Source organism: Sphingomonas sp. So64.6b, assembly GCF_014171475.1.
Taxonomy (GTDB): domain Bacteria; phylum Pseudomonadota; class Alphaproteobacteria; order Sphingomonadales; family Sphingomonadaceae; genus Sphingomonas; species Sphingomonas alpina_A.
Genome location: NZ_CP048817.1, coordinates 56,608 through 114,278 on the forward strand (window position 1 = coordinate 56,608; position 57,671 = coordinate 114,278).

General features: G+C 64.4%; 51 protein-coding genes, 1 tRNA gene and 1 pseudogene (2 of these 53 only partly in view). 25 read left to right on the plus strand and 28 right to left on the minus strand.

Annotation, left to right across the window (positions count from 1 at the left end):
- The 4 genes from G4G27_RS00300 to G4G27_RS00315 form a co-directional block, all read right to left on the minus strand.
- Positions 1 to 64, minus strand: partial view of a hypothetical protein gene (locus G4G27_RS00300; protein WP_183111089.1) — the beginning only. 329 nt of this gene lie to the left of the window's left edge; the window shows 64 of its 393 coding nt (coding positions 1–64); it begins with the start codon at positions 62 to 64; its stop codon lies off the left edge, out of view.
- Between the two features lies 1 nt (position 65).
- The gene (nth, locus tag G4G27_RS00305) at positions 66 to 728 is read right to left on the minus strand and encodes an endonuclease III (protein WP_183111091.1); all 663 of its coding nucleotides are present in this window, start codon (positions 726 to 728) and stop codon (positions 66 to 68) included.
- Positions 725 to 1,453, minus strand: a complete 729-nt coding sequence (gene dapB, locus G4G27_RS00310; protein ID WP_183113526.1) for a 4-hydroxy-tetrahydrodipicolinate reductase — start codon at positions 1,451 to 1,453, stop codon at positions 725 to 727. Before dapB ends, nth begins: the two co-directional genes overlap by 4 nt.
- Positions 1,454 to 1,526: 73 nt before the next feature.
- On the minus strand, positions 1,527 to 2,582 hold the full coding sequence (locus tag G4G27_RS00315) for a potassium channel family protein (RefSeq protein ID WP_183113527.1): 1,056 nt from the start codon (positions 2,580 to 2,582) through the stop codon (positions 1,527 to 1,529).
- Between the two features lie 597 nt (positions 2,583 to 3,179).
- Here G4G27_RS00315 and G4G27_RS00320 point away from each other — a divergent pair.
- The 3 genes from G4G27_RS00320 (at position 3,180) to G4G27_RS00330 (ending at position 5,867) form a co-directional block, all read left to right on the plus strand.
- Entirely contained in the window at positions 3,180 to 4,250 is a 1,071-nt protein-coding gene (locus G4G27_RS00320) for a PHB depolymerase family esterase (RefSeq protein WP_183111093.1), read from the plus strand.
- Positions 4,213 to 5,013: a hypothetical protein gene (locus tag G4G27_RS00325; protein ID WP_183111095.1), complete on the plus strand. Its 801-nt coding sequence runs from the start codon at positions 4,213 to 4,215 to the stop codon at positions 5,011 to 5,013. The genes G4G27_RS00320 and G4G27_RS00325 overlap by 38 nt, the downstream gene beginning before the upstream one ends.
- A 116-nt stretch (positions 5,014 to 5,129) precedes the next feature.
- Entirely contained in the window at positions 5,130 to 5,867 is a 738-nt protein-coding gene (locus G4G27_RS00330; protein WP_202049640.1) for a 2OG-Fe dioxygenase family protein, read from the plus strand.
- Between the two features lie 75 nt (positions 5,868 to 5,942).
- Here the strand turns inward: G4G27_RS00330 and G4G27_RS00335 are convergent, their stop codons facing one another.
- Positions 5,943 to 6,542 carry an arylesterase gene (locus tag G4G27_RS00335; protein ID WP_244624744.1) on the minus strand — a complete coding sequence of 200 codons (600 nt, stop codon included), beginning with the start codon at positions 6,540 to 6,542 and terminating at the stop codon, positions 5,943 to 5,945.
- 68 nt (positions 6,543 to 6,610) lie between these two features.
- Here G4G27_RS00335 and G4G27_RS00340 point away from each other — a divergent pair, with 68 nt between their 5' ends.
- Both G4G27_RS00340 and G4G27_RS00345 read left to right on the plus strand, forming a co-directional pair.
- The gene (locus tag G4G27_RS00340) at positions 6,611 to 7,348 is read left to right on the plus strand and encodes an ATP-binding cassette domain-containing protein (protein ID WP_183113529.1); all 738 of its coding nucleotides are present in this window, start codon (positions 6,611 to 6,613) and stop codon (positions 7,346 to 7,348) included.
- Entirely contained in the window at positions 7,345 to 9,861 is a 2,517-nt protein-coding gene (locus tag G4G27_RS00345) for an FtsX-like permease family protein (protein ID WP_183111098.1), read from the plus strand. The genes G4G27_RS00340 and G4G27_RS00345 overlap by 4 nt, the downstream gene beginning before the upstream one ends.
- 11 nt (positions 9,862 to 9,872) lie before the next feature.
- Here G4G27_RS00345 and G4G27_RS00350 read toward each other — a convergent pair whose 3' ends face one another.
- Positions 9,873 to 12,515 carry a sensor histidine kinase KdpD gene (locus tag G4G27_RS00350; RefSeq protein ID WP_183111099.1) on the minus strand — a complete coding sequence of 881 codons (2,643 nt, stop codon included), beginning with the start codon at positions 12,513 to 12,515 and terminating at the stop codon, positions 9,873 to 9,875.
- A 312-nt stretch (positions 12,516 to 12,827) separates the two neighbouring features.
- On the opposite strand from G4G27_RS00350, the gene G4G27_RS24285 reads away from it, so the two are divergent.
- From G4G27_RS24285 to G4G27_RS00375, 5 genes are all read left to right on the plus strand, one after another.
- Entirely contained in the window at positions 12,828 to 12,953 is a 126-nt protein-coding gene (locus G4G27_RS24285; protein WP_267134681.1) for a hypothetical protein, read from the plus strand.
- Between the two features lie 107 nt (positions 12,954 to 13,060).
- Positions 13,061 to 14,764, plus strand: coding sequence for a potassium-transporting ATPase subunit KdpA (gene kdpA, locus G4G27_RS00360; RefSeq protein WP_183111103.1), 1,704 nt, complete (start codon positions 13,061 to 13,063; stop codon positions 14,762 to 14,764).
- A gap of 14 nt (positions 14,765 to 14,778) precedes the next feature.
- Positions 14,779 to 16,821 (plus strand): potassium-transporting ATPase subunit KdpB, encoded by a 2,043-nt coding sequence (gene kdpB / locus G4G27_RS00365; protein ID WP_183111105.1) that lies wholly within the window; start codon positions 14,779 to 14,781, stop codon positions 16,819 to 16,821.
- An 11-nt stretch (positions 16,822 to 16,832) separates the two neighbouring features.
- Entirely contained in the window at positions 16,833 to 17,414 is a 582-nt protein-coding gene (kdpC, locus tag G4G27_RS00370) for a potassium-transporting ATPase subunit KdpC (protein WP_183111107.1), read from the plus strand.
- A gap of 18 nt (positions 17,415 to 17,432) precedes the next feature.
- Positions 17,433 to 18,113 carry a response regulator gene (locus tag G4G27_RS00375; protein ID WP_244624490.1) on the plus strand — a complete coding sequence of 227 codons (681 nt, stop codon included), beginning with the start codon at positions 17,433 to 17,435 and terminating at the stop codon, positions 18,111 to 18,113.
- Between the two features lie 27 nt (positions 18,114 to 18,140).
- On the opposite strand, the gene G4G27_RS00380 is transcribed toward G4G27_RS00375, so the two are convergent.
- A complete protein-coding gene (locus G4G27_RS00380) occupies positions 18,141 to 18,581 on the minus strand; it encodes a hypothetical protein (protein WP_183111111.1) in 441 nt (146 codons plus the stop codon).
- Positions 18,582 to 18,622: 41 nt separating this feature from the next.
- Positions 18,623 to 18,865, minus strand: a complete 243-nt coding sequence (locus G4G27_RS00385) for a hypothetical protein (RefSeq protein ID WP_183111113.1) — start codon at positions 18,863 to 18,865, stop codon at positions 18,623 to 18,625.
- A gap of 159 nt (positions 18,866 to 19,024) precedes the next feature.
- Between G4G27_RS00385 and G4G27_RS00390 the strand changes: the two genes are divergently transcribed.
- Complete coding sequence (locus G4G27_RS00390) at positions 19,025 to 19,726, plus strand: NAD-dependent deacylase (RefSeq protein WP_183111115.1); 702 nt, start codon at positions 19,025 to 19,027, stop codon at positions 19,724 to 19,726.
- A 25-nt stretch (positions 19,727 to 19,751) separates the two neighbouring features.
- Here G4G27_RS00390 and era read toward each other — a convergent pair whose 3' ends face one another.
- From era to lepB, 4 genes are all read right to left on the minus strand, one after another.
- Positions 19,752 to 20,654, minus strand: coding sequence for a GTPase Era (gene era / locus G4G27_RS00395; RefSeq protein WP_183111118.1), 903 nt, complete (start codon positions 20,652 to 20,654; stop codon positions 19,752 to 19,754).
- A gap of 129 nt (positions 20,655 to 20,783) precedes the next feature.
- Entirely contained in the window at positions 20,784 to 21,014 is a 231-nt protein-coding gene (locus G4G27_RS24055; RefSeq protein ID WP_345940664.1) for a GIY-YIG nuclease family protein, read from the minus strand.
- A gap of 85 nt (positions 21,015 to 21,099) precedes the next feature.
- Positions 21,100 to 21,777, minus strand: coding sequence for a ribonuclease III (rnc, locus tag G4G27_RS00405; RefSeq protein WP_244624491.1), 678 nt, complete (start codon positions 21,775 to 21,777; stop codon positions 21,100 to 21,102).
- Positions 21,774 to 22,631: a signal peptidase I gene (lepB, locus tag G4G27_RS00410; protein WP_183111120.1), complete on the minus strand. Its 858-nt coding sequence runs from the start codon at positions 22,629 to 22,631 to the stop codon at positions 21,774 to 21,776. Before lepB ends, rnc begins: the two co-directional genes overlap by 4 nt.
- Before the next feature lie 159 nt (positions 22,632 to 22,790).
- On the opposite strand from lepB, the gene pgi reads away from it, so the two are divergent.
- Together pgi and gorA are read left to right on the plus strand one after the other, a co-directional pair.
- The gene (gene pgi, locus G4G27_RS00415) at positions 22,791 to 24,284 is read left to right on the plus strand and encodes a glucose-6-phosphate isomerase (RefSeq protein WP_183113531.1); all 1,494 of its coding nucleotides are present in this window, start codon (positions 22,791 to 22,793) and stop codon (positions 24,282 to 24,284) included.
- A 109-nt stretch (positions 24,285 to 24,393) separates the two neighbouring features.
- Complete coding sequence (gene gorA / locus G4G27_RS00420) at positions 24,394 to 25,746, plus strand: glutathione-disulfide reductase (protein ID WP_183111122.1); 1,353 nt, start codon at positions 24,394 to 24,396, stop codon at positions 25,744 to 25,746.
- 227 nt (positions 25,747 to 25,973) lie between these two features.
- Here gorA and G4G27_RS00425 read toward each other — a convergent pair whose 3' ends face one another.
- From G4G27_RS00425 to G4G27_RS00460, 8 genes are all read right to left on the minus strand, one after another.
- Positions 25,974 to 29,462 (minus strand): TonB-dependent receptor, encoded by a 3,489-nt coding sequence (locus G4G27_RS00425; protein WP_183111124.1) that lies wholly within the window; start codon positions 29,460 to 29,462, stop codon positions 25,974 to 25,976.
- 168 nt (positions 29,463 to 29,630) lie between these two features.
- On the minus strand, positions 29,631 to 31,697 hold the full coding sequence (gene ligA / locus G4G27_RS00430) for an NAD-dependent DNA ligase LigA (RefSeq protein ID WP_183111126.1): 2,067 nt from the start codon (positions 31,695 to 31,697) through the stop codon (positions 29,631 to 29,633).
- A gap of 183 nt (positions 31,698 to 31,880) precedes the next feature.
- The gene (locus tag G4G27_RS00435) at positions 31,881 to 32,156 is read right to left on the minus strand and encodes a hypothetical protein (RefSeq protein WP_244624492.1); all 276 of its coding nucleotides are present in this window, start codon (positions 32,154 to 32,156) and stop codon (positions 31,881 to 31,883) included.
- Positions 32,153 to 32,359: a cold-shock protein gene (locus G4G27_RS00440; protein WP_034159288.1), complete on the minus strand. Its 207-nt coding sequence runs from the start codon at positions 32,357 to 32,359 to the stop codon at positions 32,153 to 32,155. Before G4G27_RS00440 ends, G4G27_RS00435 begins: the two co-directional genes overlap by 4 nt.
- Positions 32,360 to 32,444: 85 nt before the next feature.
- Positions 32,445 to 32,615, minus strand: coding sequence for a hypothetical protein (locus tag G4G27_RS00445; protein WP_183111128.1), 171 nt, complete (start codon positions 32,613 to 32,615; stop codon positions 32,445 to 32,447).
- 250 nt (positions 32,616 to 32,865) lie between these two features.
- Positions 32,866 to 34,530 (minus strand): DNA repair protein RecN, encoded by a 1,665-nt coding sequence (recN, locus tag G4G27_RS00450; protein WP_183111130.1) that lies wholly within the window; start codon positions 34,528 to 34,530, stop codon positions 32,866 to 32,868.
- Positions 34,531 to 34,585: 55 nt separating this feature from the next.
- Positions 34,586 to 35,536 carry an alpha/beta fold hydrolase gene (locus G4G27_RS00455; protein ID WP_183111132.1) on the minus strand — a complete coding sequence of 317 codons (951 nt, stop codon included), beginning with the start codon at positions 35,534 to 35,536 and terminating at the stop codon, positions 34,586 to 34,588.
- Between the two features lie 71 nt (positions 35,537 to 35,607).
- Positions 35,608 to 36,528 (minus strand): outer membrane protein assembly factor BamD, encoded by a 921-nt coding sequence (locus tag G4G27_RS00460; RefSeq protein ID WP_183111134.1) that lies wholly within the window; start codon positions 36,526 to 36,528, stop codon positions 35,608 to 35,610.
- A gap of 127 nt (positions 36,529 to 36,655) precedes the next feature.
- Here G4G27_RS00460 and G4G27_RS00465 point away from each other — a divergent pair, with 127 nt between their 5' ends.
- Positions 36,656 to 37,480 carry a class I mannose-6-phosphate isomerase gene (locus G4G27_RS00465; protein WP_183111135.1) on the plus strand — a complete coding sequence of 275 codons (825 nt, stop codon included), beginning with the start codon at positions 36,656 to 36,658 and terminating at the stop codon, positions 37,478 to 37,480.
- 16 nt (positions 37,481 to 37,496) lie between these two features.
- Here G4G27_RS00465 and G4G27_RS00470 read toward each other — a convergent pair whose 3' ends face one another.
- A complete protein-coding gene (locus G4G27_RS00470; protein WP_183111137.1) occupies positions 37,497 to 38,171 on the minus strand; it encodes a PilZ domain-containing protein in 675 nt (224 codons plus the stop codon).
- Between the two features lie 249 nt (positions 38,172 to 38,420).
- Between G4G27_RS00470 and G4G27_RS00475 the strand changes: the two genes are divergently transcribed.
- A complete protein-coding gene (locus G4G27_RS00475) occupies positions 38,421 to 39,626 on the plus strand; it encodes a glycosyltransferase (protein ID WP_183111139.1) in 1,206 nt (401 codons plus the stop codon).
- Here the strand turns inward: G4G27_RS00475 and G4G27_RS00480 are convergent.
- The 5 genes from G4G27_RS00480 to yajC form a co-directional block, all read right to left on the minus strand.
- The gene (locus G4G27_RS00480) at positions 39,581 to 40,810 is read right to left on the minus strand and encodes a DUF3089 domain-containing protein (protein WP_183111141.1); all 1,230 of its coding nucleotides are present in this window, start codon (positions 40,808 to 40,810) and stop codon (positions 39,581 to 39,583) included. The genes G4G27_RS00475 and G4G27_RS00480 overlap by 46 nt on opposite strands.
- Positions 40,811 to 40,900: 90 nt before the next feature.
- A complete protein-coding gene (locus G4G27_RS00485) occupies positions 40,901 to 41,272 on the minus strand; it encodes an MTH938/NDUFAF3 family protein (protein WP_183111143.1) in 372 nt (123 codons plus the stop codon).
- 122 nt (positions 41,273 to 41,394) lie between these two features.
- Positions 41,395 to 42,366, minus strand: coding sequence for a protein translocase subunit SecF (gene secF / locus G4G27_RS00490; protein WP_183111144.1), 972 nt, complete (start codon positions 42,364 to 42,366; stop codon positions 41,395 to 41,397).
- Positions 42,367 to 42,379: 13 nt separating this feature from the next.
- A complete protein-coding gene (gene secD / locus G4G27_RS00495; protein ID WP_183111145.1) occupies positions 42,380 to 43,969 on the minus strand; it encodes a protein translocase subunit SecD in 1,590 nt (529 codons plus the stop codon).
- A 4-nt stretch (positions 43,970 to 43,973) separates the two neighbouring features.
- Complete coding sequence (yajC, locus tag G4G27_RS00500) at positions 43,974 to 44,312, minus strand: preprotein translocase subunit YajC (RefSeq protein WP_183111147.1); 339 nt, start codon at positions 44,310 to 44,312, stop codon at positions 43,974 to 43,976.
- A 170-nt stretch (positions 44,313 to 44,482) separates the two neighbouring features.
- On the opposite strand from yajC, the gene G4G27_RS00505 reads away from it, so the two are divergent.
- Both G4G27_RS00505 and G4G27_RS24060 read left to right on the plus strand, forming a co-directional pair.
- Positions 44,483 to 44,559: transfer RNA gene (locus G4G27_RS00505), tRNA-Pro, on the plus strand.
- Positions 44,560 to 44,922: 363 nt separating this feature from the next.
- Positions 44,923 to 45,162 (plus strand): annotated as a pseudogene (locus G4G27_RS24060) (formylglycine-generating enzyme family protein); the annotation flags it as partial.
- A gap of 19 nt (positions 45,163 to 45,181) precedes the next feature.
- Here G4G27_RS24060 and G4G27_RS00510 read toward each other — a convergent pair.
- The gene (locus tag G4G27_RS00510) at positions 45,182 to 45,697 is read right to left on the minus strand and encodes a MarR family transcriptional regulator (protein ID WP_183111149.1); all 516 of its coding nucleotides are present in this window, start codon (positions 45,695 to 45,697) and stop codon (positions 45,182 to 45,184) included.
- Positions 45,698 to 45,826: 129 nt separating this feature from the next.
- On the opposite strand from G4G27_RS00510, the gene G4G27_RS00515 reads away from it, so the two are divergent.
- The 7 genes from G4G27_RS00515 (at position 45,827) to G4G27_RS00545 (ending at position 56,453) form a co-directional block, all read left to right on the plus strand.
- Positions 45,827 to 47,029: a cytochrome P450 gene (locus G4G27_RS00515; RefSeq protein WP_183111151.1), complete on the plus strand. Its 1,203-nt coding sequence runs from the start codon at positions 45,827 to 45,829 to the stop codon at positions 47,027 to 47,029.
- Positions 47,026 to 48,357, plus strand: a complete 1,332-nt coding sequence (locus G4G27_RS00520) for an MFS transporter (protein WP_183111153.1) — start codon at positions 47,026 to 47,028, stop codon at positions 48,355 to 48,357. The genes G4G27_RS00515 and G4G27_RS00520 overlap by 4 nt, the downstream gene beginning before the upstream one ends.
- Positions 48,354 to 50,072: a dihydroxyacetone kinase subunit DhaL gene (gene dhaL / locus G4G27_RS00525; protein ID WP_183111155.1), complete on the plus strand. Its 1,719-nt coding sequence runs from the start codon at positions 48,354 to 48,356 to the stop codon at positions 50,070 to 50,072. Before G4G27_RS00520 ends, dhaL begins: the two co-directional genes overlap by 4 nt.
- Before the next feature lie 32 nt (positions 50,073 to 50,104).
- A complete protein-coding gene (locus tag G4G27_RS00530) occupies positions 50,105 to 52,579 on the plus strand; it encodes a TonB-dependent receptor (protein ID WP_183111157.1) in 2,475 nt (824 codons plus the stop codon).
- A 56-nt stretch (positions 52,580 to 52,635) separates the two neighbouring features.
- On the plus strand, positions 52,636 to 54,942 hold the full coding sequence (locus G4G27_RS00535) for an arylsulfatase (RefSeq protein WP_183111159.1): 2,307 nt from the start codon (positions 52,636 to 52,638) through the stop codon (positions 54,940 to 54,942).
- Between the two features lie 235 nt (positions 54,943 to 55,177).
- A complete protein-coding gene (locus tag G4G27_RS00540) occupies positions 55,178 to 55,855 on the plus strand; it encodes a hypothetical protein (RefSeq protein ID WP_183111160.1) in 678 nt (225 codons plus the stop codon).
- A gap of 217 nt (positions 55,856 to 56,072) precedes the next feature.
- Complete coding sequence (locus tag G4G27_RS00545) at positions 56,073 to 56,453, plus strand: response regulator (protein ID WP_183111161.1); 381 nt, start codon at positions 56,073 to 56,075, stop codon at positions 56,451 to 56,453.
- Between the two features lie 78 nt (positions 56,454 to 56,531).
- Here G4G27_RS00545 and G4G27_RS00550 read toward each other — a convergent pair whose 3' ends face one another.
- Positions 56,532 to 56,942 carry a nuclear transport factor 2 family protein gene (locus tag G4G27_RS00550; RefSeq protein WP_183111162.1) on the minus strand — a complete coding sequence of 137 codons (411 nt, stop codon included), beginning with the start codon at positions 56,940 to 56,942 and terminating at the stop codon, positions 56,532 to 56,534.
- A 392-nt stretch (positions 56,943 to 57,334) separates the two neighbouring features.
- Here G4G27_RS00550 and G4G27_RS00555 point away from each other — a divergent pair, with 392 nt between their 5' ends.
- Positions 57,335 to 57,671 carry the start of a malonyl-CoA synthase gene (locus G4G27_RS00555; RefSeq protein WP_183111163.1) on the plus strand. 1,175 nt of this gene lie beyond the right edge of the window, so 337 of the gene's 1,512 nt are visible here — the first part of the coding sequence; the start codon lies at positions 57,335 to 57,337; its stop codon lies beyond the right edge, outside the window.

Genomic DNA, 57,671 nt, shown 5'->3' on the forward strand with positions numbered 1-57,671 from the left:
TGGCCGATCCGGCGATCGCGGCGACGATCAGGGCAGGGGCGAGAACGACGAGCAGGGTGCGCATATCAGGTCTCCTGGCGCGGTGCGCCTTTAGGCGCCGGCGTCTTGGGTTTGAACGCACACAGGTCGCAAACGATGCAACGCCAGCATTCCGGTGTACGCGCCTTGCACGTGTAACGCCCGTGTAGAATCAGCCAGTGATGCGCATGGAGCCGGAACGGCTGCGGCGTCACCTTGTCGAGCACCAGCTCGACCGCCAGCGGGGTCTTGCCGCGCGCGAGACCGGTGCGGTTGCCGACGCGGAAGATGTGCGTGTCGACCGCGAAAGTCTCATGTCCGAACGCGGTGTTGAGCACGACATTGGCGGTCTTGCGCCCGACCCCGGGCAGCTTCTCCAGCGCGTCGCGATCGTCTGGCACTTGCCCGCCATGGTCGCGGATCAGCGCCTCGGACAAGGCAATGACGTTCTTCGCCTTGGTGTTGAACAGGCCGATCGTCTTGATGTGCTGCTTGAGTTCGGCCTCGCCCAGCGCAACCATCCTGGCGGGCGTGTCGACCTCCGCGAACAGCAACCGGGTCGCCTTGTTGACGCCGACATCGGTCGACTGCGCGGACAGCGCGACGGCGACAAGCAGTTGGTACGGATTGCCGTACGCGAGCTCGGTTTCGGGGTGCGGGTTGTCGGCGGCGAGGCGGGCGTAGAACTCGACGACATCGGCGCGTTTCACAGACCGAGCACTTCCGCCATGGTGTAGCGGCCCGCCGGCTGTCCCGCCAACCACAAGGCGGCGGTGACCGCGCCACGCGCGAAGATCGCGCGGTTCTCCGCGCGGTGGCCGATCTCGATCCGCTCGCCTTCACCGGCGAAGACGACGAGGTGGTCGCCGGCGACCGATCCGCCGCGCAAAGACGCAAAGCCGATCGTTCCCTCGCTGCGCGCGCCGGTCAGGCCCGACCGGTCGGCGACCTTGGCCTCGGCCAAAGCGATGCCGCGTCCCTCGGCGGCAGCTTCACCGAGCAGCAGCGCGGTACCTGATGGCGCGTCGACCTTGTGGCGGTGATGCATCTCGAGGATCTCGATATCCCAGTCGGGGCCGAGCCGCGCGGCGGCGTCGCGCACCAGCTGCGCAAGCAGGGTGACGCCGAGCGAGACATTGCCGGTCTGCAGCACGGCGATGTCGGCCGCCGCCGCGTCGATCAGCGCATGGTGCGCGGGGCCGAGGCCGGTGGTGCCGATCAGGATCGGCGTGCCCGATCTGCGCGCCGCGGCGAGCGTCGCCTCCAGCGCGGACGGAGCGGAGAAGTCGATCAGGACGTCGGCACCCTGCGCCAGCGCGGCCGGGTCGCCGCCCGCGTCGATCCCGCCGACCAAGGTCGCGCCGAGATCGGGGATCGCCGCGGCCAGCGCCTGGCCCATGCGCCCCGCGCTGCCGATGATGCCGATCCCGATGATGCCGGTGGTGGTCATGATGTCGTCCAGAGCCTGAAAGAGGAGAATAGTGGGAGAAATGGGCCTTCGGGCAAGGTCAGGCGGGGGCGGCGATGCCGGTCTGCGCTTCGCCCTTCGGCACGATCTCGATCAGCAGGTCGCCGGCCAGAAGCCGGTCGGCCTCCGGTTCCCAGCAGCCATAGCAATCATCGCCGCGATAGACGCGCAGGCCCACCCCGGTGGTGATCGCGGACAAGGGCTTGCCCACTTCGTCCGGCGTCACGCGGCGTTCGTGCAGCGCAACGCGGCCATCCGAGGCGGCGAGATCGGCAAGGTAATCGGCGATGTGCGGGCCGTGGGTCGACCCGGCGAGCAGCAGGCCGGCAAAGCTTGCCGGGTTGATCACGGTGTTGGCCCCGGCCTGACGCGCCAGCGCTTCGTTATCCTCCGACCGGATGATCACGCTGATCGGCACATCGGGGGCGAGGCGGCGCGCGGTCAGCACGATCAGGATCGAGGTGTCGTCGCGCCCGGCGGCGACGATCAGCGCGCTGGCCCGCGCCACCTGCACCGCATCGAGCGTGGCGTTGCGCGTGGCATCGGCGTCGATGATGGTGACGCCGCAGTCCTGCGCCGCCTCCAGCGCGGCGGGAGAATCGTCGATCACCACGATCGACGACGCGTCGGTGCCGCGGCGGATCAGTTCATTGACCGCCTCCGTCCCGCTGGTGCCGTAACCGACGACCACGACATGGCCGCGCAGTTTCTGCTGGATCACTTTCATCCGCCATCTCTCCCACACGCCCTTGAGCAGGAAATCATACGCCGTGCCAAGGAAGATCAGCCACACGAACAACCGGATCGGCGTGACCAGGAAGCTGTCGAACATGCGCGCCTGATCCGACACCGGCACGATATCGCCATAACCGACCGAGGTGATCGTGATGATGGTGAAATAGACCACGTCGGTGAAGCTGATCGCGCCATCGGTATTGTCGCGCAGGCCACCGCGGTCGAACCAGAAGATCGCCAGCGCGACCCCGATCAGCGCGAAGGCGAGCGCGACGCGGAACAGCAAGGACAGCCAGGGCGGCGTCGCGCCCTTGCGGCGCAGCGCCAGACGGCGGTCGAGGATCGGCGGCAGGCGGCGCATCATGGTGCTTGTAGCGCGGTTGGGGGCGGTGTCGACGGGTTTGGGGTCGACGGGTTTGGGGTCGAAGGGTTCGGCGATTGAATCGGCAGAGGACGAAAGGGCGGGCGACGCCGGCAAATCATGCGCGGCCCCTCCGCGCCCGGAGTGCGGTGTCGCAATCGACATTGCCGGCCGGCCGGGGGCGATCGTCATGCCAAATTTTCCCGTTGCTGCGGGAAGCGCTGCGGGAACATGTCTTTTTTGGCGGTTCTGCGGGAAACCACGGGAAAAACTGCGGGAAAAGTGACGCGACTTCACGGGAAAAATTGGGCTGTGTTGCGGGAAAATCGGGAAAAGCTGGATGGTCATGGTCTGGTCGATTCCGGGGCTGCTTGCTTCAAGTGATTTTCGGACGGGCATCACGATGGCGCGCACGGCGCGCGTCCAGGAGCGGACATGCCGATTCCGGAGCGCGGTTTGAATCGAGCGGGCCCTGCGGCCGACCATGGGACGGCGGCGTCACGTGGCGACGCCACTCGACCCTCTTGCCAAATTGCTGCAGTGCAGCAACAAACGGGTTGGGTAGCCGTTGAGCCGTAAACAGCAAGAGTAAAGACGATGCGACATGCACCAGGTTCCGGCGGACCGCTTCAGGCACTGACCGGCTTCGGTTCGAACCCGGGCGACCTCAAGGCGTGGACCTATGTCCCGGCGGAAATGCCGCCCGCCGCGCCGCTGGTGGTCGTGTTGCATGGCTGTACCCAGAGTGCGGCCGACTATGATCTTGGATCCGGCTGGTCGGCGCTGGCCGACCGCCATGGCTTCGCCTTGCTCTATCCCGAGCAGCAACGATCCAACAATCCGAACCTCTGCTTCAACTGGTTCGTGCCCGGCGATGTGCGCCGCGATGGCGGAGAGGCATGCTCGATCCACCAGATGGTCGATCATGTCGTGCGCGCGTTGCGGCTGGACGCCGGGCGGGTGTTTATCACCGGCCTGTCCGCCGGCGGCGCGATGACCGCCGCCATGCTCGCCACCTATCCCGAGATATTCGCCGGCGGCGCGGTGATCGCCGGGCTGCCCTTTGCGACCGCGAAGAATGTTTCCGAGGCGCTGCAGCGCATGCAGGGGCACGGCGAAGCGTCGGCGACGGAGCTTGGCCGGCGCGTCATGGCGGCCTCCCCATATGAAGGGCCATGGCCGTCACTGTCGGTGTGGCATGGCGACGCCGACCGGACGGTGTCGCCGGGCAATATGGAGGCGTTGATCGGACAATGGCGGGCGGTGCAGGACCTTCCGGCAACGCCGTCATCGACGGAGAGTGCCGGCCGGGAGACGCGGCGACGCTGGACCGACGCGAGCGGCGCGGTGAGGATCGAGGCGATCGGCATTGCCGGGATGGGGCATGGCACGCCGATTGCGACAGGGCCTGACGGATGTGGCGTGGCGCGGCCGCATATTTTGGATGTGGGGATTAGTTCGACGCGGCGGATTGCGGGGTTTTGGGGGATTGCGGCGAGTGAGGGGGTGAAGGTTGGGGTGTTGAAGCCGGCCGTGACGGCACCTGCTGGGGTGATTGCGGAGCTGCGTGCTACGCGGCCTCACGGTATAGCGCCCATTCCTGCCGCGCTGAGCGGTGTGGCGAAGGTTATTGACGACGCTTTGCGGGCGGCGGGGTTGGTTCGGTAGCGGTGTGGCGACCCCTCGATTATCGATCGGATATTTTCACGGGTTGACGGCGAGAATTGAGTGGAGTGTCATCGTTATTTGCATTCGCGTCGTCACTTTTGCTACGCGAAACCGGACGCTCGTTCACGCGTGGCCAGGCGGCTGGATCTGGGCCCAAGGCGGAATGGCGGCTTTTAATGCTCCGGATGGCGAGAGCGTACAGCGAACCAGCCTTAATCATGGCGCAATTGGCGAGGTTCATTCGCTCGTCAGCGGCGAGAGGACTCCGCCAATCCGCGATCAACCAGCGTTCCCGGGCATGAAGCCGCGCAAAGAGTTCGACCCGCTTGGATGGCGCGGCGCGAAGCTCGATGCGGACATCGGTATGGAACGCAGCCGCGTCCGCGACCCGCTGACCGGATTGCCCCGCGCGATCAGCAACACCTATGATCGTTGGGCTCAGCTCACCTTGCGGCACGACGTGCCCGCCACGCAATTCGCCTGGGGCGCGGCCCTGTCGTTCGACCATTACGGCCCGAGCTATTACCTCGATGAGGTGAACCAGCAATGGGAGGGCCCCTATGCCAGCGTCTTCGTCGAGTTCAAGGACGTGAAGGGACTGAAGGTCAACTTCCAGGTCTTCAACATCAATGACGGTCACGTGCGCTACTGGCGCAATGTCTATACCGGTCGACGCAACGCCGCACCGATGGCTTTTCTCGAACGCCAGCACCAATCCGTCGGGCCGATTTTCACGCTGACGATCAGCGGATCGTTTAAATAGCGGCGTCGGACAATTGGTGCGGTCATGATCTGGCCGCATCAACCCCTATATGACGTACATATTGCTTCGATACCGGGCAATTTTGACGTGGTGACCCTGCTGTGCCTCGACGATCGGTGAACATTGGAAGCGAGGCCGATCCTCGCCTGACGCTTGAGCTTGCCGCGCAGGGCTTTGTTCGTCCGGCGCCTGGCGCGATCGATTGGTTGCCGACACCAGCCCTGGATTCGAGCTGGAAGAGTTTCGCGGACTCGTGGAATCGGCTCGGTCTCGATCGATATATGGCTGATGGCGGTCGCTATCGCCGACGCCGTCACGCTGCCTTGGCGATCACGCCGGACGCGATCGCGCGAAAGCCGCACCAGCCCCATTTTCAGAGCCGTGACTATAATCAGCTGAATGGAGATGTGCAGCGCTGGTTCGAGCCGATGGAGGACGCCCTTACCGACAGCCCGATGATGCAGCAGCTGCTCCGCGGCGCGACGCTCTGTTTCGAGGGCGCCGGCGAAAGCGCTGCGGCCGCTCATTGGCATGTCGAACTGCATCAGTTTCGGATCGAGACCACGGCGCAGAGCCCTGGTCGTCCGACCCCCGAAGGAATGCATCGCGACGGGGTCGATTGGGTTTTGGTGATGCTGGTCGATCGACTGAACGCCGATGAAGGCGTGACCGAGATTCAGATTGCCGATCGGCCGGAGATCGACCGCTTCACCCTGGCCGCACCGGGTGACGCGGTGCTTCTGGATGACCATCGGGTGATGCACGGCGTAACGCCGATCCGACCGATCGATGCGGACAGGCCGGCGTATCGCGATGTTTTCGTCGCGACATGGAGGGCGGAAGGCTCTGGCTGAGGCGCTGGGGCAGGCGCCCGCAAGCAGAAAGAGGAAAGCACGGGATTTCTTAACGTCGCCCCGCTCCAGGCTTTCTCAGCGAAGCGCCCGGCGCACACTCGGCAAGATCCGCGCCACCATGATCTCCACTCCGCGCGCCGTCGGATGCAACCCATCCGCCTGAAGCAGGCGGCGATTGCCCGCCACGCCGTCGAGGAAGAAAGGGTAGAGCGGCACGCCGTGCGCCCGGGCGAGGGCGGGGTACATCGCCTCGAACGCGCGGACATAGTCGGGGCCGAGATTGGGCGCGGCGCGCATGCCGGCGAGCAGGACGGGGATGCGGCGGCGCTTCAGTTCGGTCAGGATCGCGTCGAGATTGGCCTTTGCCTGCGCGACCGGCAGGCCGCGCAGCATGTCGTTCGCGCCGAGTTCGACGATCACCAGAACCGGCGTGACGCCGAGCCCGCGCAGGCCCCAGCGTAGTCGCGCGCGCGCCTGTGCCGCGGTGTCGCCCGCGACGCCGCCATTGCGCACCGTCGCGGCGACCCCCGCGCGGCGCAGCGCCGCCTGAAGCCGCGGCGTGAAGCCTTGTTCGGGCGGCAGGCCATACCCCGCGGTGAGGCTATCGCCCAACGCCCAGATCAGCGGCGCGGGCGGCGCCTTTGCCGCGGGTTGCGCGGCCGCCGGTTGAACGATCGCCGCGGCGAACAGCAGTGCGAGATGGACAAGCAGCCATCGGAATCCGTATCGCAAGCTTAGTGACCATTTCTCCATCCCCCGCCGATAGCGACCTGATCGTCGCGCGCAATGTCTCTCTGTCGCTGGGCCGCCCGCCGGCCCGGGTCGATATCCTGCGCGGCATCGACCTGACCGTCACCGCCGGCGATAGCGTTGCGTTGCTCGGGCCATCGGGGTCGGGCAAATCGTCGCTGATGGCGGTGCTGTCGGGACTTGAGCGGCCAAGCGGCGGCGCGGTGCGGGTTACGGGGCTCGATTTCGCGGCGCTGGACGAGGATGCGCTGGCCGTCGCGCGGCGCGGGCGGATCGGCATCGTGCTGCAGGCGTTTCACTTGTTGCCGACGATGACCGCGCTGGAGAATGTCGCGGTGCCGCTCGAACTGGCCGGTGCGCCCGATGCGTTCGTGCGCGCCGCGGCGGAATTGTCCGCAGTCGGGCTGGGGCACCGCGGCGATCATTATCCCGCGCAACTGTCCGGCGGGGAGCAGCAGCGCGTCGCGATCGCGCGTGCGCTGGTCACCGGCCCGGCCTTGCTGTTCGCCGATGAGCCGACCGGCAATCTCGACACCGCGACCGGCGCCGCGATCATGGATTTGCTGTTCGCGCGGCACGCGGCGAGCGGCGCGACCTTGTTCGTCATCACTCATGATCCGGCGCTGGCCGCGCGGTGTGCGCGCGTGATCGAACTGGCCGATGGCCGGATCGTTGCCGATCGGCGCCCGTCGGAAATGGCGCCCGAAACAGCGTCCGGAACCGCCGCTTGAGCATCGTCTGGCGGCTTGCGCTGCGCGACCTCCGGCGCGGCGGGCGCGGGCTGTTGCTGCTGTTCTTGTGCCTGTTTCTCGGCACCGCCGCCCTGGCCGGGATCGGCAGCCTGTCGGCGAGCATGGTCGCCGCGCTCGATGCCAATGGCCGGCAGATGCTTGGCGGCGATGTCGAGCTGACCGTGTCGCAGCGGCGCGCCACGGTGGAGGAAATGGCGGCGTTCGCCGGCGCCGGCCGCATGTCGGAAACCGTGTCGATGCGCGGGATGGCTTATGCCGGCGGGAGCGGCAGCGAGGGTGCCGGCGGGGGTGGGGGCGTTCTGGTCGCCCTGCGCGGGATCGATGATGCCTGGCCGTTGGTCGGGCAATTCAGCCTGGCGCCCGGCGCGCTGGCCGGACGACCGCATGGCGCGCAGGTCGCGATCGCACCGGCACTGGCCGAACGGCTTGGCGTGAAGGTTGGCGATGATGTGCGGATCGGTGTGGCGACGCTGCGCGTGATCGGGCTGATCGCGGAGGAGCCGGACCGGCTTGGCGCGGGTTTCAGCCTGGGGCCGCCGGTGCTGGTCGATCTGGCCGGGCTCGACGCGACGCGGCTGGTCCAGCCGGGCAGCCTGTATGAAAGCCGCTATCGCCTGGTGCTGGCCAATCCGGGCGCCGCGACCGCGACGGGCGACCGGCTGGTCAGGCGCTTTGCCGATAGCGGCTGGTCGGCCAAGGCGAGCGACCGCGCGGCGGGCGGATTGCGCCGCGGGATCGGGCAGCTTGGGCAATTCCTGCTGCTGATCGGCCTGACCGCGCTGGCGATCGCGGGGATCGGCGTGGGCAGCGGCGTTGCTGCCTATCTGACCGCCAAGACGCGGATCATCGCGACGCTCAAGGTGCTCGGCGCGCGTTCCGCGACGATCGCCGCGATCTTTATGACGCAGCTTGGGCTGGTGGCAGCGGCCGGAGTCGTCGCCGGCCTTGCGGTCGGCGCGTTGGTGCCGTGGATCGTGACCGGGGTTGCGGGATCGGCGCTGCCGGTGCCGCCGCGCCTCGCGCTTTATCCCGTACCGCTGGTCACCGCCGCGCTGCTCGCGCTGCTGGTCGGGCTATTGTTCGCGACACCGGCCCTCGCACGGGCGCGCTATGTGCCGGCCGCGTCGCTGCTGCGCGAAGTGGTCGCGCGACGCAGATTGCCGTCCGCGCGCGTGCTCGGCGTGATGGCGTTGTTGATCGTGGCGCTGGTCGCGCTTGCCGTGCTGACATCGTCAGACCAGTTGCTGGCGCTTGGGTTCGTCGGCGCGGTGGCCGGGCTGATCGCCTTGTTATGGGGCATCGGCCTGATCATTCGCATCGGGGTGGCGCGGTTGCCGCGCCCGCGCCGGCCATTGTTGCGTCTGGCGCTGGCCAATCTGCATCGCCCGGGCGCGCAGACCGACCGGCTGGTGGTCGCGCTGGGGCTTGGCTTTTCGCTGTTCGTGGCGCTGGCGGTGATCGACACCAGCCTGTCGGCCGAACTGGCCGGCACCGCGCCCGCCAAGGCGCCGCGCTTTTTCGCGATCGACCTGCAGCCCGAAGATGCGGCGCGCTTTCGTGATGCGGTGACCGCCGCATCGCCCGGCGCGCGGGTCGAAACCGTGCCGTCGCTGCGCGGATCGATCACCGTCCTACGCGGGGTGCGGGTCGCCGATATGAAAGTGGTGCCCGAGGATGCGTGGGTGCTGCGCGGCGATCGCACGATCACCTGGGCGGCGACCGTGCCGCCGCGTAACGAAGTGGTCGCCGGGCGCTGGTGGCCGGCCGATTATCGCGGGCCGCCGTTGGTGTCGCTGGAGGACAAGGCGGCGGCGGCGCTTGGCCTGAAGATCGGCGACATGATCACCGTCTCGGTGCTGGGCGTCGATGTGCCGGCAAGGATCGCGTCGCTGCGCAAGATCGACTGGAATGGCTTGGGGCTCAATTTCGCGATCATATTTTCGCCCGGTTATATCGAGGAAGCGCCGCACGGCCTGCTCGCCAGCGTCTATTCGGCCCCGACCAGCGATGGCGCGGTCGCGAGCAGGGTCGGGACGATACTGCCGTCGGTGACGCTGATCCGGGTCGGCGACGTGATCGGCCAGATCGGGCTGGTGCTGGGCCAGGTGGCACTGGCGATCCGCGCCGCCGCCGCGGTGACGGTTGCCGCCGGGATCGCGGTGCTGGTCGGCGCGGTCGCGGCATCGGGGCGGAGCCGGCGTTATGATGCGGTGATCCTGAAACTGCTTGGCGGCAGCCGGCGCCAGGTGCTTGGCGCGCAGGCGTTCGAATATGCGATGCTGTCGCTGGTGCTGATCATCGTCGCGCTGGTGATGGGCAGCGCGGCCGGCTGGTTCGTCGTGGTGCGGCTGTTCGACCTGGCCTGGGCGCCGCGTTACGATGTCGTCGCGCTGACCCTGGCGGCGTCGGTCATCGTGACACTCGGCACCGGGCTGGCGGGCAGCGTGCCGGCGTTGCGTGCGCGACCGGCAGAGGCTTTGCGCGAGCTTTAGCGCTTGGTTCTTTAACCCCCGTCCACCTCCACCAGATCCCCGAAACTCAGTGTGAACGCCGCGCCGCCCTCGGTATGGGTGCGCGCGGTCACGCCGACGCCCATCGCAGCGGCAAAGCCCTTGACGATGGCGAGGCCAAGACCGCTGCCGCCCGAGCGGTCGGTGCCCGTGCCGCTGACGAACATGTCGAAGATGCGCACATCGCTGCCCGGCTCCAGACCAGGGCCGTCGTCGCGCACGGTCAGCGTGACCTTGCCCGCGTCGCGCCGTCCCTCGATCGTGACGATGCCCGCGCTGCCGGCATGCTGCACCGAATTGGCCAGCAGGTTGATCAGCACATGATGCAGCAGCAGCGGGTCGGCACGGACCAAGGGCAAATTGACCGGCACGTCGAGTGCGATCCGCTTGTCGCGGAGCAGGTCGCCGAGATCCCGACGCGCGGCGCCGACCGCATCGGTCAGGTCGATCGCTTCGCTTGCCGGGGTCAGCGCGCCCGAATCTAGCCGCAGCATCGACAGGAGATTGTCGAGGAAGCGCTGCAGCCGGTCGACTTCCGCGCGCGCCACTGGCGTTGCGGGGGAGCCGGGATGGTCAGCGGCGATCCGCTCGATCGCCGCGCGCACCGCGGTGAGCGGAGTGCGCAGGTCATGGCCGATCGAGGAGAGCAGGGCGACGCGCAGGCGGTCGCGTTCCTCGAGCACCGAAAGCTGACGCGTCTCGCGCTCGAGCCGCAGCCGTTCCTGCGCGAGCGAGGCCTGACCGACCAGAGTGGAGAGCAAGACGGCGCGGTCGGACGGGACCGGCTCGCCGCCGTCGCTGCGCGCGATGCCGAGCACCGCAAGCACGCCGAGCGAGGTCTTGAGCGGGTGGAATTGCCAGTCCGACCCGTTGAGCGTGGCGGTGCCGTATCCCGCTTCCTCGCCGCGTTTCAGCGACCAGTCCGCCGCGGCGCGGTCGACCGGAGTCAGCGGCGCTGCGCCCGCGCTGGTCGCGATGACGCCTAGCTGTCCGTCGCTTTCGGCGAGCAGGACGGTGTTGACGTCGAGCAGTCCGGCGACCTCCTCGCAAATCGTCTCCGCTGTGTGATGCGCGTCGGACACGCGGGTCAGCGCCTGGGCGAAAGCGGCGAGCGCGGCATTCTCGCGCGCACCGCGCACGCCGATCGTGGCGCGCGAGCGCATGTCGCCGGTCAGGCGGCTGATGAACGCGGCGATGCCGAGCAGCACGATGAAGGTGAGTACGCTTTGCGGTTCGCCGATGGTGAAGGTGTAGATCGGCGAAAGGAAGAAGAAGTTGAACGCCAGCGCCGCCATCACGCCGGCGGCCAGGCCGGGGCGCAGGCCATAGCGGCGCGCGGCGACGATCACCGGCAACAGATAGATCAGGTCGATCGCGCCGACGCCGACCAGTGGCAGGACGAGCCGGGCAAGAGCGGTGGTGAGCGCGACCAGGCCGGCGACATAAAGATAGACGATCGGTCCTTCGTCATCGCCGCGCACGCGTTGCGGGCGGCTGGCGGCGACCTCTCCGGTGGCGGGGATGACGTGTATCGCAAGCCCGCCTGCCTCGCGCAGCATGGTGGTGACGACCGATCCGTGGCGCAGTTCGAACCACCAGCTGCGGCGTGTCTTGCCGATCACCAATTGCGTCGCGCGCATCGCCGCGACTTGCGCGCGAAGTCCTGCGATGACGCTTTCGGCCGGCACGGTGACGATTGTCGCGCCGAGGCCCCCCGCCAGCCGCAGGGTCGCGGCGAGCCGCGCCTTGGCGGCATCGTCGAACGTCTCGGCACGCGGCGTTTCGATGAATACCGCGGTCCAGGGAGCGTGCAGCGCATCGGCGAGCCGCTTGGTGGTGCGCACCAGGGCTTCGCCGCCGGGCAGTTCGTTGAGCGCGACCAGCACGCGCTCGCCGGCCGCGAAAGTGCCGGGCGTGGCGCTCGCGTCGAGATGTTCGAGCATCTGGCGGTCGACGGTCTGTGCGGCGCGGCGCAGCGCCATTTCGCGCAGCGCGGAAAGATTGGCCTTGGAGAAGAAATGGCCGAGCGCGCGGGTCGCCTCGGCCGGGATATAGACCTTGCCATCCTTCAGTCGCTCGATCAGCTCGTCGGGCGGGATATCGACCACCTCGATCTCGGCATCCTCAAGCACGCTGTCGGGCACGGTCTCGCGCACGCGGACATGGGTGAAGCTGGCGACCACGTCGTTGAGGCTTTCGACATGCTGGATGTTGAGCGTGGTGTAGACGTTGATGCCAGCGTCGAGCAGCTCGACGATATCCTGCCAGCGCTTCGGGTGGCGGCTGCCATCGACATTGCTGTGCGCAAGTTCGTCGACCAGCGCGAGTTGCGGCCGCCTTTCCAGTACCGCGTCGATATCCATTTCGGTCAGGGCCTGGCCGCGATAGTTTATGGACCGGCGCGGGATCGTTTCGAGCGGGGCGACCAAGGCCTCGGTTTCGGCGCGGCCATGGGTTTCGACGATGGCCAGGACGACGTCCATGCCGGCGCTGGACCGCGCCGCGCCTTCGCTCAGCATTTCATAGGTCTTGCCGACACCGGGGGCGGCGCCGAGGAAAATCTTCAGCGCACCGCGCGCCGCGCGCCGCGCGGTGCGGAGCAGGGCGTCGGGCGAGGGGCGGGTGGGGTCTTTCATTGATTCCAGAGCAGGTGGCTGGGCAAGGCAGGTCCGGTTCGCAATTCAATCCCTTTCGTTCGGCCCAACCCATTCCGTTCGCCCTGGGCCTGTCGAAGGGCGGGTGCCGCAGATGAGGCCTTCAGCTGTGGCGCGGGGGCTTCGACAAGCTCAGCCCGAACGGTTTTGATGAGCCGCCGGTCGGCCCGAATTCAACCGAAGCTAGGCGTATGTTAACGCCAACGCCACGCCGCACGGCCAATCTATCTGCAATCTTAATGCGATCGCCGCGCATTCGCCCGCGCACCTTAATGCCCCCCACGCCTATCTGCCTTGCCGAGCCGGCGAGTCCCACGCCGCAACAAAGGCATTTCCATGACCGATATCCTGTGGCTCGGCGCGCTTGCCGGGCTGGTCGCGCTGACTTTGGCTTATGTCCGACTGTGCGATGAGGCCTGAGCCGATGACGCTGCACCTCACGCTCGCCGCGGTCACTGCCGTCGGTCTCCTCCTGTATCTCGTGGCCGTGCTTTTGCGGCCCGAGCGTTTCTGAACGGACACGCGCCATGACGCTTCAGGGCTGGGGGCTGATCGCCCTCTTCATCATCATTCTCTGGGCGCTGGCCAAGCCGATGGGGCTGTGGCTGTTTGCGCTGTATGAAGGCCGCCGCACGGTGCTGCACCGCGTGCTCGGACCGGTCGAGACCGGCTTTTACAAGCTTGCCGGGATCGATCCGAACGCGGAGCAGGGCTGGCGGCGTTATGCCGTGCACATGCTGGCGTTCAACCTAGCGCTGCTGCTGCTGACCTATTTCGTGCTGCGCTTCCAGGATCTGCTGCCGATGAACCCGCATGGGCTTGCCGGGATCGCGCCCGACGGCGCGTTCAACACCGCGATCAGCTTTACGACCAACACCAACTGGCAATGGTATTCGGGCGAAGTCGCGCTGTCGAACTTCAGCCAGATGGTCGGCCTGACGATCCATAATTTCCTCTCGGCATCGACTGGCATCGCGCTGGCTTTTGCCTTGTTCCGCGGGTTTGCGCGGCGCGAGGCCAAGGCGATCGGCAATTTCTGGGCCGATATGACGCGCGTCACGCTCTATCTGCTGCTGCCGATCTGCATGATCTATGCCGTGTTTCTGATCGCCAGCGGCGTGCCGCAGACCCTAGCGCAAAGCGTCGACGCGACCACGCTAGAGGGCGTGAAGCAAGTCATTGCGCTCGGCCCCGTGGCGAGCCAGGAAGCGATCAAGATGCTCGGCACCAATGGTGGCGGCTTCTTCAACGCCAATAGCGCGCATCCGTTCGAGAATCCGACCGCACTGACCAACCTTGTGCAGATGCTGTCGATCTTCCTGATCGGCTTCGGCCTGACCTGGACCTTCGGCAAGGCGGTCGGCAATCCGCGCCAGGGCTGGGCGATCCTCGCCGCGATGACCTTGTTGTTCCTCGCCGGCACCACGGTCGCTTATTGGCAGGAAGCGGCGGGCAACCCCGTGCTGCATCAGCTCGGCGTGGCGGGCGGCAATCTTGAGGGCAAGGAGGTGCGTTTCGGCATCGCCGCTTCGGCCCTGTTCGCCAGCGTCACCACCGCCGCGTCGTGCGGCGCGGTCAATGCGATGCACGACAGCTTCACCGCGCTGGGCGGGATGATCCCGCTGATCAACATGCAGCTTGGCGAAGTGGTGATCGGCGGCGTTGGCGCGGGCATCTATGGCTTCCTGCTCTTCGCCATTCTGGCGGTGTTCGTCGCCGGGCTGATGGTCGGGCGAACGCCGGAATATGTCGGCAAGAAGATCGAGAGCCGGGAAGTGAAGCTCGCGGTGCTGGCGATCGCGGTCCTGCCGCTGATGATCCTGGGCGGCACTGCGATCGCCTCGGTGGTGACCGCCGGATTGGCCGGGCCGCTCGCCAAGGGACCGCATGGCTTCTCGGAGATCCTCTACGCCTTCACCAGCGCGGTCGGGAATAACGGGTCCGCCTTTGCCGGCCTGAGCGCGGGCGCCCCCTTCTACAACGCGATGCTCGGCGTCGCGATGTGGGTCGGGCGGTTCTTCGTGATCGTGCCGATGCTCGCCATCGCCGGCAGCCTTGCCGCGAAGAAGGTCACGCCGCCCTCGTCGGGATCGTTCCCGACCACCGGGCCGCTGTGGGTCGGACTGCTGGTCGGCATCATCCTGATCCTAGGCGGCCTCACCTTCCTGCCGAGCCTCGCGCTCGGTCCCATTGCCGATCATCTCGCGATGCTTGGCGGCCACCTCTCCTGAGAGAAGCGACAACCATGTCCGCATCAACCTCCACCCCGTCCTCGATCTTCACCGCGAAGCTGCTGATCCCCGCGATCGGCGATTCCTTCAAGAAGCTCGATCCGCGCGTGCTGATCAAGAATCCGGTGATGTTCGTGACCGCCACGGTCGCGACCCTGCTCACCGTGCTGCTGATCCTCGGCGGCGAGCCGCTTGGCATCTTCTTCCAGATCCAGCTGATTGTCTGGCTATGGCTGACCGTGCTGTTCGGCACGTTTGCCGAGGCATTGGCCGAGGGGCGGGGCCGGGCACAGGCCGCATCGCTCCGCGCGACCAAGGCCGACCTCACCGCCAAGCGCCTGCTCGGCGTGGGTGAGACCTGGGGGCTGATCGCGGCGCACCGGCTCGAAAAGGGCGATGAAGTGCTGGTCGAGACCGGCGACCTGATCCCGGCAGACGGAGAAGTGATCTTCGGTGTTGCCTCGGTCAACGAAGCCGCAATCACCGGCGAAAGCGCGCCGGTGATCCGTGAAGCGGGCGGCGACCGTTCCGCCGTCACCGCAGGCACGCGCGTGCTGTCCGACAGCATCAAGGTGCGTGTTACCGCCGAGCCGGGCCAGGGCTTTCTCGACCGCATGATCGCTTTGGTCGAGGGCGCCGAGCGGCAGAAGACGCCGAACGAAATCGCGCTGACCATCCTTCTCGTCGGCCTGACGATCATCTTCCTGATCGCGGTCGGTACGATCCCGAGCTTCGCGAATTTCGCGGGTGGGCAGGTGCCGGTGGCGATCTTGGCCGCGCTGCTGATCACGCTGATCCCGACGACGATCGCGGCGCTGCTTTCGGCGATCGGCATTGCCGGCATGGACCGGCTGGTGCGCTTCAACGTGCTCGCCAAATCGGGCCGTGCGGTCGAGGCGGCGGGCGATATCGACGTGCTGCTGCTCGACAAGACCGGCACGATCACGATCGGCGACCGTCAGGCGAGCGAATTCTTCCCGGTCGGCGGGACCAGCGTCGACACGCTGGCCGGCGCGGCGCTGCTGGCGAGTTTTGCCGACGAGACGCCTGAGGGCCGCTCGATCGTCGTGCTCGCGCGGGGCAAATATGCCCAGCGGCTCGATGCTTTGCCCGACGGCGCGACGATCATCCCGTTCACCGCCCAGACACGCTTTTCCGGCGTGAAGGTCGGCGAGAGCGTGGTGCGCAAGGGTGCGGTCGATTCGATCCTGCGCGCCGATACAGGGCTTGGCGATACTCCGGCGGCCAACGAGCTGCGCCGCGTGACCGAGGAGATCGCCCGTTCCGGCGCGACCCCGCTCGCCGTGTCGCGCGACGGCGTGCTGCTTGGCGCGATCGCGCTCAAGGACGTGGTCAAATCCGGGATCCGCGAACGCTTTGGCGAGTTGCGCCAGATGGGCATCCGCACGGTGATGATCACCGGCGACAACCCGCTGACCGCCGCCGCGATCGCCGCCGAGGCCGGAGTCGATGATTTCCTTGCCGAGGCGACGCCGGAGGACAAGCTCGCGCTGATCCGCAAGGAACAGCAGGGCGGGCGGCTGGTCGCGATGTGCGGCGACGGCACCAATGACGCGCCCGCACTGGCTCAGGCCGATGTCGGCGTGGCGATGAACACCGGCACCCAGGCTGCGCGCGAGGCCGGCAATATGGTCGATCTCGACAGCGACCCGACCAAGCTGATCGAGGTGGTAGGCCTGGGCAAGCAATTGCTGATGACGCGCGGCGCGCTGACCACTTTCTCGGTCGCCAATGACGTCGCCAAATATTTCGCGATCATCCCGGCGATGTTCGTCGCGCTCTATCCCGGACTTGGCGTGCTCAATGTGATGGGCCTGGCCACGCCCGAAAGCGCGATCCTGTCGGCGATCATCTTCAACGCGCTGATCATCCCGCTGCTCGTGCCGCTCGCGCTGAAGGGCGTGACCTATCGGCCGATGCCCGCCGGACCGCTGCTTGCGCGCAACCTCGCCGTTTACGGCCTGGGCGGGCTGCTCGCGCCGTTCATCGGGATCAAGCTGATCGATCTCGCCGTCACCGCTCTCCACCTCGCCTGAGGATCCACGTCATGCTTACCGACATCAAATCCGCCCTGCGCCCCGCGCTCGCCTTGACCCTCGCCTTCGCGCTGCTGCTCGGGATCGCCTATCCGCTGGCGCTGACCGGCATCGGCCAGGGGCTGTTCCCCGCCCAGGCCAATGGCAGCCTGATTACCGACCAGGGCAAGGTGGTCGGCTCGTCGCTGATCGGCCAGGGCTTTGCCAGCCCGCGCTATTTCCATGGCCGGCCGTCCGCCGCGGGCAAGGGCTATGACGCCAGCGCCTCGGCCGGTTCCAATTTCGGCCCGGCATCGCAGGCGCTGCATGACCGCGTCGTCACCGACCTCGCCGCTACTCGCACATCACCCGGTTCTTCGGTTCCAACCGACCTGGTGACCACCTCCGCCTCGGGGCTCGACCCCCATATCAGCCCCGAGGCGGCTTTTTATCAGGTCGCGCGCGTCGCGCAGGCGCGCGGCCTCGATTCGACCAAGGTCCGCTCACTGGTGCAGGAGCGGGTTGAATATCCTCTGCTCGGCTTTCTCGGCGAACCGCGCGTCAATGTCCTTGAGCTCAACCGGGCGCTCGACCGGATGCGCGCGGGGGCCTAATAAGGCGGCATGCCGATCATGCCGAAAATCCTCGTCGTTGAGGACGACACGCACATCCGCCGCCTGTTGCGGGTGGCGGTCGAGCGGATGGGATGGCAGGTCGGCGAGGCAGCCACGGCGCGCGAGGCGCTGTCGCTGCTCGACATCGACAAGCCTGAGGTGGTGCTGCTCGACCTCGGCCTGCCGGACCGCGACGGGCTCGAGCTGATCCAGCTGATGAAGAAGCGCGGTGCCGCGGTGCTGGTCGTGTCCGCGCGCGACGATACGGCGGAAAAGGTCGCGGCGCTGGATCTCGGCGCCGACGATTATCTGACCAAGCCGTTCGACACCGATGAGCTGCTCGCGCGCATCCGCACTGCGTTACGCCACAATCGCCGCGACGACATCGACCCAGCGCCGGTGCGAGCGGGCGATGTGACCATCGATCTGAGCCTGCGCCGGATCGATCGCGACGGGAAAGAGATGCATCTCTCGCCAAAGGAATATGGCGTGCTTGCCGAACTCGCCAAACGGCCCGGTCGGATCATCGGCCACGCGCAATTGCTCCGCGACGTGTGGGGCGCGGCCCATGAGACGCAAGTGGACTATTTGCGCATCGTGGTACGCAACTTGCGGCTCAAGCTGGAGGCCGATCCCGCCGCGCCGCGCCTGATCGTCAATGAGCCGGGCGTTGGCTACCGGCTCACTGTGAAGGAGTGAGAACCAGCTTGTGGTTAGCGCATAAGATTATTGCGGGGGCAGGGCCACACCCTTTCTGGTGTGACGGATCTTCGCAAGAATTATCCAGCAACCGAACCAAATCAGAGCCACGCCGGCAATCAGGCTGGCAACGCCGCCGATCGACAATATGTCGGATGCTCCCGACAGGGCGAATATCAAGCCACCCAATAGACCTAAGACTGCCATGCTGACTGGCATCGCGACCAGCAGCTTCTGATGCGTCGGCCCGAATGCGCGCGGGGGCACCGTCGACCGGTTCGCGATCCCCTTCCTCCAGGCCCGTCGCGAACCCAGAGAGGGTATCTTCAGATAGGCCTCGCGTTCCTCTGCCGTGACGGGAATGCCTCGCGACCAGCGCCAATAATAGTAGAAATAGCCATCCGCCGACGGCTCAAAGCTCAACGCGAGGATTGCGCGGCCCTCGTCGGATGGTAAAAACAGCGACATCGATCCACGCTATTTCAAGCGCCGGGCGAGGCAAGAGTTCATTATCCCAATCCTGCCGCGATGCACCCAAGGACCAGAACCAGACCCTCAGCGAGTACCCATATAGCAGCCAGCAATCCGTAAACGATCGCCCTGGCGGGTTTCATCGTTACGGCAGCCACTGCTGCGGCGACGGCAAGAGCTATTGAGGAGAAAAAGGTCGCGTTCCAACCGGCGCCCCATATCGTGCCGAGGAGCAATTGGGTCAGGGCGAACGCCAGGGCACCTGCGATTGCGGCCGCCATCAGTCTCCCGAATGGCGTCGGCTCCGCTCCATACGCGGCAATTGTCTGGAATCTCATCACTCGGCCGTTCATGCCGTCATCCTACGCGTTTTGCGCGTCAGTGCCAGTTTTCGTACTCTCCCATTCCGCAGCCGCGCCTGCTGGGTTAAAACGCATCTTATGCATGACATCCAGAACGTCGTCATCCTTACCGGCGCAGGCATCTCCGCCGAAAGCGGCATCGCGACGTTTCGCGGCCCCGGCGGATTGTGGGAAGGACACCGCGTCGAAGATGTCTGCACGCCGCAGGCGCTCATCCATGACCCGGAGCTGGTCCACCGCTTCTACGATCTGCGCCGGGCGGCGCTGGCGGATGTCGTGCCCAATGCGGCGCATGAGGCGCTGGCGCGGCTCGATCGGGAATGGCCGGGCGAGTTGCTGATCGTCACGCAGAATGTCGATGACCTGCACGAACGAGCCGGGGCGACGCGCATGCTGCATATGCATGGCGAGCTGAATTCCGCGCTGTGCGCGGCGTGCGATGCGCGGGCCGAGTGGCGGGAATGTTTACCGCCGGGATCGGCTTGCGCCGCGTGCGGGGTCGATGCGCTTCGTCCCGATATCGTATTCTTCGGAGAGATGCCGTACCGGATGGAAGAGATCGAACGCGCGATTTCGCGCGCTGATCTGTTCGTGTCGATCGGTACGTCGGGCGCGGTCTATCCCGCCGCCGGGTTCGTGCAGACCGCGCGTTATCACGGCGCGCAGGCGCTGGAGCTCAATCTCGAGCCGTCGGCGGGGAGCGTGTATTTCAGCGAGGTTCGCATGGGCGCGGCGGGCGTGCTGGTGCCGGAGTGGGTTAGCGAGGTGTTGGGCTCCTAATCCTCCCGTGCCGGGGAGGATCCGATCAATCGACCCAATCCAGTCCCATGTCGCGATACACGTCGCGCTCTTCGTCCCAGCCGGGCTTCACCTTCACATGAAGGTAGAGATGCACCGGCCGGCCCATGATCGCGGCCAGTTCGGTCCGTGCCCTTCCGCCTATCTCCTTGATGCGCGAGCCGCCCTTGCCGAGGATGATCGCGCGCTGCGTCGGGCGTTCGACCAGGATTTGCTGATGGATCTCGACCGATCCGTCCTCGCGCTCCTTATATTGTTCGGTCTCGACCGCGCTGGCGTAAGGCAGCTCGGCGTGAAGCTGCAGATAGAGCTGCTCGCGCGTGACCTCTGACGCCAGGCTGCGCTCGGTCGCATCGGACACCTGATCCTCGGGGAAGTGCCACGGTCCTTCGGGCATCGCGGCGGCGAGATGCTTCTTCAATTCGACCAGGCCGTCGCCAGTCGTCGCGCTGACGAAGAAAGTCTCCGCAAACCCGACCTGTGCGTTGAGTTTCTCCGCATGGAGCAGCAGCTTGGCCTTGTCGGCGAGATCGACCTTGTTGAGGATCAGATATTTGGGCTCGCTGCGGTCCTTGATCGATTCAGCGATGTTGGTGACCTTGGCGCCCAGTCCACCCTTGGCATCGACCACCAGCGCGAGTACATCGGCACCCTCGGTCCCACCCCAGGCGGCAGAGACCATGGCACGGTCGAGCCGGCGCTTGGGCTCGAAGATGCCGGGCGTGTCGACCAGCAGCAATTGCGTATCGCCCTCGATCGCGACGCCCATCAGCCGCACACGCGTGGTCTGCGCCTTGGGGCTGACGATCGCGACCTTTTGTCCGACCAGCGCATTGACCAGGGTGGATTTGCCGGCGTTGGGCGCGCCGACGACGGCAACGAGGCCGCATTTTTGGGTTGTTTCAGTCATGCTCGCCGGGTTGGCGCATGGTTGGCCTTTCGACAAGGGGTGTGTCCCCTACCTCCGTTCGCCCTGAGCTTGTCGAAGGGCCGTTCTTTCCCTTCGCCAGCGTCGAGATCAGCGCCCAGTCGCCGCGGATCAACGCCAGTTTCTTGGCTTTGCTCCAGCCCTTGATGCGGCGCTCGGCCTCCAGCGCTTCGATCCGCGAGGAAAGTCTTGGCTCCAGACCAAGGTGACAGGAACGTAGGTGCGAGTGAAACCCGGGATGACTCCGCTCTGGTGTTGGCCGATGCGGGATTCGAGGTTGTCTGTGTGGCCGGTATAAAAAATGCCGCCGCGACAATGGAGCATGTATGCCCAGAAGCTCATTGACGCGGCTTAGAAGAAAGAACGGTGCTTCGACAAGCTCAGCACGAACGGGGAGGGGGTAGAGCTTTAGTCACAGTCCGCGCCATCACCCCAATTTCGCCAGCAACGCCGCCGCCGCCGCGGTCTCCGCCTCCTGCTTCGAACTGCCCTCGGCAATGGCCTCCGCCAGAGTCCCGATCGACGCCTTCACCTTGAAACGTGGCGCATGATGCGGCCCCGAACGGTCCACCACATCGTAACTTGGTGTGCGCCGGTTGTGCGCCGCGGCCCATTCCTGCAGCGCGGATTTGGGATGTTGCGGCGCGGATCCTTGCGTTTTGACTCGCTCGCCCCAGCCGCAGCGGATCGCGGCGCGAGCGACTTCCAATCCGCCATCGAGATAAAGCGCGCCGATCAACGCCTCCATCACGTCTCCAAGCACATTGTCGCTGTCGGTTGCACCATCGTCGCGCGCCTGCTTGCCCAGCTTGAGATGCGTCGCCACGCCGAGCGTGCGCGCGACATCGGCACACACCGCACCGGTGACCAGCGCATTGAGACGTTTTGACAGCGCCCCTTCGGGCTCGGCCGGAAACAGCGCGAACAGCCATTCGGCCATGACCAGACCGAGCACGCGGTCACCGAGGAATTCAAGCCGCTCATAGTTCGCCGCTGCCTGGCTGCCATGGGTCAGCGCGCGCTCGAACGGGGCGAGATCGGCGGGCTTGTGGCCGAAAGTGGCGGCGATCCAATCCTTCAGCTCAGCTGTCGGGCTGGCGCTCAAAAGCCTTCCCCGATGCGGCTCCACCGTGCCGCGCTGAACCAGGTCCAGGGGAGAAACCAATTGGCCGAACCATCGGTGGAGAAGAAGCTGACCACCGCCTTGCCCTCGATCCGCTCCAGCGGCACCATGCCCATGCCCTGTGGTGGTTCGAAGCGGCTGTCGCCGCTATCGTCGCGATTGTCGCCCATCACGAAGACATGGCCGGCCGGAACTGAATAGATCGAGGTCTCGTCGGCGACCGGATTGTCGCCGCGGTCGAGCACCATGTAGGATTTGCCGCCCGGCAGCGTTTCGCGGAACTGCAGGTAGCGGCAGATCGGCTTGCGCGCGGCATCGACGTCCTGGAATTCGGACGGGCATTCCGGGCCAGTATAATTCGGCGTCAGCGGGATGGTGAAGTCGGCCACGCGTTCCTTGGGAATCGCGGTGCCGTTCAGGATCACCTGACCTGCGCGCATCTGAATCTGATCGCCGGGCAGGCCGATGACGCGCTTGATTACGTCATGCTCATCCGGGCCAGGCCCTCGGAACACCACGACATCGCCACGGGTCGGATCGCGTCCGAAGATACGGCCGGGGATCAACGGCACACTGAACGGCAGCGAATGGCGCGAATAGCCGTAATTCCATTTCGAGATGAACAGATAGTCGCCGATATAAAGCCGCGGCAGCATCGATTGCGACGGGATGCTGAACGGCGAGAAGATGAAGCTGCGGAAGATCAGCACGACGATCGCCAGCTTGAGCAGGAAAATCAGCGTTTCGGCCGTCTCCGACTTGGGCTTGATCGGCCCGGCAGCGGAGGGCTGGGGATCTGCGGGTGCCGCATCGGGCAGGGTGTCGGTATCGGCCATCGGCGCGGTTTGCGCATGCGCGGGCGGGGCGTCAAGCAGGCGCGGGCGAGAGATGTGCCGTTGCGGCCATTGAGTATGGACCCTAAGCCCACCACATCCACCCCGTCACGACAAACAACCCGCCCGACGACCCCAGACAAACAAGGATTGGACGTGCCCATGCCCGCAGCCGACTGGACCGCGATCGAGGCGCTCCCCGCCGCCACGTTGAAGAGCCTGTTTGCCGATGATCCGGACCGGCTCGCGCGCTTTTCGGCCGATGTCGCCGGGATTCATTTCGACTGGTCAAAGACGCATCTGACCGCGGACGCGGTGTCCGCGTTCGAGGCACTGGCCAAGGCGCAAGGGCTGGCGGCCAAGCGCGAAGCGCTGTTCGCGGGCGAGCCGATCAACATCACCGAGGGGCGCGCGGTCGAACATACCGCCGAACGCGGCGAGGGTGCCAGAGAAAGCGTCGCGCGGGCACGCGCGCTGCACGCGCGGATGCGTTCGCTGATCGATGCGATCGAGGGCGAGGCGCTCGGCCCGGTCCGCCACATCCTGCATGTCGGTATCGGCGGGTCGGCGCTCGGCCCACATCTGCTGGTCGATGCGCTGGGCCGCGATTCGGGGCGGTATGACGTCGCGATCGTTTCCAATGTCGATGGGGTCGCACTGGAGGAGGCGTTCAGGAAGTTCGATCCCGCCGCGACCCTGCTGGTCATCGCGTCCAAGACCTTCACTACCACCGAGACGATGCTCAATGCGCAGAGCGTGCTGCAATGGATGGCCGAACATGGTGTCGAGGACACTTATGGTCATGTCGTCGCGCTGACCGCCGAGCCCGATAAAGCGCTCGAATGGGGTGTCGACGAAACGCGCATCCTGCCCTTCAGCGAATCGGTCGGCGGGCGTTATTCGCTGTGGTCGTCGATCGGCTTTCCGGCGGCACTGGGACTGGGCTGGGATTGTTTCGAGGAATTGCTCGAGGGTGCGGCCGAGATGGATCGGCATTTCCGCCTGACCGCGCTGCATGAGAACGCGCCTGCGCTCGCCGCCTTTGCCGATCTTTATTACACACAGGTGCGCCATACCGAGACGCGCGCAACCTTCGCCTATGACGAGCGGTTGCGGCTATTGCCGTCCTATCTTCAGCAGCTCGAGATGGAATCGAACGGCAAGGGTGTGACGATCGACGGCAAGCCGCTTGATCGGCCGAGCGCTGCGATCACCTGGGGCGGGGTCGGCACCGATGCCCAGCATGCCGTGTTCCAGCTGCTCCATCAGGGCACGCATCTGGTCCCGGTCGAATTCGTCGCGGTGATTGAGGCGGGCGATACCCTGGCCGAGGACCATCACCGGCAATTGCTGCTCAACGCGTTTGCGCAAGGCGCGGCGCTGATGGCGGGCAAGACGGTCGACGACCCGGCGCGCAGCTATTCGGGTGACCGGCCGTCATCGACCATCCTGCTCGACGATCTCGACGCGCGCAGCCTGGGCGCGTTGATCGCATTCTACGAACACCGCGTGTTCGTGAATGGCGTGCTGCTCGGGATCAATTCGTTCGACCAGTTCGGCGTCGAGCTGGGCAAGGAAATGGCCAAGGCGGCGATCGCTGGCGGGCAAAGCTTCGATGCCTCGACCGACGATTTGATCAAGCGGGCGTTTGGCTAGGGCAGTCCCTGTCTCCCGTTCGGGCTGAGCTTGTCGAAGCCCTGTTCTTCCTTTTATGCGCGCAAGATAAGACGGCCCTTCGACAAGCTCAGGGCGAACGGAGATTTATATGACCGCTCCCAAATATGATTATGACCTGTTCGTCATCGGCGCGGGTTCGGGCGGGGTGCGCGCCGCGCGCGTGTCCGCCGCGCACGGCGCGAAGGTCGCGGTGGCCGAGGAATATCGCGTCGGCGGCACCTGCGTGATCCGCGGTTGCGTGCCCAAGAAGCTGCTCGTCTATGGCGCGCATTTCGCGGAGGATCTGGCCGACGCGCGCCGTTTTGGCTGGAACGTGCCGGAGTGCGATTTCGACTGGACGGTGCTGCGCGACAATGTGCTGGAGGAAGTCGACCGGATCAACGGCGCGTACACCGCGACGCTGGAGAATCACGATGTCGAGATTATTACGGAACGCGCCGTGGTCACCGGGCCGAACAGTGTAAAGCTCGCCGGCGGGCGCGAGGTGACGGCCAAGATCATCCTGATCGCGACCGGCGCGACACCGTCGGTGCCGAAATGCCCGGGGCATGAACATGGCATCACATCGAACGAGGCGTTCCACCTCGATGCGGTTCCGAAGCGCATCCTGATCGCCGGCGCGGGCTATATCGCGAATGAATTCGCCGGCATCTTCCATCAGCTCGGCGCACACGTCATCCTGATCAACCGCACGGATGTGATCCTGCGCGGCTATGATGAATCGATCCGCGACCGGTTGCTGCAAATCTCGATGATGAAGGGGATCGAGTTCCGCTTCCATGCCGAGTTCGAGGGCATCACCAAGGAGAAGAATGGCTGCCTGACGGTCAAGATGTCGAACCATGAACCAGTCACGGTCGATGCGGTGATGTTCGCCACTGGCCGCGAGCCGATGACGAACGGCCTGGGACTGGAAACCGCCGGCGTCGAGCTTGACGCCAAGGGCGCGGTCAAGGTCGATGAGGACAACCGCTCGACCTGTCCGAGCATCTATGCGGTCGGCGACGTGACCAACCGCGTGCAGCTCACGCCCGTCGCGATCCGCGAGGGGCAGGCGTTTGCCGACACGATCTTCGGTAACAAGCCGACTCGCGTCGACTATGGCTGCATCCCATCGGCGGTGTTCAGCCATCCGCCGATGGCTGGCGTCGGGATGACGGAGAGCGAGGCAAAGAACACGCTCGGCTCGTGCAAGGTCTACACGTCGGATTTCCGGCCGATGAAGAATGTGCTGGCGGGGCGCAACGAACGCTCGCTCTACAAGATGGTTTGCGACAGCGAGACGGGAAGGGTGCTCGGCCTGCACATGATCGGCCCGGACGCGCCGGAAATCCTCCAGGCAGCGGCGATCGCGGTGAAAGCGGGCCTGACCAAGGACGCGTTCGACCAGACGGTGGCGCTGCATCCGTCAATGGCGGAAGAGCTGGTGTTGATGCGCTAACCATTCGCCGGGTGTTGGTTCGGGCGTTTGATGGTTGGATTCCTCTCCGTTCGTTTCGAGCGAAGCCGAGAACTGTGCGCGGCGATTGTGGTTTGTTTCTCGACTTCGCTCGAGACGAGCGGGGGAGTAGTGGTCGGTTCAGTTGGAAAACATGCTAACCGCGCCGGGCATGAAAAAGCCGCCGCACCCGAAGGTGCGGCGGCTTTTTTCTTGGCCTTGGATCGGGATCAGAAGTCGTAGCTGACGCCTACCTTCAGACGCCAGACCGACGACGAGACGTTGACCGTATTGTCGGCCTTGAAGGTGTTCACACCCGCCGCGCTGGTGATGATGTACCGGCCCTGAGAATCGACACCGGAAACGGTGGCAATGTCCTGAACGCCGAAGAAGTTGCGGCGGTTCTGAACATTCCAGCTCTTGTCGAGCAGGTTCAGGAAATTGTCGACTGTCGCATAGAGGCGGATCTTGTCGTCGCGCCCGAAGAAGCGGCCCGGTCCGGGCAGTTCCTGTGAGAAGGACAGATCCATGTCGAAATACCAATCGTTGGTGCAGCTGTTGCGCTCCACCGATTTACCCGAAAACTTCTTGGCGCAATCCAGGGTATTGGTAAAACCGATCAAGTCGCGCACTGCGCCAGATCGCGAACCGCTGACATAATTACCCTGATTGTCGAGCACTTCGGGCGCGATGTTGGGATCGTTCAAGCCAGTCGGAATATAAGCCAGTGCGTTGTCGCTGGTCGTCAGGCCGCCATTGGTGGGGTTGAATACATTGTTGCCGGTGAACGTCAGGCTGTACGGGCGGCCCGAACGCGCCACGAACGTGAAGCCCAGCGAGGTGCCGAGATCCGAGAAGAACTCGTTCCGGAAATTCGTTGCGAAGGTGATGTTGTGCTTGCTCTGGAAGAAGCCGGTCGATTCGGCCGGGTTCTGGCGGTCGAACGCAGCACTCTGGCCATAGTTCGAGCCGGCGGTCGAGTTGTACATGCTCCGGCGGTCGTGCGAGTCGGTATATGCATAACCGAACGACACATAGGTCGAACCGCCCGAGGTGATCAGGCCGCCCTTGAAATTCTTCGACAGCAACGCCGAGGCGTTGTGGCTGCGGAAGCCTTCCGAGTTGGTCAGCATCAGCTCGGCGCCGCGTGTGCCGCTGAAGCAGGCCGTGTTCAGGCCCGCATAGACTGGAGGAACGCCGGGGTTCACCAGCCGTCCGGTGCAACCCGTCGCGAGCAGATCGATCGACGAATAGATCGGACGCCCGTCGATCGTGTAGCCGTTCAGACCCTTGGCAGGATTGACCGCCTGGGCGAGGTCGACCAGCGTGAACGGATTCCTGTACTTGCTGTAAATGTAATCGAGGCTGAGGCTCCAATTGCCGAAGAAACCCGAACCAAAGTTCAGCTCGGTCTGGAAGCCAATATTCGCGCGGAACACGGTCGGCATCGTGATGTTCGGGTCGATCGACTGCGTGCTGCCCTGGCTGGCTGCGGCCTGCGCTTGACCGCTTGCCGCGATGCAGGACGGTACGCCGGTGAACCGGCCACCGCTCAGCACGCTGATCTGGCCGGTCGGACAGGTCGTTCCGGTCGAGCCGGTGGTACCCAGTCCGAAACCGCTGCCGTCGTTCTGGAAGGCGTTGCCGAACCACACGAGAGGATCGCCGCCCGAGAAGATGCCGACGCCGGCGTGCATCTGGGCGCGGCCGAACGGGCCGGTGTCGCCGAAGTCGTAGGTGAAGGCGACGCGCGGCAGGATCACCGGATCGACCTTGCTGAAGCCGCTATTGTTGCCGAAGCCATAGCGGCGCAGGAAGATCGGATTGAACTCCGGCCGGCCGCCGTCATACCAATCGGCGCGAACACCAGCGGTGATTTTCAGCACGTCGTTCACACGCCAGTCGTCCTGAGCGTAGATCGAATAGATGCTGCGGTCGAACTTCGCCGCGGCGCTGTTGATGTCGCCGTCCTGTGAGAAGTTGCCGAATGCGCCGAACGTGCATCCGTTCACCACGTTGACCGGGGTGGTCGTGGCGGTCGCGGCTGTGCAGGGCGGGTTAGCGCCGGCCGGTCTGACACCCGGCGACAACAAGCCCGCGCGCAGGTCAGCGACATTGCGGAAGACCAGTGTGCCAGTGGCGTTCTGAACGAACAGGTTGAACAGGTCGGCACGGTTCAGCTCGGCGCCGACCTTGATGTTGTGATCGCCCATCGAAAGCTTGGCGACAGCGCGATACTGCTGGACCTTGGTGCGCAGATCGTTGGCTGAGCGCGAGGTGCCTGGGCCAGCGAGCACGGCGCCATCGATGGCGTTGCCCGGATTGTCGATGCCAACGACGATGCGTGGAATCGGGTTGTCCGACTGGGCCTCGCCACCGCCGACCGGATCCTGACGATCGGTGATTTCCGAACGCGAGTAACGCAGTTCGGTCGAGAAAGCGTCGGACCATTGCGAATAGAGGCGGCCCGAATAGTAATTCGAGACCGTGCCGCTATTATAGAAAGTGTTCGCGCCGACCGCCTGAGGGGAGCTGCCGGTGAACAGGTCGTCGGCCTTGATCGTCGATTCCTCAAGGCGCTGATAGGTCGCTTCCAGACGATGCTGATCGTTGATCTGCAAATCGACGCGACCGAAATAGCGGTCGTTGGTATAGTCGCGGCTGTGAACCAGATCGCCGGTGTCGATGCCGTATTGGCTCTTCAGGACATCGCGGATTTCGTTGAATTGCGTGGCAGAGATGCCGACCTGCTGGTTGGAATAGCCAGCGCCGGTGGGGCCGTCGTCCTGCGACTGGCCGGCTTCCTGATGCTCATAGGCACCATAGATGAACAGCCGGTCCTTGATGATCGGGCCGCCGAGCGAGACGCCCCAGCGCTTTTCGGGCTTGATCGGCGCGACCGTGCGCCCAGGGAGGGCCTTGCCGCGCAGGCTCGAATCCGAATATTCGAAGAAGCCGCCGCCCTTGATCTGGTTGGTGCCCGACTTGGTGACGACGTTGATCGCGCAGCCGGTGAACTGGCCATAGTCGACATCGAATGGTGCGAACTGGACCGAGGTTTCACGGATCGCGTCATAGGGCAGCGGGGTTGAACTGCGCGATGAGAAACCGGTGTCGTTCAGGCCGTAAATGTCGCTCTGCGGAATGCCGTCGACGGTGAAGGTATTGCCGCGATCGTTGCCGCCAAGGCACGAGATGCGGTCCTGGCCCGACCCGCTATCGTCGCGGTCGAGGCTGACGCGCGGATCGAGGCGGATGATGTCACGGACGTCGCGGTTGAAGCTCGGCGCGTTGGCCAGCACCTCGAGGCCGAACGACTGGCTCGGGCCGACCGCAAGCTGAGTCAGCTTGGCGCGCGAGGCGGTGACGACGATGTCGCCCGAACCCGACGACAGCGCCAGCGTCAGGTTGGTGTTGCCCTGCAGGGTGGTGACGATGTCCTGGACGGTCTGACCTTCGAAGCCGCTTGCCGATGCCGATACCGTGTAAGGGCCGCCGGTAACCAGGCCAGTGCTCGTGAAAGTACCCGATGCGCCGGTCGTGACGGTGCGCTCCGCGCCGGTGCGCGTATCGGTGATCGTGACCTGCGCGCCCGAAAGCGGTGCGCCGGCGTCGTCGGTGACGATGCCTTCGATTCCCGTCGTGATCTGCTGAGCCTGAACCGCCATTGGCATGACGAGCGCGGCGACGGCCGCGCCGATAAATAGCTGATGTCGCATGGTATTCCCCTTTTAGCGCGAAGTCGCTGAGACTGCGGCGTGTCTCGCCGTTGCTGGCCCCATGCGACTTGATTATTTCGGATAGATGACATCGGGGTGGTTACGCTAGACCCCGATCGACTCAATCATGGTGCGTTGCAAAAAAGCATCACCTGAATCGCGGATGAATTACCGCGCGCCGGCGAAGATCTCCGCCCATGCCGCCTCGTCGATCACTTCGATCCCCAGTTCCGCGGCCTTTTTGAGCTTCGACCCGGCCCCCGGCCCGGCGATCACCAGGTCGGTCTTGGCCGACACCGACCCGGCGACGCGCGCGCCGAGCGCTTCGGCCTGAGCCTTGGCTTCGTCGCGGCTGATCGATTCGAGGCTGCCGGTGAACACCAGGGTCTTGCCGCTGACCTGCGACTCGCGAACATTCGAGACATAAGCGAGCGGACGCACTTCGGAGAGCAGATCTGCCCAGGCCTCGCGATTATGTTCCTCGGCGAAGAAATCGACCAGCGCCTCGGCGACGACCGGGCCGACGCCCTCGACCGATTCCAGCTCTGCGCGCGCCTCGGGGTCGCGTGCGATCTCGGCGATGCGTTCGACGGTGCCGAACGCCTTGACCAGATCGCGCGCGGTGACCGCGCCGATATGGCGGATGCCGAGGCCGAACAGGAAGCGTGCGGGATCGGGTGTGCGCTTGGCCTCGATCGCGGCGAGCAGATTTGTCGCCCAGACCCGGCCATCCTTCTTGCGCGCGAGCAATTGCTCCTCGGTCAGGCGGAAAATGTCGGCCGGGCTGTGGATCAGCCCGTCATGGAAGAAATCCTCGATCTGCTTCAGGCCGAGCCCTTCGATATCGAGCGCGGCACGGGCCACGAAATGGCGCAGCCGTTCGATGCGTTGCGCCGGGCAGATCAGGCCGCCGGTGCAGCGAATATCGACTTCGCCCTCCTCGCGCACCGCGTCGGACTGGCACTCGGGGCACAGGGTCGGGAAATGCCATTCCGGGCGCGCCTCGTCGCGAGTCAGATTCTCCACGATCTGCGGGATGACGTCGCCGGCACGCTGGAGCACGACGCGGTCGCCGGGACGGACGCCGAGGCGAGCGATCTCGTCGGCATTGTGCAAGGTCGCATTGGTCACAACGACGCCCCCAACCGTGACCGGGGTAAGCCGCGCGACCGGAGTCAGCTTGCCGGTGCGTCCGACCTGGATATCGATCCGCTCAAGTAATGTCTGTGCGCGTTCGGCAGGGAATTTGTGTGCGATCGCCCAGCGCGGCGCGCGCGCGACCGCACCGAGTCGGGCCTGCCAGTCGAGCCGGTCGACCTTGTAGACGACGCCGTCGATGTCGAACGGCATGTCGGCGCGGCCGGCTTCGATGCCGCGATAGACTGCCAGCGCGTCATCGACCGATTCGACGCGGGTAAAGGCGGTGGCGATGGGGAATTGCCAGCGGCGTAGTGCCGCGACGACCTGTGTCTGGGTCTCGCCCGGCACGGCGCTGGTCTCACCCCAGCCATGCGCCAGGAAACGCAGCGGGCGTGAGGCAGTGACGGTCGCATCCTTTTGTCGCAGCGATCCGGCGGCGGCGTTGCGCGGATTGGCGAACTGCCGCGCTTTCGACGCGTCGCCCGCCGCTTCGGCTTCAGCGAGCAATCGCGCATTCAGCGCGGCAAAGGCGGCCTTGTCCATATAGACCTCGCCACGCACTTCGAAGACGTCCGGGGCAGCGGCCGGCAATATCGTCGGGATGTCGTCGATCGTACGGACATTCTCGGTCACGTCCTCGCCGACCTGACCGTCACCGCGTGTCAGGGCGCGGACCAGGGTGCGCTTCTCGTAGCGCAGCGAGCAGGACAGGCCGTCGATCTTGGGTTCGGCGGTCAATGCCACCTCGGTATCTTCGGGCAACAGCAGGAAGCGACGGACCCGCGCGATGAACTCGACGATCTCCTCGTCGGAAAAGCCGTTTTCCAGGCTCATCATCGGCCGGGCATGTGCCACCTTGGCGAGATGACCGGCGGGCGCGGCGCCGACCTGCACGCTCGGCGAATCGGTGCGAACGAGATGCGGAAAGGCCTTCTCGATCGCGCCGTTGCGGCGGACGAGGGCATCGTAGTCGGCATCCGAAATCTCGGGTGCGTCATCTGTGTGATAAAGCGCGTTGTGCCGCGCGATCTCTTCGGCGAGTTGCGCCAGTTCAGCGGCGGCGGCTTCGTCGGTCTCGGGAATCGGCGCGGTCATCCCGCAGCGCTACCGGAGGTCAGGGCAGGGCATCAACCCCCCGTTCGTGCTGAGCTTGTCGAAGCACCGTTTTGCTTTTGGCGTCCCGGCCAGGAAAACGGCACCCTTCGACTGCCTGCAAGGCAGGCGCTCAGGGCAGGCTTCAAGCTCAGTGCGAACGGAAATCAAACTTGGTCGCGAAAACTAATCGTCGTCTTCGCCGGCCATCGCCTTGGCTTCTTCGTTGACGGAACGGCGCTCGGCGGTCTTTTCGGCGCGGGTCGCCATCTCGTCCCAGGCTTTCGCGGCGCGGAGCCAGCGCGAGCGGACATTGTCGAGGGTCGCGGAATCGGCGTCGGCCTCAGCCTGACGTGCGCGATCGCGATAGAACAGTGCGGTGGTATTCGTAGGGTGTCTCCTCGGGGTTCCAGGTGAAAGAGCGCGGGCGCCGGACGAAGCCGGCGCCCGCACATCAATCACGCAGAAGCGAGGTTCACGGCCGACATCTTGCCGCGACGATCCTGTTCGAGCTCGTAAGAAACGCGCTGTTCCTTATCGAGCGTGCGCATGCCTGCTGCTTCAACGGCACTGATGTGGACAAAGGCGTCGTTCCCGCCGCCCTCTGGCGCGATGAAGCCATAGCCCTTGTCGGCGTTGAAGAATTTTACGGTGCCGATCGGCATAGATATTTCCTTGGGTAGACGGAGCCGGGAAGAAAAACCGAAAGCACCGTCCGGCCCCGGCCGGTGCATCTCGAAGGCGGTCGTCTCAATCGGCCAGCGGGCCGACCGAGTTGCGAAACGGATAGGGTTCGGCGTCAAGCAGCGCGGCATAACCACGCGCGAGCCCAGTGTGCGAAGCGCGCGACGATTCGCATGCGGCGACATCGGCGCGCATCAACGAAATCTGTTCGCGGCTCAGCAGGTAATTGAGGTCCAAGAAACGGCTCCGGGGCTTACAACAAGCGGGAGCGCGAAGGTCTCTCAGTCACGCGATGCTTGTGGCAATCTCACGCGATGAACCATCTATAGCATGGTTTTGCGGATTTGTCGCATCGTTTAACTCAGGCCCTATTGTCGCCTTATCGCCGCGTAATACCGTCATGTCGCAAATTGGGAGACGACCTCCGGTAATGATACCAGTGGTGCCGTTCGTGCGGGCGGCGAGTGCTGTTCAAACCACGCCGCTTTCACGCCATTTCGAGCAACCGCTCCGCCTGAGCTCGCGCTTCATCGGTGATGGTCGATCCGGAAAGCATGCGAGCGATCTCCTCGCGGCGTTGTGCATCGTCAAGCGCCCTGACGCCGGTGCGCGTGACGGTGCCGTCATGGCTTTTCGCGATGAGCAGGTGATGGCCGCCACGCGCCGCGACTTGCGGGCTGTGCGTCACCACCAGTAATTGGGTGTTCCCGGCGAGTCGGGCGAGTCGTTCGCCGATCGCGCTGGCCACCGCGCCGCCGACGCCGCGGTCGATTTCGTCGAAGATCATCGTCGCCGCGGCGCCCTCTTCGGCCAGCGCAACCTTCAACGCGAGAATGAAGCGCGACAATTCGCCGCCGCTGGCGATCTTGGCCAGCGGCGCGAAAGGCGCACCGGGGTTGGTCGATATCTCGAACTCGATCCGATCCTTGCCGGCGGCGCCCCAGCTTTCGGCAGCGAGCGGCGCGATCGCGGTGCGGAAGCGTGCGGCATCGAGTTTCAGCGGAGCAAGCTCGCCCTTCACCGCGGCATCGAGTCGTGCCGCCGCGTCGATCCGCCTCGTTGTCAGCAGCCCGGCCTCGGTATCGTAAGTGGCGGCCGCGTCCGCCAGCGTTCGTTCGAGCGCCGCGATGCCCGCGCCGCCCCTTTCGATCCGTTCCAGTTTCGCGGCCAGCTCTTCGCTGAGCGCTGCGAGATCGTCGGGCTGGACGCGGTGTTTGCGTGCCAGCGCGCGCAGGTCGAACAGCCTGGTCTCGTCTTCTTCGAGACGCGCCGGATCGAACGCCAGCGCAGCGGCGGCTTCGTCGACCTTTTCCTGCGCCTCGGCACCCTCGATGATCGCGCGGTCGATTGCCGCCAGCGCTTCGGCCAGCGCCTCATGATCGCCGCCGACACGTTCGAGGATACGTGCCGCCTGGCGCAGCTTCGCCAGGCCGCCATCCGACCCTTCGAGCAGGTCGGCGATCGCCTGAAGGTCGTCGGCGATCTTCTCGCCACGCTGCATGCCGGCGCGACGGGTAGCGAGTATTTCCTCCTCACCAGCCTCAGGGCCGAACGCGGTCAGTTCTGCGACGGCATGGTCGAGCCATTCACGGTCGCGCTCCTGCACGTCGAGTTCGGCACGCGCCGTCGCCAGCTCAGTCTCGGCTGCGCGCCAGATGCGGTGCGCACGCGCCGCCGGGCCGGAATCGATTCGCCCGAACGCATCGAGCAGAGCGCGGTGGCCGCTCGGTGCGAGCAGGCCGCGATCGTCGTGCTGGCCATGGATTTCGACCAGAAAAGCGCCAAGCTCGCGCAACAGGCCGGCTGAGGCGGGCTGGTCGTTGATAAAGGCGCGGCTCCCGCCATCGGCCTTGACGATGCGGCGGATGATGAGCGGTTCGCCGGGATCGATGTCGAGGCCGTTTTCGCCGAGCAAGGCGGCGATCGGGCCATCGCGGTGCGGCGTGTCGAAGCTTGCCGTGACCACTGCCTGCATCGTGCCGTGCCGGACCAGCGCAGTATCGCCGCGTGCGCCAAGCGTCAGGCCGAGCGCGTCGAGCAGAATCGACTTGCCCGCCCCGGTCTCGCCGGTGAGCACGCCGAGCCCCTCGCGAAACTCCAGGTCGAGTGCCTCGATCAGCACGACGTCACGGATGGAAAGCGCGGTCAGCATGGTTCCACGCGGCCTTTAACGAATGTTTCGACGTTCTGGAATTGTTCTTTGCGGGTCAGGCCGGTGCGGCACATTGTTCGGTACACTGGCGTTGGATCCATGTCGCGACCGTCGCGGCGGCGGTGATCGGAATCATATGGCCGCCATCGATCAGGGCGGTCCGCGCATGCGGGATCAGCGTCGGCAGCGCCTCGCCGTGAAACATGGGATCGAGAATCTCATCGGACCGGCCGTAGAGAATCGACACCGGTATGACGATCTCGCCATAACGGGCGACGATCGGCGCGAGTTGTTCGGGCGCCTCAGTCAGTTCGGTGGACGCGGTGAAGATCGCACCCGGCCGCTGCACAAGCAGTCCGCCGCCGCGAATTCCAAAGTCGGCCGGTGCGGGCTCCGGCGCGAAGACGGCGCGCGCCGATTTCGCCGAATTGATTGCCGACATCGGCACTGCGACCACCGATGCGACAAAATGGCGCACGGCGGTCGAGCGTATCCGGAGCGCGCGGAACGCCGCCGGCGGTGTATCGATCACCCGGGTCAGCGCGGCAAGCAAGGCGACGCCGCGCAGCTTGTCCGGATGAAGGACAGCGAGCGTCAACGCGACCGCGCCGCCGAGCGAGTGACCGACCACCAACGGCTTGTTCAGGGCAAGATGGTCGATCAGCCCGGCAATCATCCGTGCCTGGGTCTGCAGCGAGAAATTGCCCGCGATGCCGTCGGAATGGCCGGACCCCGGTCGATCGACCGCGACCACGCGGTGGTTCGCGGCAAGCAGATCGGTCAGCGCATAGCCGAAATGACGGCCGTTCCCCGCCAGACCGTGGATCAGCACGATCGCGTCGCCGCTGCCGGCATCGGTATAATGGAGGCGCTTTCCGTCGATCTCGAAGAAGTGGCCAAGTGGCGGCAGCAGGCCCTCGACCTGACGCGCGCGCAGCATCGAATAGACCAGCCCGGCGACGACGAGCGCGGCCAGCGCGGCGGCAATGCCAATGACGACGGTCATGGGGCGGGGGTCATACAGCGGGGGTCATGCGGCGACGCTCAGCCGCGCCCAGCCGCGCTGTCGCCCCGGTGTCAGGTGCCGCTCGGGCTGCTGTTCGACGGGGCCGGCGCCTTTTCGTCCTTGGGGGCGATCGCGCTGCTGCCGGGCAATGTCGGCTTCGCGCCGACAGTCCCTTCGGGAATGATCGGCTGACCCGGCGGCGTCGGCTTCATCGCCACGGCGGGATGGTCTTCGATCAGCTTGTAGGCGCGCTGATACCAGTCGGAGCCGGGATAATTGGCGCCAAGCACCGCAGCGGATTTCTTCGCCTCATCCGGCACGCCGAGCGCGAGATAGGTTTCGGTCAACCGCATCAACGCTTCGGGCGCGTGAGTCGTGGTCTGATAATCGTCGACGACCTTGCGGAAACGCAGCGTGGCGCCAAGCCATTGGCCGCGCCCTTCATAGAAGCGCCCGATTTCCATTTCCTTGCCGGCAAGGTGATCGCGGACCAGATCGATCTTGAGCCGCGCGTCGGAGGCATAGCGCGTATTGGGATAGCGCCGCGTCAGTTCGCCGAGCGAATCGAGCGCCTGCTGGGTAATCTTCTGGTCGCGGGTCACGTCGCTGATCTGCTCGTAATAGCCGAGCGCGATCAGATAATAGGCATAAGGCGCGTCGCGATTGCCGGGATGGACCGACAGGAAACGCTGCGACGACTGGATCGAGCTGGTGTAATCCTTGCTTAGATAATTGCAGAATGCGCTCATCAGCTGCGCGCGGCGCGCCCAGATCGAATAGGGGTGCTGGCGCTCGACCTCGTCGAACAGCGCCGCCGCCTCCTTGTAACGCCCCTGGTCGAGCCGATGCTTGGCCGCCGAATAGAGCGTGCCGACATCGCGGGCGATATAGGGAACGTCGTTCTTGCCGCGATTGCGCGCGCAACCGGCGATCGGAAGCGCCAGCACGGCGATGAGCGCAAGCGCTAGCGGACGGGACAATGAGATACGCATCGGCGCATCCTTAGCCCAGCCGCCCGCGCGCCCACAATGTTTTTCGCGTTGCGCCCCGGACGGGATCACGTGGCGTGATTTGTGCGTTGCAGCTAAGGAAATCCACGACATCGAAGGGACTCGACCTATGACCGCGACCTTGCTCGCCACGCGCCGGGTGGAAAAGCCGTGGGGGCGCCATACGCTGTGGCCCGGCTTCGCCGATCCAGCACCCGCGGATGCGCCGATCGGTGAAGTGTGGTTCCAGACGCCGCACGCGGATGAGCCCGACCTGCTGATCAAATATCTTTTCACTTCGGAAAAACTTTCGGTCCAGGTCCACCCCAATGACGATCAGGCGCATGCCCGCGGCCTGCCGCGCGGCAAGGACGAATGCTGGGTGGTACTCGCGGCCGAACCCGATTCGACGATCGCACTCGGCACGCTCGTGCCGATGTCGCAGGAGGAATTGCGGCAATCGGCGCTGGACGGGTCGATCGAGCACAAGCTCGACTGGAAGCCGGTCAAGGCGGGCGACTTCTATTATTCGGCAAGCGGCACGATCCACGCGATCGGCGCCGGCATCACGGTAATCGAGACGCAGCAGAATTCGGATACGACCTATCGCCTCTATGACTATGGCCGTCCGCGCGAATTGCATCTCGATGATGGCGTGGCGGTGGCCGACGCCGTGCCTTTCGTCGCGCCGAGCGCACCGGGCCGGGTCGCGGACGACCGCATTCTGCTGGTCGAAGGACCGAAATTCGTGCTCGAACGCTGGCCCGGCGGTGAACGCTCGGTCGTGTTGCCGACGGGCGTGCCCGGCTGGTTCGTGCCGATCACGGGCGAGGGGTATGCCGACGGTGTCGCCTGGAAAGCGGGCGAATGCCTGTTGCTCGAAGGGACGACTCAGATCACCGCGTCGATCGGGAGCGATTTGCTGTTCGCCTATCCGGGGGACAAACGGATCTGATCCCGGGATGCGGGCCCTAGATTCGGAGTTCCGACGCCGGCCCATCGGGCCGGCTCTGCGCCTGGCGTTGCATCATGGGTATCCACTGCGCCAACACGTCGAATGGCACGGGAATATCGAAGGCGATGCCGGTCTGGCCATTGTCGCGCCAGCGCACCGATGCCGCGACCGGCGGCAGGCCATTGACCATCAGCACCAGCTTTTCCGCCGGTTCGATCTCCTCCGCCGCGCGGATTTTGGCCCCACCCTGCGAGATGTTGAGCAAGGTGGCGGCGTGATAACGCGCACCGACGCGGATGCGGCCGGGCAGTTCGAGTTCCACACGCGGCGCACGCTGCTGTGCCGGCTGCGGTGAAAGATCATCGCCGGACAGGACGCTGGTCGTGTCCACTTTCTCGTCGAACTCCATGCCGGCCAGGCCGTTGCGCTGCCACAATATGTGTCCGGGAATCGCATGGCCGGATCTGAACTCGACCGTGACATGATCGCCAGTGGCAAGCGTCGAATAAACATGGGCCATCAGGCCGCCCGACGAGATATTGCGGACCAGGCAGAGTTCTTCGCCAGCCGCGCTGTGCAATTTGGCGACGCGCAGAACGGTTACCTGCCGGGGGTCACGCCGGCGCTCCGGCTCCTGCGCGCCGGACGGCGTTGCAATCGTCGACGCATGGTCTTCGTCGTCTTCCAGCATGCGGTATTCCCCTGCAAGCAGTCCAGGCTTACGATCGGCTTCTAATTGTTGGATTTCGCATCATCGTCCTCCCCGCAGACGGCAATGCTTCTCCCGGTCTCAGGGGAGGCTATATTTTTTTACAATTAACAACCGCGATATCGACCGTGCTTAACGGCGCATGCAGCATATTGGCTGCGGCGGGCGGACTTCTTGTGGCGAGGCGGGGATAGGAGCAAAGTAACCTTCGCGCGTTAAACCCACTCCACCATGCTTCGCGTCCTCACACTCTCGACCTTGTTTCCTGATGTTTCGCGGCCCAATTTCGGGGTGTTCGTGGAACGGCAAACACTGGGCCTGGCCGCGCATCCGGACGTCGATCTCCGGCTCGTCACACCGCTCGGCCTGCCGCCCTGGCCGACGGCGATGCTGGCGCATTACCGACCGCTTGCCGCTGTGCCCGAGCGTGAAACCTGGAAGGGGCTCGACACACGCCGGCCGCGCTTTGTGACGATTCCGGGCACCCGGGGGCGTTTTCACACCGCCGCGCTAGTGCGCATGTTGCGGCCATTGCTGGCCGAGATCCGACGCGATTTCGCCTTCGACGTGATTGATGCCGAATTCTTCTTTCCCGACGGACCCGCCGCAGTCGCGCTCGGCGCGCATTTCGGCGTACCCGTCTCGATCAAGGCGCGGGGCGCCGATATCCATCATTGGGGCACAGCGCCGGCCACCGCGGCGCAGGTCGTCGCCGCGGGGCGGAAAGCGCAGGGCACGCTCGCCGTCTCACTGGCGATGAAGGCCGACATGGCGGCGATCGGCATGCCGGCGGAGCGCATTCGTGTCCATCGTACCGGCGTCGATCTCACCCGCTTCGCGCCGCGCGACCGTGCAGCAGGGAAGGCGGCGCTGGGCATCGCCGGGCCGCTGGTCGTGTCGCTCGGTGCGTTGATTCCGCGCAAGGGTCATGACATCGTCCTGCGCGCGGTCGCGTCGCTGCCCGGCGTTTCGTTGCTGATTGCGGGTGAGGGGCCTGAGCGCGCCGCACTTGAGGCGGAAATCCTACGGTCGGGGGCGAGCGATCGTATCCGGCTGCTCGGCAGCCTGCCGCATGCCGATCTGCCCGCCTTGCTTGCCACCGCCGATGTCATGGCGCTGGCGTCGTCGTCGGAGGGGCTCGCCAATGCCTGGGTCGAGTCGCTCGCTTGTGGCACGCCGATTGTGATCACCGATGCGGGCGGCGCGGGAGAAGTGGTCGACACCCCGGCAGCGGGCCGGATCGTGCCGCGCGACGCCGGTGCTTTCGCGGCGGCGATCGCCGATCTGCTCGCCGATCCGCCGACGCGTGATGAAACGCGCAACGCGGCGGCGCGCTTCACCTGGGAAGCGAACACCGCCGCGCTGTACGAGCATTTATCGGGATTAGTGGATCACTTCCGCGATTTCCACGGCACGCCGCGCCACTCCGCCGCCTGACGATCGGCCAGGGTGACGAGGTCGCCCATCTCGACCGGCATGTCGATCAGGTGCAGGCCCCAATCCTTGAGCATCTGCCCGCCGACCACGACGTCGCCGACGATCGTGTCGGTGCGCGCGTCCTTCGGGTCGGCATTCACCGTCACCGCCAGATAATCGAAGCCGTCGTTCGACACGCATTCGGCGGAAATCAGGCCGGGCACCTTCACAAAGCTGGTCGTGACCGGCAATCCGCCGGTCGCCCATGGTCCCATCGGCGCGCTGCCAAACCCGGCGCCCTTCGCGCCGAGGATCGCGTTGGTCACCGCCTTGCCGCCGGCAAGCGCCGCCGGATTGGTGCAGCCGACCGACTGGCCGGCGGTCGCGACCTTGCCGAAGCGGCTGCCCGCTGGTGGCGGCGAATCGGCGCGGAACGTGACGTAGGTGACGACGCAATTATACTGGCCATCGGCGCGGCACAGCGGCATCTTTTTGAAATCGCCACCGACCACCTGTCCGGTCGGGACCGCGACATTGGTGCCGATCAGCATCGCCGAGGCGATCTTCTTCAGCGTCGCGCGATTGGGTTCGATCTCTTTGGCGATCAGTTCCTTGAGGATGCCGGCGCCCTGACTATGGCCGATCAGCACCACGCCGCGGCCATTATTGTCGCGCTCGAGATAATCCTCCCATGCCGCTTTCACATCGGCATAGGCCATGGCGCGGTCCGCCGCGAGCGGCTTGCCCTGCAATACCGCCTGCAGCGCGGTCAGCGTGACCTGCCGATAAAGCGGGGCATAGACCTTGCACTTCTGGCTGAAGCGCGCGGCTTGCGCTGCCGCGACGGTCCTTTCCTCGTCGCCTGCGGTCATGTCGCTGTTCGGCGAGGTATCGAGCGAGACGGTGGGATAGACATAGAAACAGTCGAACTGGATCAGCTGATCGGGTTTGAACTTCTCGATCTTCTGCTTGCCGTCGGGGCGGATGATCGTGACATCCTGATTGGCGGCGCAGGCATCGGCCCGGCCCGGCCGACACAGCCAGCTCGCGTCCTGCTTGTAATCGGGTGCGGGCGACGGGCTGGCCGGCGGCGGCGGCGCATTGATCAACGCCGGTGGCGCGTTCTCAGGAGTCGGCGGCGGTGTCGTTGTCTGGGCGGCGGCGGGTGTCGCAATCAGGGCCAGCAGCAATGCGGTAGATTTCATTTTATCCCTCCCTCTTTCGCGACAATCTAGCGCGGTCGTTACGCTCGCGTCGAGGGGGTGCGTTCGGCGTTCGCAGAGAGATTATGACCGTCAGGCGAGGGGATAAAGCGCGGCGGCGATCCAGCGGCCTTCGCCGCGCAGTACGGCCCATGCGCGCGCGGCGGCGCGGCTGTCCATCGCCTCGATACCAAGGCCCCGCGCCTCGATCGCCCTGACCAGCGATACTGGCGGACGGATCAGCGACGGCCCCGTGCCGAGCAGCAGGAATTCCGGCGGCGGATCGAGCGCGAGCAGCGGTTCGAGGTCGGTCAGTGCCAACGCGGCAACCGGCGGTGGCGTCCAGCCATCGGCGCGCACCGGGGTGACCAGCAGCGCGGCATAGACGCCGTCGTCGATCTTGAACCCACCCGCCGAAAAGCCCGAGATGATCGGGCCGTCGGTCTTGGCCTTTTCCATCTTCATTGTCGTTCGCCCAAGATGGACCGTTCGCACTGAGCTTGTCGAAGTGCCTGGCAAACGCCGCTCATAGCCTTCGACAGGCTCAGGCCGAACGGATGCTGGATATCCGTCGGCGGAATCGAGGGTTAGGGCCGGCCTTTGGGGCCGACCCGCTCCGCATTGCTCGATGTGGTCGGCGCATCCGCCTTGTTCGGGTCGGCGCGCAGGCCGAGCGAGATCAGCAGCGACGACGACACATAGATCGACGAATAGGTGCCGACGAAGATGCCGAGGATCATCGCCGAGGTGAAGCCGCGCAGCACATGGCCGCCGAACATCAGCAGCGATCCGAGTGCGAGCAGGATGGTCAGCGAGGTCATCACGGTACGCGGCAGCGTCTCGTTGACCGACAGATCGATGATCTGCGGCATCTCCATCTTGCGATAGCGGCGCATATTCTCACGGATACGGTCGTCGATGACGATCTTGTCGTTGATCGAATACCCAATGATGGTCAGCACCGCGGCAACGATGTTGAGGTCGAATTCGAGCTGAGTCAGCGCGAAGAAACCGAGCGTCATGAGCAGATCGTGGACGATCGCGACCACGGTCGAGACACCGAACTGCCATTCGAAACGGAAGATCGCGAACAGGCCGATGCCGAGCACCGCGAGCACGACCGCCGCAATACCCCACCAGATCAGCTCGTTCGAGACTTTACCCGAAACCGCGTCCTGCTTGGAGAATTTCGCGTCCGGGAATTCTTTGGTGATCGCCGTCTGGACCTTCTGCACGACCGCAGTGGTCGCTGCCTGGTCGGTGCTTGACGGTGGCGGGAGGCGAATCGAGACGGTCTTGGGATCGCCGAACTGCTGCAGCCTGACCTCGCCCAGGCCAAGCCGGTCGATTGTGGTCCGCAACTTATCCAGGTTCGGTTCGGTCCCGAATTTTTCCTCGATCATCAGGCCGCCGACGAAATCGACGCCGAAATTCAGGCCCTTGGCCCAAACCAGTCCGACTGCGGCGAGCGACAAGGCCATGGTCAGGGCAAAGGCCCATTTGCGTAACGATACGAACGGCAGGTTCGTATTGTCGGGGACGAGTTTCAGGAGGCGCATATCTGTTCGCCGATCAAATATTGATGTCTGATGGCCGCGCCTTGCGCAGCCAGAGGGCGACCATCATTCGCGTAAAGACGACGGCGGTGAACACCGATGTGACGATGCCGATCAGCAGCACGACCGCAAAACCCTTCACCGGGCCCGAGCCGAGCATCAGCATGATCACGCCCGATATGGCATGGGTCACGTTCGCTTCGAAAATCGTGCGGCTCGCTTCCTTGTAGCCGAGCTCGACCGCCTGGATCACGTTGCGTCCGCGCCGCCGTTCTTCGCGGATACGCTCGTTGATCAGCACGTTGGCGTCGACCGCCGTACCGATGGTCAGCACGAAACCGGCGATACCGGGCAAAGTGAGCGTGCCGTTGATGACTGCAAGCACGCCGACGATGACGATCACATTGATCACCACCGCGAGGTTCGCATAGACGCCGAACCGGCCATAGGTCAGCAGCATGAAGACCACGACCGCGGTCACCGCGATCACAGAGGCGAGAATGCCGGAGCGGATCGAATCCGCCCCCAGATCGGGGCCGACCGAGCGTTCCTCGATCACTTTGAGCGCCACGGGGAGCTTGCCCGAGCTGAGCGCGATGGCGAGGCTGTTGGCGGATTCGACCGTGAAGCTGCCCTCGATATACCCAGCGCCACCCAAAATCGGGGTGTTAATGCGCGGCGCCGAAATAACCTTGTTATCGACAATCACGGCAAAGCGCTTGCCGGTGTTCTGCTGCGTGATGCGGGCGAATTTCTTGCCGCCGACGGTGTCGAAAGCAAAATCGACGACCGGCGAATTATCTTCCTGCTTGAACGACTGCTTGGCGCTGACGAGCTGATCGCCGGTCAGGATCGCCTGGCGCTTGACCAGTATCTTGGCTTGTGGCCCACCTTCGGGATAATCGAGCAACTGGCTGCCGACCGGTGCCGTCGTCTGGCCTGGAATGGTCGGCGTCTCATCGACCATCTTGAATTCGAGCTTGGCGGTGGTCCCGAGCAATTTCTTCAACTCGCTCGGGTCGTTCAGGCCAGGGACCTGGACGACGATACGCGTCGCACCCTGGCGAATAATCGTCGGCTCCTTGGTGCCCAGCTTATCGATGCGGATGCGTACGACATCGGTCGCGGTGCTCATCGCATCGGTGATCGCCTGGTCCGTGCCCGCCTTGGTCGGCGTCATCACGATCCGGCTGGCATCGACGACCTGCAGGTCCCAATCGCGCTGACCGGTCATGCCGGCGCCCTTGGTCAGCTTGTTCAGCCGCTCGCGCGCGTCATCGAGCTGCGTCACGTCGCGCAGCATGAAGCTCAGCTTACCGCCCTGCGAAGAGATATCCCCAATGCTGATGCGCGGGGCCGTCTTCATCGCGTCGACAATATTGTTGTGCATCAACTCCAGGCGCGAATTCGCCAGGTCGCTCGTATTGGCTTCAAGCAGCAGATAGGAGCCGCCGGCGAGATCGAGGCCGAGGTTGATCCGCGGATGGGGAAACGAACCCCATTTGCTGGTCACGCTTTCGGGAAAGAAGCTGGGAACGGCAAGCAGCATCAGCGCCACCAGCAAGGCGACGATCGATCTTACTTTCCAGCGCGGAAAATCGAGCATGGGTTCAGTCGTTCGCTGGCTTGGCGGAACCGGGGCTGGTGATGTCGGTCAGCGTCGCCTTGACCACACGGACCTTGACCGTCGGGGCGATCTCGACCTCGACAAAGCGCTCCTCGACCTTGGTCACCTTGCCCAGGATGCCACCGGCGGTGACGACCGAATCGCCCTTCTTGACCGCTTCGATGGTTGCCTGAAGCGCCTTCATGCGGCGTTGCTGCGGGCGAATCATCAGAAAATAGAAGACGATGAAGACGAGAAACAGCGGCGCGAGGCTGAGGAACGAGCCCATGCCGCCACTGGCGGCCGAACCGGCGGTCTGGGCGTAGGCTGAGGGGATGAACATGCTTCTACCTGAATGGCGGGACGGCAGGGCGGACGCCCCACGCTATAAGCGCCGCGCGCTATCATCATCACCGGGGACACGCAACATTCGTGGTGCGCGACGAACATGCGGCAGCGAACACTGGACGCTTGCATCCGGCGCCACACCCGCATAGACGCGCTCGCCTCGGTCGGGGCGTAGCGCAGCCTGGTAGCGCATCACACTGGGGGTGTGGGGGTCGCAGGTTCGAATCCTGTCGCCCCGACCAAGAAAATCAACGACTTAGTCCCGATTTTCAACCAATCTTGGGGGTGTGCTTTTCGTGCTGGCAATCACCCAGCAATCACCGTGTGTGGTAAGCCGGAGCACTTTAGGGCAATCCGATTCGTGGCAGATCGAGTGATCCGCATCCAAGTGCAAGCAATATCAGCGCGACTTTGGAAGAGTTTATGCGCGGCATATTGCCGGCTCGTCGATATTGATGTCAGGACGCAGTCGCAGCAGCGGCTCAGGCTGAGGACGATCAGCGAAGTGCTACGCTGCGCGCCGAAGAAGATGCCGCCAAGGATGCGCAGTATCAAGGATGCGCAGTATAAAGTCAGCTCGGAGCGGCCCAACAGAGCCGATCAAGCGCGGCGGATGCCGCGTTCCCGCCAACCCACGCGGCGGGCTGCGGCGGGATAGCTTCGATCCTGCCTCGAGTGCCATCCCGATCCCACGCAAGGTGCTGAAAGGCGGCTCGCACCTATGCGCCGCTAATTATTGCCAGAGTTGTTGTCCCGCCGCACGTCACCCACAGGCGCTGGACACTTCGACCAGTCATATCGGCACCGCCGTATCATCCGCAGCAGGGAAGCTCGCCCGTAACTGACCGGCGGCAGGGCTGGGAGCTACTCTTGATTTTGAAAGTGACGGGCGGTGTACTCGACGGCCTTGGGCAGGTTCTCTGCGAAACGGGTAAGAAAATCGCGAAATTTGTCACGTTCCTCCGGGCTGAAGCCGTCCAGGAGCACTTCCTCACGTGATCGCGCCATGCGGACGATCTGGCGGTGGACGGGCAGACTCTCTGGCGTGGGCTTCGCGTAACGGCCATGCCTGCCGCTTTCGATCTTCAAAAGGCGGTTTTTTTCGAGCTTTTTGAGTGACTGGCTGACGGTCGCCTTGTTCATGCTCAAGATATCGCAGATTTCAAACGCCTGCAGTTCGCCGAACTCGTAGAGGATCGACAGGACCCGCGTCTCGTTTACGCCCATGCCGAGGACATCCAGGTACAGGCGCGACGCGTGCCAAGCATAGCCGTTGTTGGCCACGGTCAGCAGATGCGGAACGAACTGGTCCTTTTGCAGGTACGCCTCGCGATCGTAATCCGATGGCGGTCGATCGAATGCCTTTTTCATCTGCTCCATCGTGCGGTCGCCTGCCCTTGTGAGGGATCCGAATGCTGCATTCAGGATTGACTGTCCAGAGTTTGTGCTTAAACGAGAGTTTGATTACAAACTCCAGCACCGACTGGCGTGACGCAGGGAGAGGAATGGGTGGCAGGCAGGTCAGAATCTGCGCGGACGATCATCGAGATCGATCCGTTTGCCGAGGAAACGCTGTGCAACCCCGGCACTTTCGATCGCGCCGCGCTCGCGGCGGAGTCGGTCCTCTATCTTCCGCAATACGACCTGTGGGCGCTCGCCCGACACGATCTGGTCAAGTCCGCGTTCGCCGATTGGCGCCGTTTTTCTTCGGCATCGGGAACCGGGCTGACCAACATCGGGAAGGCCGCCGTCTGGCGTCGCCCAAGCCTGATCCTGGAAAACGATCCGCCCGATCACGGGCGTTATCGCAAGATCATGGCAAGCGTACTGACCGGCGAGACGCTGACGCGTATTCGCGCGCAGTTTGCGGAAACTGCCGACGCACTGGCTGCGGCGCTTGTCGCGCAGGGCGAATTCGACGCCGCCAAGGATTATGCCCAGATCTTTCCCTTCATCGTGGTGCCAACGATGTTAGGGCTGCCGGAGGAGCACCGCGAGGCGATGCTCACCTATTCCGAGCTTAACTTCAACGCGATGGGTCCCGACAACCTCCTTCTAAAACAATCGCGCGAAAAGGCTGCGCCGATCATGGAAGTCGTGGTTGAGCATTGCCGTCGCGAGCGGCTGTCCGACGATGGCCTGGGCGCCCGGATTTACGCGGCCTGTGCCCAGGCGGGTATCGACGAAGACGATGCCGCCGTGCTGGTCCGCACCTTTTTTTCGGCCAGCATGGACACGACGATGAATGGCATCGGCTTCGCGATCCAGTCGCTGGCGCAACACCCTGAGCAATGGGCGCTGGTCCGCCGGGATCTTTCACTGGTCAAGGCAGCATTCGACGAGAGCCTGCGGCACCGATCGCCCAGTCCCTATATCGGTCGCACCACCACCTGCGATGTCGAGATCGAAGGCGTGACGATCCCGGCCGAGAGCAAGGTGTTGCTACTGGTCGGCGCCGCAAACCGGGATCCGCGTCGTTTCGATGATCCGGACCGCTTCGACCTGCGTCGTAACTCGGCCGGTCATGTTGCCTTCGGCGTCGGCATCCATGCCTGCATCGGCCAGATGGTCGCCAAGCTTGAGGCGGAGATGGCGCTGGAGGCGCTTGCTCGTCACGCCGCCACGATCGTGCCGGCTGGCGAGCCGCGCTATCAGATGAACAACTGGCTGCGCGGCCTGTCGTCGCTGCCGATCCGGGCGACGGCGGCATGACCGCTGTCGGCAATGACGCACTGCCGCCAGAGGCGCCCAGCTCCCCACGGTTCGCCTATGGTCCGGTGCGGGCATGGGCGGTGGTGGTGGTATTGTTATTTGCCTATGCCGTCTCGTTGATCGATCGCCAGGTCCTCAGCCTGCTGGTACAGCCGATCAAGGCGAGCCTGGCGATTTCCGACACGCAGGTCAGCTTGTTACACGGCCTGGCATTCGCAATCTTCTACACGATGTTCGGCATCCTGATCGGCCGGGCGGTCGATACATATAACCGGCGTAACATCATCGTCGCGGGGATGACATTGTGGTGCATGGCGACCGTCGCCTGCGGCATATCGAGCAGCTTTGCAGGGCTGTTCATCGCGCGCATGTTCGTGGGCGTCGGCGAAGCGACACTGTCGCCCGCCGCCTTCTCGATGATCGCGGACTATTTTCCGCCCGAACGGCGTGCGCGTGCGATGAGCGTCTTTTCGACCGGCGTGTTCGTCGGATCGGGACTTGCGCTGATCCTGGGCGGTGTCGCGATCGAGGCGACCGAGCGTTACGCCGGCACCAGCGTACCGCTGATCGGGCAGGTCGAGGGCTGGCAGCTCGCCTTCTTCGCGGTCGGCGCGCCGGGGCTGCTGATAGCCGCCTTGATCGCGCTGGTGCGCGAGCCTGCCCGCATGGAAGTGAGCGCCGAGGGTGCGGGCGTTGCCGACAGCCTGGCATTCTTCCGCCGGAACGGTGCGGCGCTTGGCACGATGATGCTGGCGTTCGGCGCAAATGGCCTGATCAATTTCAGTCTCTCAGGTTGGGCGCCGACGTATTTCATCCGGGTATATGGCTGGTCGGCGGGCCAGATCGGTGCGATCTATGGCACGCTGCTGCTCGTCTGCGGAACGTCGGGGATCATGCTTGGCGGCTGGATCGCCGATCGCCTTGTCCTGCGCATGGGCCCGCGGGGCGCTCTCGTTACGATGCGCTGGTCGGCGCTGTTGATGATTCCGTCGCTCGCGGCATTTGGCTTCGTGTCGACACCGCTCACCGCGTTGATCGCGCTCGGCTGGTCGTGCTTCGTGCTGGGTCTGCCCACCGGACTGGCGCCGGTCGCGCTCTACTCGATCACCCCCAACCAGTTTCGGGGCCAGGTGACTGCCTGCTATCTGTTCGCGGTGACGATGATCGGCATGACGCTCGGCTCGACCCTGATCGCTCTGTGTACCGATTATCTTTTCCGCGACGAGACCGCAGTTGGTCGATCGCTCGCGCTCGTGGCCAGTTGTGCTGCCGCCGTGAGCTTCGTCAGCCTGACGATTTCACAGCGGATCCAGGATCGCGCATCATGAAGAGGCTCATCAACGCGGCGTCGGACGTGACGGTGGACATGCTCGCGGGCATCGCTTTGGCCGACCGACGCGTGCTTATCATGCCTGAATATAACGTCATCGTACGTGCGGACTATGCCACCTATTGCGACATCGGCCGGGTGGCGCTGGTCTCGGGCGGCGGTTCGGGGCACGAACCTGCGCATGCCGGTTATGTCGGCGCGGGCATGCTGACGGCGGCGGTCGCAGGCGAAGTCTTCACTTCGCCCAGCGTCGACGCGGTGCTTGTCGCAATTCGGCTGGTCACTGGGCCGGCCGGATGCCTGCTGATCGTCAAGAACTACACCGGCGACCGGCTGAATTTCGGATTGGCGGCGGCGCTGGCGCGGGCGGAAGGGCTGAAGGTCGCGGTTGTCCTCGTCGACGACGACGTTGCCCTTGCAGCTGGCAAGAGCCGCGCCGGAGCACGCGGTCTCGCCGGCACGATGCTGGTGCACAAGGTCGCCGGCGCCGCTGCCGAAGCCGGCGCAACGCTCGAAGCGTTGCAAATCGAATTGGAACGGCTCGTACCCAATATCGGTACGATGGGAGTCGGACTCTCGGCTTGCACCGTACCGGTCAATGGCACCCCCAGCTTCGTATTGGCCGATGACGAAATCGAATATGGGCTGGGCATCCACGGCGAGCCAGGCGCGAGCCGCGAGCCGCCCGCGGCGGCCGAAGCGATCGCGCGACGTCTGATCGACACGATCGCGGAGCGCAAGTCGATCAAAGCAGGTGCGCGGGTGGTACTCATGATCAATGGCCTAGGCGGCACGCCGCCTGCCGAGCTCTCGATCGTCGCGGGATCAGCGATCCAGATATGCCGCGAGCGTGGCTTCATCGTCGACCGCGTCATGGTCGGTTCATTCCTGACGGCGCTCGAAATGGCAGGCTGTTCGATCACCCTGGCCATCGCGTCCGAGCAGATGCTCGATCGACTGGATGCGCCAACCGACGCGCCGGCTTGGTCCACGCCGCTGACACCGGCTTCGAAGCTTCAGCTGCTTGCCGCCCCCGTCACCGCACCGGCTCTTGTGTCGACGGGCGGCCCCCTCGCCAGCCCCGCCATGCAAGTGCGGCTACGCGCCGCCGTTCAGGCGTCGGCCGACGCTCTGATTGCGGCGGAACCGGTGCTGACGGAACTCGACAGCAAGGTCGGCGACGGCGATCTCGGCATCAGCATGGCGCGGGGCGCGCGCGCCGTTCTACATGAACTCGACGCGCTCGATCCGGCACACCCGGCTGTCATGCTCGAGCAGATATCGGCCATTCTACGACGCAGCGTCGGGGGCACGTCCGGTCCACTCTATGCGGCATTGACGCTGGCAGTCGCGATCAGCCTGCGTGAAGAGGGCGGTATTTTGGCGCTCGCTGATTGGGCCCGCGCGCTTGCCGCCGGGTGCCAGGCGATCACGGATCTGGGCGGCGCCAAACACGGCGACCGCACGATGCTCGATGCCCTTGTTCCGGCGACCGAGGCGCTGGTCAAGGACGCGCAGGGGGGCAGCAGCGCCGATGATGCGCTGGCAAGGGCGGTGCATGCGGCGCGGGCCGGCGCCGACCGAACCGCCGCGCTCGATCCACGCTTCGGACGATCCAGCTACGTTGGTGATCGCGCGATCGGCCACGTCGATCCCGGCGCGGAAGCCGTCACCGTCTGGCTCGGCGCGCTGCCGAAATCCGATCCGCAATGACACATAAGATAATAAATCGAGGAGGGACAATCATGACAACCACCACTCGCAAGCATGGTTTGCTGTTCGGCGCTTCGACTGCGGCTCTGTTGATGGCCACGGCCGCACATGGGCAGACGATTAACGGCCACCCCCAGCCCCAGTCGCCGTCTGCCGACGCGGTGACGCCTGAACAATCGGCACCCGCTGTTCCCGATAAGACATCGCCTGCGTCTGCCGCGCCCGACACAGGCTCAGAATCGCAGTCCACACCCCCCGGCGACGCGGTCAGCACCGGCGACATCGTCGTGACGGCGCAGTTTCGTACCCAACGCCTTCAAGACACCCCGTTGGCCATCACTGCGCTGAACGGCGCATTGCTTGAGTCCAAGGGCGCGAGCAACATTCTCGACGTCGCCAATGCCGCGCCGAACGTGACGATGCGTCAGGCCGGCGGTGCTAACGGCGGTGCTGCGCAGGTCTTCATTCGCGGCGTCGGCCAGGCAGATTCGCAATTCGCGTTCGAGCCGGGCGTCGGCATGTACGTCGACGACGTCTATTACGGCACCGTTTTCGGCTCTATTTTCGACCTGCTCGACCTCGATCGGGTCGAAGTGCTGCGGGGACCGCAGGGCACGCTGTCGGGCCGCAATTCGATCGGTGGCGCGGTCAAGCTGTTTTCCAAGAAGCCCGAGAGCGGCAACAGCGGCTATGTCGAGGCCGCCTATGGCCGCTTCAACCGCCTCGAACTGAAGGGCGCCGCCAATTTCGAGCTGATTCCCGACAAACTGATGGTGCGCGTGTCCGGCGTGGCGAAGCGCTCCGACGGCTACTTCAAACGCTTCGACTATGGCTGTCTCAATCCGAACAGCGGCGTACAATCGTCCGCGTCGGGCAATTGCCAGACCGGCGAGGAAGGCGGCCGCAACTTTCAGGCGGGCCGCCTGGCGCTGCGCATTATACCCAGCGATAACGTCGAGGTGAATCTGATCGGCACGATCACGTCCGATGATTCCCAGGTCGCGCCGCAGAAGTTGCGGGACATCACTACGCGCGCGAACATTCCCGCCGGGATCGATCCGCGCATTTTCATCCCAGGCGCGGAGGATCGGTTCAGCTACGCTACCTACATAAGCCCGGCGTTCACCGATCCGGCGCGCTTCAACGGCATCCCCGGAGCGGGCGCGCACCCGGCGGTAGCTCTTCAGCCCAACATGCGCCTGCGTGCGAAGATGATTTCCGGTGCGATCGACTGGGACCTGTCCGATGATCTGACGCTTACCTCGATCACCGCATACCAGCATTATACCGGCAGCAACGCGACGGACATCGACCTGACGCCGTATGGGCTGAACACCGTATTGTCGACGTATCGCTATAACCAGTTCACTCAGGAATTGCGCCTGGGCGGATCGCTGCTCGACAAGTTTCTGGATTATACGATCGGCGCCTATTATTTTAAGTCGGTCGGTCGGTTCGAGGGGGCCAATTACAATCTTCCCGGATTGGCAAACGAGAATATATACGCCTCCAACGACCGTATCCCTTCCGAGAGCAAGTCGGTGTTTGCCCATGTTACGGCAAACATCACCGATCGACTCTCGCTGATCGGCGGACTTCGCTATACGAAGGATCGCAAGGACTATAGTTTTGGTCGCCTGAACCCGTTCTTCCCCAATCTGCCATCCTACACCTCGGCAGGCCAGATCAACGGAGTCACGGGCAGTTATCGCGGGAACAGCGTCGATTACCGCGCCAATCTGCAATATCGATGGTCGGATCAGTTGATGACCTATGTCCAGTTCTCCACTGGCTATCGCGCGGGCGGCGTCAATCCGCGTCCTTATGTCCTGGATCAGGCAGTGCCGTTCGATTCGGAGCGGTTGCAGGCGTACGAGGTGGGATTCAAGGCTGATCTGTTCGGTCGCGTGCTGCGACTGAACGGCTCCCTCTTCATCAACGAGTACAGCGACATCCTGTTCAACAACCAGTCGCCGACCCTCACCAGCGTGCTGAATTCGACTCCGGTCAACGCCGGCGATGCGCAGTTTCAGGGCGTTGAGCTGGAAGCCAATATCCGTCCGCTCGACGGGCTTCTGATCGATGCCTCGGGCAGCTATCTCGGCTTCGACTTCAAACGCATCGGTGCCGCCGGGGCGACGATAACCGGAATTTCGCTGGATAATCGAGCGCCGTTCGCGCCCGAATGGAAGGGCAATCTCGGGATGCAGTACGAGATTGTGACGAACGGCAAGGGCTCGGTCACGCCACGCTTCGACATCTCCTATCAATCGTCTTTCTTCCCGCAGGTCGACAACGACCCGCGCGCACGGGTGAAGGGATACGCGCTCGTCAACACGCGTCTCACGTGGATGAACGATGATCGCGATCTGCAGGTCGCTCTCACGATTTCGAACCTGCTGGACAAATATTACGACATCAGTGCGCTGAAATATCCGATCGGCGTCGTGTCCGCGACACCGGCACCACCGCGCGAATGGCGTCTTAGCGTTCGCAAAAGTTTCTGAACCACCACCGGCGGGTTCCGACCGAGCCGCCATCCCTTGCATCAAGGAGAGCCGTGTTGAATCGCCAGTTCCTTCGCCGCGCCGCCAAGGTTTCGAGCATAGCCATCGCGGCCATGATGTCGCTCAACGCGGGGATTGTGCCGGTGATCGCGCAGACCCAGTCCGTCGGCGCTTATCCGGAACGGCCGAAAGCCCCGAAGGGCGCGCCGAACATTATCGTCATCATGACCGACGATGTCGGCTTCGCTGCCAGCAGCACTTTCGGCGGACCGGTGCCGACGCCGGTTTTCGACGCGCTGGCGGACAAGGGCGCGCGCTATAACCGGTTCAACACCACGGCCATGTGCTCGCCCACCCGCGCTGCGCTGCTCACGGGGCGCAACCCTCACGAAGTGGGCTTCGGCGTCATCAGCGAAGAAGCGGCACCCGCCCCAGGCTATAATTCGGTCATTCCGCGTTCGGCGGCAACGTTTGCCGAAGTGCTCGGCATGAACGGCTATAACACGGCGATGTTTGGCAAGCATCACAACGCGCCGCTATGGGAGGACACGCCCGTCGGCCCGTTTGATCATTGGCCTACCGGGCTTGGCTTTGACTATTTTTACGGCTTCCTCGGCGGTGCGACCAACCAGTTCGCACCCGCGCTCTATGAGAATCGAGAGTGGAGGGAGGCACCGCAGGACGATCCGAACTACATCCTGGATCGTGATCTGGCCGACCACGCCATAAAGTGGATGAATACTCAGCGTAGCGTGAGTCCCGATGCGCCGTTCCTGATCTATTACGCGCCCGGTTCCGCGCACTCGCCCCATCAGGCACCGCCTGACTGGATCGCCCGCTTCAAGGGTCATTTCGATCAGGGGTGGGACAAGGTTCGCGACGCAAGCTTTGCACGCCAGAAAAAGACCGGCGTCATCCCCTCGACCGCTGCCCTGACGCCGCGCCCGCCCGTGATCCCCGCCTGGGACTCACTGACCCCGGACGCAAAGCGCGTGGAGGCCCGCATGATGGAAATCTATGCCGCGCAACTCGCCTTCGCCGACGATCAAATCGGTCGTTTGATCCAGGCGGTGAAGGACAATGGCGACTTCGACAACACGCTGATCGTCTTCATTCAGGGCGACAACGGCGCCAGCATGGAGGGGTCCCCGATCGGAACGATGGACGAGATCGCCCGCGGCAAGAACGCAATGCCCGACACGCTGCAGGATCAACTTGCCAGGATCGACGACTTTGGAACGAAGCACTCATGGAACAATTACGGGATCGGCTGGGCGTGGGCGATGAACACGCCCTTTCAATGGGGCAAAGCGATTGCCTCGCACCTGGGCGGCGTGCGCAACGGTATGGTCGTGAGCTGGCCGAGGGGGCTTCAGAAGCCGGGACAGATGCGGACCCAATTCACGAACGTGACCGACATCGCGCCAACACTCTACGAGGCGGCGGGCATCGCCATTCCCGAATCCGTTCATGGGGTGAAGCAGATGCCGCTGGCGGGCACCAGTTTGGCGTATACTTTCCGACAGCCGAACGCCGCCAGCCGGGACGAAGAACAATATTGGGAACTGCGGGAAAATATCGCCTTCTACGAGAAAGGTTGGCTCGCCGCGACGACGCCCCGGGTGATGCCGTGGGATAAGGAGGCGCCTCCAGCAAGCGGCACGCCCGTCGAGTGGCAGCTCTACGACCTGAACAGCGACTTCAGTCAGTCGCGCGACCTCGCCGCGAAAAACCCGGCCAAACTTGCCGAATTGAAGCAGGCTTATGCGGCGGTCGCGGCGCGCAATCAGGTTGGCTTGCCCGCCGGGGTGTCGGCGGCGGCGGCGCGTCCGTTTCTTTCCAACGGGCAGACCCGCTTCGTATACCGAAACAGCGACCAGCGTCTGTCGCGGTACAGCTTTGCCAATATCATGAACCGATCGTGGCAGGTGACAGCCGACATCGTCGTTCCCGAAACCGGCGGCGACGGTGCCCTGGTCGCGCAAGGCAGTCGGCTGGGCGGCTGGGGGTTACTTATGATGAACGGGCGACCCGCCTTCCTGTACAACGCCTCGATCCTCGACCGTGACAAGACGCGCATCACCGGCGGCGACGTGCTGAAGCCGGGCGCACACAAGATCGTCGCTGATATCGTGTACGACGGCGGTGGTCGCGGAATGGGCGCAAGCGTTCGCATCCTGATCGACGGACGGGAAGTATCGCGCGGTCGCGTGCCCCGCACGATCGGCGCTCTTCTCGTCAGCGAAGGCGGTGCGTCGATCGGGCGCGATTACGGAACGACGCTGTCCGACGATTATGCCAGCCCGTTCGTTTATCCCGGCACGATCGACAAGGTCGTGATCGATGTGGGGCCGACCCGCTGACAGCTGACACCACTCAGCTTGGGCGGCTGAGCGGGGTGCTTTGAAAGTCTGACGATCGACGAGATGGCGTTCGAGATTGAAGTGGTAGTGGACGGTCGCATGGACGCTGACGAACCTCTGCAGCGTCTTCATTCGTCGAACGGGAGCATTGCTCGCTCGCGTCATCGGAACGGCAGGTGGCTGTTCCCGACCCTGTTGGCCCAGCGTCCACCTCCTGCTTCTCGGCGCAGCATGGTTGGGCTATGACCGCTTCGTCGCACAGGGCGGCGATTGGGGCGCGATTGTCACAGAGCAGATCGGCGTCCAAGCGCCCCCTGGACTTCTCAGCATTCACGCCAACATGCCTTCGGCCGTGCCCGCGGAAGTGGCAAGCGCTCTGCACTCCGGCAACGGGCCGCCGGCGGAACTTTCGAGCGAGGAGCGCCAGGCGTTCGAGCGCATCAGCTTCTTCTTCGCCCATGGCGTGTCGTACGCCCAGCTAATGGCGAACCACCCGCAGACGCTGTACGGCCTTGCGGACTCCCCGGTGGGGCTCGCGGCCTGGTTCATCGATCACGATCTGCGCAGCTATCGGCTTATCGCCCGCGTGTTCGCGGACGAACATGAGGGGCTCACGCGCGACGACATACTCGATAATATCACTTTGACCTGGCTGACCAACTCGGCAATTTCCGGAGCGCGCCTGTATCGCGAGAACAAGCTTCCCTTCTTCGCCCCGATGGGCGTCAAAGTTCCGGTCGCAATTACCGCCTTTCCGGACGAGCTTTACCAGTGTCCGCAAAGCTGGGCCGAGCGGGCCTATCCTAACCTCATCCACTATAATCAGGTGGAAAAGGGCGGGCATTTCGCGGCGTGGGAGCAGCCAGCGATCCTGACACAGAAACTGCGAGCAGCCTTCCGCTCGCTGCGCTGATTATGACGCGGGCGGCACGAGTCTGGGCGACGTCCGCCCATGTTATTATTTGGAGTATCTATGCGGCGTCGGGGGCAGGTTGAGCCAGCTTGGTTGCATCATGCGGCTGGCTCGACGCTCATGCGTTAACCGTTTAGCCGAATTGCGATAAAGCCCGTTTCGGGCTTATCCTGTTGCGACGGAAGGGCCTGATTGAACGATGCAAAGAATCGCGGTTTTGATCATCGACGATTCGGTCACAATTCGCGCGATGATGGAGCAGGTTCTGCTTCACGATCATCAATTCGAAGTGGCCGGTATCGCTTCCAGCGTGGACGAAGCGCGGCAGATGATGCGTACCATTTCTCACGACGTCGTGACGCTCGACCTGTCGATGCCGGATATCGGCGGCCTCGAATTTCTTGACGAGCTGTCGACCCGGACTCACGCGCCGATCGTCGTGGTCTCTTCGTCCACCAGGAGCGAAAGTCCCGCAGCAGCTGAGGCGCTGGAACATGGCGCATTTGCCTGCTTCGACAAGGCAAGGCTGGTCGCCGACGTGCGTGGTTTCCTTGGCGTTCTGCGAAAGGCGGCGACCGGGAAGAAGCGCGCGCAATAATCCGCCGGCTCATCCCCCATATTTCGGGGACACAATATTAAATGTCCGGCTTTGCACAACGATGACGTTTGCACCCCCCTAATCAACAACCTGCTGAAGCATCTCGTCGATCAGGCGTTGATCCTGATCGAGCACCCAGCATTCGGCCAGCAGGGAATCCCTGACGGCATAGATCAGCGTGCGGTCGATCTCGACCGGACGTCCCCCGATCGAAATCTCCTCGCGCGCCAGGATCACGCCGCGCGTGGCGCCCGCGGCTATGTCGCTGATCTCGATCAGGCGTCGCCGCGACCGGCGGGAGAAATCCGCCAGTACGGCCAGCGCTGCACCCTTGCCGCGATGCACGCCGGCCAGCGGGCTCGTCCCGAAATAATGAAGCGTGAAGTCGTCATGATAGCATGACATGATCGCCTGCAGGTCCCCGGCACGCCATGCCGCGGCGTAGCGCGTCAGGACGGTGAGGATGTCGTCGCTTGCACTATCATCCATCGCCGATCCCTTTCGTCAACTTGATGCAACAACCTTGACCGAATAGCCGCACGGCTTTCGCAGGATTGTACCGAAATTCCGCTAATTAATTGATTGTCGAGGATAAATTACAGAATTTTCAGCATATCGCCGCACCAAAGATATGACACGACCGGTGTCCCATATCTCCCCCATTCTTCACCGCCCTGGTTGATTCAAGCGCCGTTCGACCGCCGCTAGCACAGCAATCATGGCAACACGCGTTCCAAACTTTAAACCGACTCACGTCCTGGACCGCAACCCGGGCGAGTATCGCGCCCCGCTCGCTACTCGGCCAGCCGATCGCCTGTTGCGCCATCGCCGGTTCCGCGCTTCAAGGCGCTGCCCAAACAAAGCGGACTGAGGCGGAATCGATGAGCAATCTCTACAGCCGGCTCGCCGCTTGCTTTCCAAACGATACCAAGCCGTTCGCACATCTATCCGACGGCAGGGTCGTCACTTATGGCGACCTGGAGATCGAAACGGCGCGCTACGCCAACGCGTTGACTAAACTGGGCGTCGCGATCGGCGATCGGGTCGCGGTGCAGGCGGAAAAGAGCATTGAGTTGCTGATCCTCTACCTTGCCTGCGTTCGTGCGGGTGCGGTGTTTCTGCCGCTCAACCCGGCCTACACGGCGGGCGAGCTCGACTATTTCATGCGCGATGCCGAACCTGCGTTGTTCGTGTGCGATCCCGCCAGCCAGACCCGGA

Bases quoted from the DNA above. Each gene is read 5' to 3' on its own strand.
- G4G27_RS00315 (WP_183113527.1), bottom strand. From the start codon at position 2,582: ATGCGCCGCCTGCCGCCGATCCTCGACCGCCGTCTGGCGCTGCGCCGC.
- G4G27_RS00320 (WP_183111093.1), top strand. From the start codon at position 3,180: ATGCGACATGCACCAGGTTCCGGCGGACCGCTTCAGGCACTGACCGGC.
- G4G27_RS00350 (WP_183111099.1), bottom strand. From the start codon at position 12,515: ATGAAAGACCCCACCCGCCCCTCGCCCGACGCCCTGCTCCGCACCGCG.
- kdpA (WP_183111103.1), top strand. From the start codon at position 13,061: ATGACGCTTCAGGGCTGGGGGCTGATCGCCCTCTTCATCATCATTCTC.
- kdpB (WP_183111105.1), top strand. From the start codon at position 14,779: ATGTCCGCATCAACCTCCACCCCGTCCTCGATCTTCACCGCGAAGCTG.
- kdpC (WP_183111107.1), top strand. From the start codon at position 16,833: ATGCTTACCGACATCAAATCCGCCCTGCGCCCCGCGCTCGCCTTGACC.
- G4G27_RS00375 (WP_244624490.1), top strand. From the start codon at position 17,433: ATGCCGAAAATCCTCGTCGTTGAGGACGACACGCACATCCGCCGCCTG.
- G4G27_RS00380 (WP_183111111.1), bottom strand. From the start codon at position 18,581: ATGTCGCTGTTTTTACCATCCGACGAGGGCCGCGCAATCCTCGCGTTG.
- G4G27_RS00385 (WP_183111113.1), bottom strand. From the start codon at position 18,865: ATGGCGGCCGCAATCGCAGGTGCCCTGGCGTTCGCCCTGACCCAATTG.
- G4G27_RS00390 (WP_183111115.1), top strand. From the start codon at position 19,025: ATGCATGACATCCAGAACGTCGTCATCCTTACCGGCGCAGGCATCTCC.
- era (WP_183111118.1), bottom strand. From the start codon at position 20,654: ATGACTGAAACAACCCAAAAATGCGGCCTCGTTGCCGTCGTCGGCGCG.
- G4G27_RS24055 (WP_345940664.1), bottom strand. From the start codon at position 21,014: ATGAGCTTCTGGGCATACATGCTCCATTGTCGCGGCGGCATTTTTTAT.
- lepB (WP_183111120.1), bottom strand. From the start codon at position 22,631: ATGGCCGATACCGACACCCTGCCCGATGCGGCACCCGCAGATCCCCAG.
- pgi (WP_183113531.1), top strand. From the start codon at position 22,791: ATGCCCGCAGCCGACTGGACCGCGATCGAGGCGCTCCCCGCCGCCACG.
- gorA (WP_183111122.1), top strand. From the start codon at position 24,394: ATGACCGCTCCCAAATATGATTATGACCTGTTCGTCATCGGCGCGGGT.
- G4G27_RS00425 (WP_183111124.1), bottom strand. From the start codon at position 29,462: ATGCGACATCAGCTATTTATCGGCGCGGCCGTCGCCGCGCTCGTCATG.
- ligA (WP_183111126.1), bottom strand. From the start codon at position 31,697: ATGACCGCGCCGATTCCCGAGACCGACGAAGCCGCCGCCGCTGAACTG.
- G4G27_RS00440 (WP_034159288.1), bottom strand. From the start codon at position 32,359: ATGCCGATCGGCACCGTAAAATTCTTCAACGCCGACAAGGGCTATGGC.
- recN (WP_183111130.1), bottom strand. From the start codon at position 34,530: ATGCTGACCGCGCTTTCCATCCGTGACGTCGTGCTGATCGAGGCACTC.
- G4G27_RS00455 (WP_183111132.1), bottom strand. From the start codon at position 35,536: ATGACCGTCGTCATTGGCATTGCCGCCGCGCTGGCCGCGCTCGTCGTC.
- G4G27_RS00460 (WP_183111134.1), bottom strand. From the start codon at position 36,528: ATGCGTATCTCATTGTCCCGTCCGCTAGCGCTTGCGCTCATCGCCGTG.
- G4G27_RS00465 (WP_183111135.1), top strand. From the start codon at position 36,656: ATGACCGCGACCTTGCTCGCCACGCGCCGGGTGGAAAAGCCGTGGGGG.
- G4G27_RS00470 (WP_183111137.1), bottom strand. From the start codon at position 38,171: ATGCTGGAAGACGACGAAGACCATGCGTCGACGATTGCAACGCCGTCC.
- G4G27_RS00475 (WP_183111139.1), top strand. From the start codon at position 38,421: ATGCTTCGCGTCCTCACACTCTCGACCTTGTTTCCTGATGTTTCGCGG.
- G4G27_RS00480 (WP_183111141.1), bottom strand. From the start codon at position 40,810: ATGAAATCTACCGCATTGCTGCTGGCCCTGATTGCGACACCCGCCGCC.
- G4G27_RS00485 (WP_183111143.1), bottom strand. From the start codon at position 41,272: ATGAAGATGGAAAAGGCCAAGACCGACGGCCCGATCATCTCGGGCTTT.
- secF (WP_183111144.1), bottom strand. From the start codon at position 42,366: ATGCGCCTCCTGAAACTCGTCCCCGACAATACGAACCTGCCGTTCGTA.
- secD (WP_183111145.1), bottom strand. From the start codon at position 43,969: ATGCTCGATTTTCCGCGCTGGAAAGTAAGATCGATCGTCGCCTTGCTG.
- yajC (WP_183111147.1), bottom strand. From the start codon at position 44,312: ATGTTCATCCCCTCAGCCTACGCCCAGACCGCCGGTTCGGCCGCCAGT.
- G4G27_RS00510 (WP_183111149.1), bottom strand. From the start codon at position 45,697: ATGGAGCAGATGAAAAAGGCATTCGATCGACCGCCATCGGATTACGAT.
- G4G27_RS00520 (WP_183111153.1), top strand. From the start codon at position 47,026: ATGACCGCTGTCGGCAATGACGCACTGCCGCCAGAGGCGCCCAGCTCC.
- dhaL (WP_183111155.1), top strand. From the start codon at position 48,354: ATGAAGAGGCTCATCAACGCGGCGTCGGACGTGACGGTGGACATGCTC.
- G4G27_RS00530 (WP_183111157.1), top strand. From the start codon at position 50,105: ATGACAACCACCACTCGCAAGCATGGTTTGCTGTTCGGCGCTTCGACT.
- G4G27_RS00550 (WP_183111162.1), bottom strand. From the start codon at position 56,942: ATGGATGATAGTGCAAGCGACGACATCCTCACCGTCCTGACGCGCTAC.